This window comes from Acidobacteriota bacterium (assembly GCA_034211275.1).
GTDB lineage: Bacteria > Acidobacteriota > Thermoanaerobaculia > Multivoradales > JAHZIX01 > JAGQSE01.
On sequence record JAXHTF010000011.1, the window covers coordinates 1 to 57399 of the forward strand.

Here is a 57399-nt window from a genome sequence, read left to right on the forward strand (position 1 = left end):
GCCGGAGGGAAAGTCGGCCGGGGTCGCCAGGGCGTTGACGATGGCGGCGGCGACGTGACCGCCGGTATCGGCGAAAGGGTCGCCTGGGTTCGGTTGGCCACCTCGATAGTGGGAGGCGAGGCGAAACTCTGCTACCGACGCGGCGGCGCCCTCCACGCCGCTCAAGGGAGCGAGCTGACCAAGGACGGCGGTGCCGTGGTGGCCAGGGCCGTAACTAGTGCCCGCACGGTTCGTTCCGTAGACCGGTGTTGGATAGAAGTTGCCCAGGTTCTTCAGATCCTGATGGTCTTTCTCCCAGCCTTGTTCCACGTCCAGCAGGATCACCGGGGGCTGGCCGGAACTCGAGGGCTGGTCGAGCTCGTCGAGTTGAGCGAGCTGCTTGGCAGCCCACCGGGCACCGACTCCTACGGGAGCGCGGTCGAGATAGGCCTGGTCCTCGGCGTAATCGTCGCCCTGGGGAGCTTCCTGAGGATCCGCAGCCACCAGCTCCCGATAGGCCAGGTCGACCACCGGCAGTCGCTGGAGCGCCGTCACGACCTCGCCGACGCGGTCCGGGTAGGGGCGAAGATCGGCCCGCCAGTAGGAAGCCAAGCTGTGGCGAGGGCGCAGGCCGTGGGTCGCGGCCCGCTGCTCGAGAGCCCGGATCAGAGCCAAGGTGTCCTTTCGCTGGCGCAGGAAGCGGGCGGGGACATCGCCGTCCAAGATCCTGCCGTAGAGATCGATCAGGGGGCGGGAGACCAGGACGCCTGGCGGCTCTGGGTGATGGCGGGGTTCGTCGTTGTAGCGAACGTAGCCTTGCTCCTGCTTCACGCCGGCCCGGTTCTCGTCGGGTAGAGGAGTTATGCCCGGCTCGTCAGGCTCCGGAGCGACGAGCTCGAGGGCCGCCGCAAGGGCTGTCAGGCCTTCCCGCTTCGCCATTTGCCAGAGGTTTTCGAATTCGAGCCCGATCTCGGGCTTCAACCGCACGATGACGAATCCGCTGTAGTCGCGGCCGACGCCGCCTGCCGAGATCCCTTGCCCTTCTCCATCGTCTCCGGCCCCCTCGTCACAGCAGCAGCAGCGGCAACATGAGCCGTGATATTCGCCGAGCATCCCCGCGGGAGCATTCGACTCGTAGATTCGGACCCCGCCGTAGGGCCGGATACCGTTGGGATCGATGGGGTCGGGTTGCACGTAGCCGGATTCAGGATCCGTCGGGTCCGGCTGGACATAGCTCGACTCGGGATCCGTCGGGTCCGGCTGGACATAGCTGGAGCCTGGATCAATAGGGTCCGGCTGGACATAGCCTTCGCCGGGATCGCCGTAGCCGCGCCCGCGCCTGCCGGCGGCGCGGGTTCTGATGTCGCGGGGTTCTCCGGGTTGGTGAACGGTGATGTGAACGATCCGGGTCATGGGTTTCTCCTCTGGGATCCTCGGATGGAAGGGATACACGGCGGACCAGGGTGCTTCGAGGAGTACTAATCCCCGGGCTCCCGAGATGGGTGCATTCGCTGGCGGCGAGAAGTTACCGAGGATCGAAGGGAGACAGCGGCCGCCAGTCGCCTTGGAGCACGAAGGCGCCCCAGCGGTAGGGCGGGTGCCCGGCGCGCCAAAGCTCCCGCTGGGCCTGCTGGAGGGCGCGGGGGGGCGCTAGCTCCTCTTGAAGCAGTCCCCGGTAGAAGCGTTGCATGAGCTCGCCGGTGCTCTCGTCGGGTACCGCCCACAGGCTGACCAACACCCGCTCCGCGCCGGCGTAGAGAAACGCTCGGGGCAACCCCGCCACCAATCCTTCCCCCGCCACCCTGCGCCCGCGGGCGGTGTCGCAGGCGGAGAGCACCACCAGCTCCGCCGGCAGGTCGAGGTCGTAGATGCGGTGAGCCGAGAGCACGCCGTCGACTTCCCGCCCCCGGCGATCGAGGCGCGCCAGGGCGAGGAACGAGAGCAACGGCTGTTGGGTATCGAGCACGCCGTGGGTGGCGAAGTGGACGATGCGAAAGTCCTCCAGCGCTCCGCTGGTGACGGTGCGGGTGGAGGCGTCGAAGCCCAGAGCCTGGAAGGTCTTCTCCGGCGGCAGCCCGGCGAGAGCGGCCCGCGCTTCGGCGCCGGCGTGGGGCAGGCGCCGGAAGTGGCGACCCGAGGGCGTCGGAGAGCGCGTGGCCTCGCCCTCATGAGTCGGCGGAGGGGATCGCCAGCGTTCGTCTTCGAAGCCGTATACCGGGTCGGCGACCATCGCCAGCCAGCCCTCCGCCGCCGGTCGCTGGGCGACCCGGCGGCGCTGAAGAGCCAGGGTCGAGGCGGAAGGCAGGTAGGTGATCTCGTGGGCGGCTATCAGCGGCTCGGCGTCGGAGCAGGCGTCGAGGTTTGCGGGGTCGGGGAGGGCGGCGAAGGGGAGTGCTTCCAGCGGGCCATCGGGAACCAACACCAGCTTCCGGCCCGCCAGCCATGGCGTCGCCGGGGCTAGCAGCCGCCGGCTGAGCTCGCAGAAGGCCGGCGGATACTTTCCGGGCCATTCGATGCTCTGACTCCAGCGCCTCGCTTTAGCGGCGAGCTGAGCGATGCGAGAAGGGGCCCCGAGGGGGAATGCCCGAACGTCTTGGCGCGTCACCACCCACAAAAAGCTGCTCTCGGGGCCGAGATGGTATTGCAGCAGCACCGTGTCGTCGTCCAAGAGGTCCCGGCGCAATGCCTCGGGCTTCGTGGACCGAGGACTCGTCAGCTCGGCGTAGCGCGGATCCCGGCGGCGAATTTCCCCCCGCAGGGTTTCCAGCTTTTCGACTAGCTCCGACATTTCACGCTGGAGCGGCAGCAGACGCTCCGGAGCACTCTCCCTGGCGCCGGCCCGCCGGGACTCCAGGACGTTGAGGCGCCTTTGGAGGTTGAGCTCGCGCTCTACCAAGGCCGGATCCGCCGCCTGCCGAAGTCCCGCGTCGGCCTCCTGCAACAGATCGCGGAGCGCGCGGGCTCGGGCTCGGTCGGCGGCGCCCCAGGCTTCTTCCCAACGGTTCAGCTCCATCAGCAGGTCGATGTGGAGGAGGAAGGGGTCCTGGACAGTGGCGAAGAACGAGGTGCGCAAATCCTCCCGCAATACTTGAGGCCGGACGCCTTCCAGCAGCTCGAGAGCCTCTTGATTGATTGCCAAAGCGGTCGCCGGCTCTCCCCGCTGCCGGTGCACCCGGGCCATAGAGGTAAAGCTTTGAGCCAGGCCGAGGCCGTCGTCGAGGGCGTCGTAGAGGTCTCGGCACTTCTCGTACCCGGCCAGGGCCGCGTCCAGATCGCCTCGCTGCTCGGCGATGTTGGCGGCGAGGCGGCGGACGGTGACCTCCGCCACCGGGCAGTCGCCGTTCTCAACCCCTTTCAGGGCTTCCTCCAGCCGGCGGTCGGCAGCAGCGGGATCGCCTTCGGCTTCCTCCACTAACGTCAGGCGTGCCAGTACCAGCGCGCGGCCACAGGATTCGTCGGCGCGATGCTCCTCCAGGGCGGTCACATAGTGCTGGCGCGCGCGGTCCAGGCGCTTTTCCTCATAGGCCAGGTGCCCCAGCTGGTTGAGGGTGCGGGCCCGCTGGCGCTTGCGAGCATCGGGCCAGGCCGCCAGTGCCGACTCCAGCAGCTCCCGGCCGCGCTGGGGATCGTGGAAGTGCCGGGCGTAGAGTACTCCCAGGTTGTGCAGGGTGCTGGGTCTGCGTTGGGCTTCCCACGAGGGCCACATCTCGGCGGCCTTGCGATAGTGGTCGAGGGCCTGTTGCGGCTCCCCCTGGCGGTCGAAGGCCAGGCCGAGGTTGTGATGGCCCATGGCCGCGGTGATGCGGTCCTCTGTCTCGTTGACGGTGGCGAGGGTCGTGTCCAGCACCGCGAGGGCTTTCTCCGTCTCCCCCGATTGCAGGAGCATGGAGCTTTGATCGACGCGGGCATAGGCGGCCCAGGATCGATCCCCGCCGCGCTCCAAGGCCTCTGCCGCCTGCTCATACCGCTGGGCCGCTTCCCACCAGCGCCGGTGATCGAAGTGGTCCCGGGCCATCCGCGCCAGCACCTCCCCTTCGAGCCGGCCGTCGTCCCGCCGCCGCCAGGTGGCCAGGGCCTCCTCCCACAGCTGCCGGGCCGCCTCGGGGTCCCGCGTATCCGCTTCCACGAAGCGGCGGTAGACGCCGGTGGCGAGGCGGTCCTCCTCGGTGGCGGGGCGCAGCTCCTCCAGCACCATCTCGATGCGGCCCGGGCCGCTGGCCGGGAACGCGGCGATGTCGAGGGTGTGGAGGCCGGCTTCCGCTGTCACCACAAGCAGCAGCTCCTGTCCCAGATCGGCGATCAGCCGGTCCACCCGTAGCAAGGGCTTGCCGTCCGGGGCCTCCAGCGCCACCTTGACGTCGATGCCGTGCTGCTCGACCCGCAGGCGCAGCAGCTCGCCAGCGGCGAGGGGCAGGTGGTATCGCCGGCGTTCCTCTACCTCGAGGGGAGCGGTGACAGTGCCGCCGGGATGCAGCTCGTTGGCGGGCCAAGAGTGGGGAGGAGGGGTGGCGGGCTCCGGGTCGGGTGGGACGGAGGAGGTCTCGGCGCAGGCCGAGAGGACGAGAAAGCCTAGCAGCAATAGGGGGAGCGCTCCTGGAACTGCTGCTCTCATGGTGCTGACGAGTTGGTGGCTCCCGGGTTTTGGACTCGAAAGCGATGCTCCTCCAGCCGCTCCTCCGGTTCGCAGCCGAGAAGCTCCAAACGGTATTCGCCGTCTTTCACCGGGAGCAGCAGGGTGAGCAGCGAGAGTTCGTCGAGGCGTAGGTCGGAAACCTCCTGACGATGTCCTTCCTTTGGGCCGCGGATCACCGCCCGGTAACTCTCGCATCGGGTTTCTGGCCGCAGCACCAGCCGCAGCGGCTCTCCCGCGTCGACCTCGGCCACCGGCAGGCTTGCCGAGCGCCCGGGCTCGGCCAGCTGCAGGCTGGTGAGATTGGCGACTAGACGCGGGGTTATGCGGCTGGTGTAGGTCATCCAGCCGCCGAGATTCACCGCCGCGAGAAGAAGGGCGGCCGCCCAGGGGAAGAGTCGTTGAGAGAGCCGGGGAGCTGGCTGGACGTTCTCCCGGCGGCGCTCTTGAAAGTCTCGCCAGCCTGCCTCCGTCGCGAGGTCGTTCGCCGGCCCCGACTCCCCCCGTTCCGCTGCCAGCAGCTCCTGGAGCTCCAACAGCCGTTGGGCGGTTTCGGGATCGGAGACCGCCAGGGTCTGGATGCGGGATTCCTCCGCCGGCTCTAGCTTGCCCTCCAGGTACTCCACCAACTCTTCGTCGGTGGGGGCGCCTCCCTCCTTGGCAGCCGCCCGCTCCCGGGCGTCCTCGGCCAGCAGGCCGGCGAGATGGTTAGGGCGCTTGGTATTCATGCTGTCTACCTTTTTCTCGGTCGCATTTTCCCGATTGGGTATTCGTGAGGTCGCAAGGGCTCAAGGGGCGTCTCCCGGTTCGTCGATGGCGTCCAGCTCCTGGAGCGGATGCTCGGCGAGGGTCTCCCGCAGCTGTTTGCGGGCGCGGAACAGATGGGCCTTGACGGTCTCCACCGCCAGCTTCTTGATCACGGCGATCTCCCGATACGAGAGCTGCTGGTGCAGCCGCAGGGTCAAACAATCCCGCTGCTGCTCCGGCAGCCGTCGAATGGCACGGCGTAGAGCGCGACGACGCTCCGTGTCGAGCATGTCCTCCAGCTGCCGTTCGTCGATGGCCAAGCTCGGATCGGGATGCTCCATAGCGTCCCGAGACACTTCGATGGCGGAGCGTTTGGCCGTGGCCGCTCGCCGCCGGCTCTTCAAGAAGGTGGTGGTGGCCACCCGGTAGAGCCAGGGGGCGAAGCGCTCCCGGTGCTCGTAGCCGTCCAATGCTCTATAAACCCGCAGGAAGGTTTCTTGGGTCAGGTCGAGGCCGTCTTCGGGCTTCAAACCCTTGCGGGCGAAGAAACGCTGAAGAGCCGGGAAGTAGGTTTCGTAGAGCACGCGGAAGGCGGCGTCGGGGTCGTCTCCGCCCTGAAAGGCCCGGATCGCCCGGCCGATGGCGTCCTCGGCTCCCGCCTCGCTGGTAGTTCCGCGGCTGGCCGACGGTACAGCTTCTTGGCCCGAAGCCAACGAAGCATCGGTCACAAACCCCTCCCTCTTTCGATCAATTTTTTTGCAAGCTGGAGGAATTATGACACAAGCGATTGTGGGAAATGTGATGGGAATGTTTTCTCCTCCGGTGGTTTCGTTTTCGTCGGTTGCCGTGTCTAAAGAGGTATGAGCACCCCGACCGCCCTCCGAAGACTCGTCGCTTCTTTGCCGCGCCCACCGCGGGATCCCCGCCTTTACCAGATCTGCGTGCTCTCCAGCATCCTCCTGTGGGGGGCCGTGGCGTTGGATCTGGCGCTGCAGCCCAGCCTGATGCTGGTCCTCGCGGCAGCGGCTCTGGGGACGCAATACGTCGCTGGGCGGTGGGTGGGGCTGGAGCGCTTCGATCCCCGCAGCCCGCTCATTTCCACCCTCTCCCTCTGCCTGCTGCTACGGACCCAGTCACCTCTGCTGGCGGCGTCGGCGGCGGTGATCGCCATCGGCAGCAAATTCCTCATCCGGCGCCGCGGCAAGCACGTCTTCAACCCCACCAATCTGGCACTGGTGGTCCTGCTGCTGACCACCGATGGAGTGTGGTTCTCGCCGGGGCGTTGGGGCTCGGCGGCCTTCTTCGCTTTCTTCCTTGCCGGCTTCGGCATGCTGGTGGTCTACCGCGCAGCCCGCAGCGACGTCACCTGGGCCTTCCTCGCCGCCTGGAGCGCGGTGCTGGTGGGGCGCGCCCTGTGGTTGGGGGATCCCCTGACCATCCCGCTGCATCAGCTGCAAAGCGGCGCGCTGCTGATCTTCGCCTTCTTCATGATCTCGGATCCCAAGACCACGCCGGACTCACGGCTCGGTCGCGTCGTCTTCGCAGCGCTGGTGGCGGCGGTGGGAGGCTGGCTGCAGCTGGGGCTGTTCATCCCGGAAGGCTTGCTCTACGCCCTCGCCGCCTCGGCGCCGCTGGTGCCGGTGCTTGATCGGCTCTTTCCCGGGGAGCGCTATGCCTGGAGCACTCCGAAGTCCGAGTTCCAGTCTTCTCAGCCCCAGTCTCCTCGGCCCCAAGCTTCTCGACCTGCCGTGGTCCCGTCTTCTCATCCTGTTCCCGTTTCCCCCGAGCCGGCCCCCGCCGCGTTCGCTCACCTCTGGCCCGAAAGGAGCTCCTCATGAGCCTCGTTCGTCCCGCGTCCATTCGTCCTATCGGCTTTGCCGGCCTGTTGCTGGCAGCCTTGCTGCTGCTTGCCGCTTCGCCGGCCCAGGCCTTTTGCGGCTTCTATGTCGCCCGCGCCGACACCCAGCTCTACAACCAGGCTTCCCAGGTGGTGCTGGTGCGGGACGGTGACCGCACGGTGATCACCATGGCCAGCGACTTCTCCGGCGAGCTGGACGAATTCGCCATGGTGGTGCCGGTGCCCACCTTCATCGAGCGGGAGCAGATCCACGTTGCCGAGCAATCCCTCATCGACCACCTGGACGCCTACTCGGCGCCGCGGCTGGTGGAGTACCACGACGACGATCCTTGCGCTCGCCGGGAGGATCGAATGAAGCGCAGCCTTGCGGCGCCGATGGCGAGCCAGGCGGTGATGGAGGATGAGGCGGCGGAGCTGGGGGTGACCGTGGAGGCCACCTACACCGTTGGCGAATACGACATCCTGATCCTGTCGGCGGAGGAGAGCGGCGGTCTGGTGACCTGGCTGACCCGCAACGGCTATCGTCTTCCCGACGGCGCCGAGCCGGTGGTGAGGAGTTATCTACGCCAGGGCATGCGCTTCTTCGTGGCGAAGGTCAACCTCGAGGAGCAGGCGGAGCTGGGATACCAGAATCTGCGACCCATCCAGGTGGCTTTCGAAGACCGAAAATTCATGCTTCCTATCCGCCTTGGCACGGTCAACGCCGACGGCCCCCAGGAGCTCTTCGTCTACGCCCTCACCCGCTCCGGCCGCGTCGAGACCACCAACTACCGCACGGTGCAGCTGCCCACGGACCAGGAGATCCCCACCTTCGTGGCGAACGACTTCGCCCGCTTCTACAAAGACCTCTTCCGCCGCCAGGTGGACAAGGAGAACGGCCGCGCGGTCTTCCTCGAATATGCCTGGGACATGGCCTGGTGCGACCCCTGCGCCGCCGACCCCCTGACCCCTCGCGAGCTGCGGGAGCTCGGCGTCTTCTGGGTCGATGCCGACTCCCGCGGCCCGGCCCAAAACGTCTACGTCACCCGCCTCCACCTGCGCTACGACCGCGAGCATTTCCCCGAGGATCTGCGCTTCCAGGAGACCGGTAACCGCGCCAACTTCCAAGGCCGTTACATCCTCCGCCACCCCTGGACCGGCCGCGCCACCTGCGCCGCCGCCGAAACCTACCGCCAAAACCTCCATACCCGCCAAACCGAACGCGCCCGCACCCTCGCCCACCTCACCGGCTGGGACCTGGCGGAAATCCGCGAGCGGATGAACCTGGGGGACGGGCCTCGGAAGGTGGACGACGAGGAGCCTTGGTGGAAGCGGTTGTGGGGCGGGTGAGCGCTGAGCCGGCAGGATCGACCCGCGAGTTGGTCGGAGTGGACGCCGTCGGTAGGTCTTCGGATCAGCTGAATTCTAGTTCCACGGGACTGACCGAGGAAACATCGAGCTCTTCGAGTTGCGGCCACTGCTCCAAAAGTACTGCCCAGAGAGTGACGCGTTGTAGAGACCACAGGCGGTAGGGCATCAGCTGCTCAACCCAGAATTCTGGAGATCGCGGGAAGGCCCGGTTGAGCTGATGGATGCTCCAGCGGAGGATCGATACCGCCTCAGAAATGCCCTTGACCGCCGTGTCGAGAGCTTCCAGCCCTGAACCGAGCAGCTCCATGTCGACCTCGACCCCGGCTTCCAGCTGCTTCTCTGTCGGTGGCATCCAGACTAGGCCCATCCAACCGTCCATCCACCGCGCTTCGTCCTCGGCGGTGGATGCTTGCGAGCCGTTGGGCGATGGTTCCAGCAGGGCGAACCAAAAGCTCCCCAGGCTGGGGTCGGCCTGGTGGACGATCAAAGCCTGACGGAGCTGGTGGGTGACCTGGCCGGAAGGGTCTTCGAGAGGTAGTTGGATCCCTGTGGAACCCGGTTGAAACGTTTCTTTCAACGCACGGAAGAGTCTGGGCTCCGGCGGCAGTAGGGATGCGAAGTGAAGAACGTTGAAAGCGTAGGACTCCCGGCGGTGCTCAGGGATTTCGGTGCCCGGCCCTGCGAGGGTCGAGGGCAGGGTGTCGATGGCCGCTGCTTCGCCGACCTCGTCGGCAACCGGCGGGTTGGGCGCGACGACTTCAGGCAGCTCTTCGATGAGCTCGGCGGTCAGAAGGGCTAGCTGCTGCGGCAGGGCTGGAGCAGCCGGCGGGAAGGTGAGCGCTTGCCAGAGTAGCTCCGCCGGAGGATCGTTGCCGCCGAGTGCCGGCAACCCAAGACCCTGCAGGAGCCGGCCGAGCCGGGCGGAATCTCTCTCTTCGGCCAGCTCGACGAGACGAGCCTGGACCGTGGCGAGGGGGTGCAATTCGGTCGCGCTGCTCATAGGCCGTGGCGCTCAATCCACTGATCGTTGCTGGCGCTCTTCTCCATACGTTCTTGATGTCGGCGCCGTAAAGAAGGCAGATTAGCATAGGGCGGAGCAGGCTCTCGAACCTCGAGCAGGCGCCCGGTACAGGCTTCTGCGGCGAGAGAACCTCGGAGTGGAACATGAAGCACCTCGCGGAAGCGGCGAGCATTGGTTTCGGTGAGGGGCATGGTGAGGCCGTATGGATCGTCCGGAGGGGAAGGGAAATGCCAAGGATGGTCTCCTGCTTCAACGACCGTCGGTCGGGCCAAAGGAGCGTTCCAGGAGGCTTCCGGGATCTGCGCGATCTGCTGGATGCGGTATTTCCAGACGATGAGCCATTCGCTCTCTCGGATGTGCCCCAGGCCCAGGCCATTGCGGAGCTTCGTGCCGTTCTGGGAATCCAGGAGCGACTTTGCGTCTTCGGCGAAGGTCGCCCACCAAGGAGGCTCCCTGGGGCCGAGGCTGTCGCAGAGGGCTCCGGCGAGCCGACGGACGGTTTCGGTGCCGAGGGCGTTGAGGCCTTCTGCGACTTTCCTTCGTTCATCGGAACTGTCGACGATCCCTCCTTGGGCCGAGAAAGGGAATGGCTGACCGGTGATCTCCTCGTATCGTCGCCGCCCCCGATGATTCTCGGCAGGCCTGGTCCCGCCCATTCGACGGAGCAGCTGGAAAAAACTGCCGACGTGCACCAGGTGCTGCCAGAGGACGGGGCCACGCCATCCTAGGTGGTTTTTCCCGTTGGCGGGCCGCCAAGTGGCGCATGCCACAGCGGTTGCCGGGTGAGAGTACGGCTGGCAGAGGCGGTCCCTTCGATAATCCTGAACGCCAGCCAGCCAATCTTCCCCGCTACGTGCCGTCGAGAGACGGGGGTCAGCCACGAGCTCTGTCTCCCAGGATTCCGACACCCGATGATCCATTCGCCAGTTCTGAGCGATGGCTTGGTGGGTGACGTCGGTGCTGGTCTCCAGCTCCTCCAGGTTCCTGTCCCAAGGGTGGTCGGGGTCCGGGCGATCGAAGACGAGGCGATCGGGATTGGACACGGAAGACGAGCCGGGCGCTTTCGATGACGGAGCCAAGGGTCTCCTCACAGCCGGCGCTGTTCGCCGGTGGACGGGCTGCGCCTGTCAGCTAAAAGACTGGTCTCACCTACGAGCCTCACCTACGAGATAGGCACGAGGCTGCGGCGCAACGATGAATTCGTATTGAGTGAAAGTATACCGTGCCGCGAGGCTGGTGCCACCTGCCTCGGTGCCCCGGGAAGACCGGAGGCTGTGGGCTTCCGCGCCTCTCCATGCTGAGACGTCGCTTCTCCCTGTGGGCGGCCTCCGGGGGTGATCCCGCGGTCGTCGCAGCGCCTGGTGGCTCCGGGGGTGCTGTGCTATCTTCGAAGAGGCTAGTTCAAGGCATTTCGGGGCGTCTGGGGGAGCGAAGAGTTGGTCGTTCAGGCGCTCTTGGATCATCGAATATTGCTGTTATTTCCCGAGTCGTCTCCGGGGGTGGTGTGCCGGTCGGTGGGGCTCGGGAAGCTGCATTGCGTTTAGGGAGCGTTCTTCATGGGTAGCAGTCTGCTTTCTGTCTCCGATCTCGGTCCGGCCGGGATTGGACAGCTGGTGCGTCGGTCGGTGGAATTTGCGTCGGGTCGCTTGGATGATCAGAAACCTTTAACCGGACGCATCGTGGGGATTTACTTTGCCGGATCCTCCACGCGGACCCGAACTTCTTTTACCGTGGCCTCGCTGCGTCTCGGAGCCCAGACCATTGCGTATGGCCCCAAAGACCTGCAAATCAGCACCGGGGAGACGTTGGAGGATTCCGGCCGTGTTCTGTCGGGGTACCTCGACGCTTTGGTAGTGCGCACCAACGGTCCGGTGGCGGAGATGCAGGCCCTGTCTGGGGGCGGCCGGCTGCCGGTGATCAATGCCATGAGCGCTGCGGAGCATCCGACCCAGGCCATCGCGGACCTTTCGACGCTTCACGAGCATTTCGGCCGCCTCGAGGGGTTGCACCTGCTCTACGTGGGGGAGGGCAACAACTCCGCGGCGGCGTTGGCTTTGGCTTTCGCGCAGCTGCCGCGGATGAAGTGCACGCTGGTGACCCCCGAAGGGTATGGGCTGCCGGCGGAAGTGCTCGCCCAGGCCGACGCCTACGCTCAGGTCAGCGGCTCGGAGGTCGTCCATCACCATCGGGTCGACCAGCTGCCCGAGGCCGTCGATGCGGTGTACGCGACCCGTTGGCAGACCATGGGCGTGGAAAAAGCAGACAAGAATTGGAAGAGCATTTTCCGGCCCTACCGGGTCGACGACGCGATGATGGCCAGGGTTTCTCGGGACGAGGGGACGATCTTCATGCACGATCTTCCCGCCGTTCGAGGGCAGGACGTGGTCGACAGCGTGCTGGACGGGCCACAGAGCGTCGCTTGGCGCCAGGCGGAGCACAAATTGTTCAGCGCCATGGCCGTGCTCGAGTGGGCCATCGCGGGTTCCTGAGGGCGAGCCGGTGGGCTGCGCTGCGAACTCCCCGCGGCTGCAATAGAATTCAGGCATGAATCCATTCAAGCGTTTTGCCGGTCTCCTCGCGAGCCCATCGTGCGCCGGGCTACCGACCGGCGTCGCCGTGAGCCTCCTCCTAGGTTGTTGCTTCGCCCTTCCGGCGCCTGCCGCCCACGCTGCTGAATCGGCCACCCTCCCTTCGGTCGAGCTGGTGGAAATGCTCCGCTCCGCCCGCATTGCCGGTATGGAAGGGGATGTGGCGGCGGAACGGGCGGGGATCGAGGCGGCGGTGGAGGCGTATCCGGGGTCGCTGGCGCCGGTCTATGCGCTGATGGAGCACTACCGGCGCTTCCCGCCGTCGCCGGAGGAGGAAGCGCAGCTGCTGCGGCTGCTGGCGGAGCGGTTGCGGGATCCGGAGAATCCGGTGCCGCTGGGGATCCTGGCGCGCATGGCGCTGGATCCGGACGCCGAGGAGGAGACCCTGGAGCTGGTCGTAGAGAATCTGCGGCGGCGGACGGAAGCGGAGGGGAACGTCGAGTATTTGCAGCTCTTGGGCGGCCTGGAGGAGCGGCTGGGGAATACGGAGGAGGCGGCGGCGGCCTTGCAGCGGCTGTACGACGTCGAGCCTTCGGAGAATCTGGTGGTCTCGTTGGTAGAGCTGCTGCAGGAGCTGGAGCGCTACGGGGAGGCGGCGGACCTCCTGAAGCCTTATGCGGAGGAGGATGAAGGCTTCGCCTGGCTGATTCGCTACGCCCGGGCTCTGGGGACGGCCGGGCGCTTCGAGGAGTTGATGCCGGCGCTCGCCGCCATCGATGAGCGCCTCGATGCCTTGCCACCGGACCAGCAGGGAGAGTGGGTGGAGAGTCTGCGCTTCGGCGGCTACCGCCGGGCCGCCTGGGCGATGCGGGACGCCGGCCGCCACGAAGAGGCGGAGCGGCTCTTCCGGCGCATGGTGGAGCTGCGGCCGGACAGCGACGAAGCGCGCTCGGCGATCGTCTTCTTCTACAGCGACGAGGCGGAGCGCCAGCAGCAGGAGCAAGCGTTGGCGGATCGCTGGGCCGGCGTGACGGACCCCAACGATCTTCTGGACGAAGGCATCCGCCGCCTCGCCGGCGGCGACTCCGCCGGGGCGCTGGAGCTGCTGCGCAAGGCGGTGCCGCAATTCCCCAAGATGGAGGCGGCCTGGTACAACCTGGGCATCGCGGCCTATCAGCAAGAAGATTGGGAGATGGCGGCGGCGGCCTTGGAGCGGGCGGCGGCGCTCAACGACGAGCGGGTGGATACCCACCTCAACCGCGGCATCGCCCTGTTCCAGGCCCAGCGCTACGAGGAGGCGGTGGAAGCTCTCAATAAGGTTCTAGAGCTCGATCCGGAGCGCGCCACTGCGCACTACTACTTGGGGACCGCGTACAAGGCGTTGGGAGACGACGCCGCCTCCCGGCGCCATCTGGCGGCGTATCGGGAAGGGCAGTCGTAGAGCGAAGGTCTAGAGCTTCTCCACGTAGCGCTCGAAGCGCTTTTCCAGCTCGTCGAGGCCCATGCCGTAGACCTCTTCCACCACTTGCCGCGAGGGATAGCCTTCCGCGGCATAGAGCAGCATCTGCGGGAAGAGATTCTCCGCCCAGGGATCCTCTCCGTGGCGCAGGAAGTGCACCGCCAGCCAGGCGGCTCGATAGTGAGCCTCCACCTGGGGGGCTCGGTAGCAGCTGTAATCCGCTTCCAGGACCTCTTCGAAGGAGAAATCCTCCGACTCCTCCAGCAGCTTCTTGCTGCGCCGTAGGGTCCAGCCGGAGATCTGTTTTTGGCGCGCCGAGAGGCTGTTGCCAATGGCGAAGCGGCTGCCCACCTTCTTGCCCGGAACCAGCTTGCCCCGCTTGATCTGAGACAGGGCCACATATTCCGCCAGGCCTTCGTTGAGCCAAAAGGGGAAGCCCGCTCCCCGGCGGCGCAGGTGGCGGTCGACATAGGCGTGGGTGGCCTCGTGGAGCAGGAGCTGCATCACCCACTCCGGCGTCCTCACCTCCAGGTGCGCGGTGATGAAGCCCGGCGCCCGGTACAGCCCGTTGGCTCGCGGGGCTCGGATCTCGGCGGCGAAGGCGTCGTAGGTAGCGCGATGGCGGAAGAGGGCGACGACGATCTTGTAGGGCTCCGGCTGGAGGTGGAGGTAGGGCTCGAAGAGCTCGTCCAGCGCCTGGTAGGTGGCTTCCAGGTTGTTGGCCAGGGTCTCCGCAGCCTCCAGGGACGGGGCGTCGGAGAGCACCACGAAGCGGGCGGTTTCGGTGCGCCGGAGGCGGTCCGCCGGCATGCGGGCCATGGCCAGCTTGCCCAGCTCGTCGAGAATTCTCTTGCGCTCCTCCAGGGGTCTCTCGAAAATCCGTGCCCGGGCCGAGCCGGCGTCGTCCAGAGCCAAGAGAGCGAGGGTTCGGGAACCGCGGCTGCGGCGGGGCGGGGGCTCTTCCTCGTCGTCGGTGCTGGAGGAGAATTGGATGCTCCACTCAAGAGTCTGGGGCACCGCTACGCCCTCCTCCAGCGCCGGCGCGTAGCGCCACGAGCCGATGGTCTCCACCACCTTGCGCCGGAAGGCTTCATCGAAGTCGGTGGACGGCTCGATCTCCAGCACCTCCACCGAGGCCACCCGCCCCAGCTCATCCACCTCCACCTGCACCTTCACCTCCGGCTCCAACCCATACCCCGACGCTTCCCAGGGCGAGGTGACGATGGGTTTGAAGATGGGAACCGGCGGCCGGGTCTCGCTTTCGCCATGGACCGTGGCGGCTCCCAGAAGAGACCAAGCTAGGAGTACAGGCAGGATGATCTTGGATTGGGCCTTCATAACTGTCTTTATATCCTATTCGCCGCCGAGGGTCTTGCTCGGCTGGATGGATAGAGAGACCTTGGGGAAGTGATCCAGGCCGACGAGCCAGGGGCTTTTCGATCGCGGTGGCGGGACTTGGCCCCCTCCCGCGGCTGGGGTACAGTCGGCGGTCGGAACGGAGGAGTGTGAAGATGCCCAAGATCACCAAGGTCTACACCCGCACCGGCGACGCCGGGGAGACGGGGCTCGGAGGCGGACAGCGGGTGCCCAAGGACTCGCTGCGCATCCAGGCCTACGGCACCGTCGACGAGCTCAATTCGGTGCTCGGGGTGGCCCTGGCCCAGGGGCTCGACGAGGCCGTGGCGGCGCCGCTGCGGAGCGTGCAGAATGAGCTCTTCCACCTCGGCTCGGATCTCTGCATCCTCGAGGAGGACAAGGAGCGCATGCCGGTGCCGCGCATCGAGCAGCGCCACGTCGACGCCCTGGAGCAGCTGATGGACCGGCTCAGCGCCGAGCTGCCGCCGCTGGCCAATTTCATCCTCCCCGGCGGTTCCCCCGGCGCCGCGCACCTCCACGTCGCCCGCACCGTCTGCCGACGGGCGGAGCGGGAGTTGGTGGCCCTGGCGCGGGAGGAGGCGGTGGGGGAGCACACCGTCGTCTACCTCAACCGCCTCTCCGACGCCCTCTTCGTCCTCGCCCGCTACCAGAATCGCCAGGCCGGGGTCGACGACGTGTTGTGGGACAGCCGGGCTTAGTTAGCGAGCTTGGATAGAGTTTCTATGAGCGACCGCACCATCATCGTCATGCCGGCGTACAACGCCGCCAACACCATCGAGCGCATCCTGGCGGACATCCCCGAGGGCAGCTGCGACGAGGTGGTGGTGGTGGACGATTGCAGCACCGACGACACGGTGGAGATCGCCCGCCGGCTGCCGGTGACCCTCATCGAGCACGAGGAGAATCTGGGTTACGGCGGCAACCAGCGCACCTGCTACAAAGAAGCCCTGGCCCGCGGCGCCGACTACGTGGTGATGCTGCACCCGGACTACCAATACGACGCCCGGGTGATCCCCGCCGCCGTGGACATCCTGCGCCACGGCATCTGCGACGTGGTGCTGGGCAACCGCATCCGCACCCGCAAGGAGGCCCGGGCCGGCGGCATGCCGTGGGTGAAGTACTTCTCCAACCGCGGCCTGACGCTGATCGAGAACGTGCTCTCGGGGCAGAACCTGGGGGAGTGGCACAGCGGCTTCCGGGCTTATCGCCGGGAGGTGCTGGAGACCATTCCCTTCGAGGCCAACAGCAACGACTTCGTCTTCGATTCCCAATTCCTGGTGCAGTCGGTGCATTTCGGCTTCAAGGTCGGCGACTTGCCGATCCCGGTGCGCTATTTCGACGAGGCCAGCAGCATTCGATTCATCCCCGCTTCCCGCTACGCCATCCACACCCTGTGGACCTTCGCGGTCTGGCACGCCCACCGCGCCGGGCTGCGCAAGAGCCCGCTCTTTACTCCGAAAGCCGCCGAGTCCTAGGCCCCCACCTTCCGATATCTCCACGCCGCCATGGGCAGCACGGTGGCGGCGAAGCCGGCGAGGTAGAGGACGTGGGTGTGGATGCCGGCGAGGCCGGTGCCCATGAGCAGCACCTTGCGCATCACCGCCACGAAGTGGAAGAGGGGATTGAATAGGGTGAGGATCTGAGCCCATCGGGGCATGCTCTCCACCGGGGTGAAGAGGCCGGAGAGCAGGATGCACACGATGAGCAGGAAGGTGGCCAGGAAGGTGGCCTGTTGTTGGGTGTCGCTGGCGGTGGAGATGGCGAGGCCCAAGCCCACCATTACCAGCAGGTAGAGGGCACCGATGGCGAAGACCAGCAGCAGGCTGCCGCGGAAGGGCACGTGGAAGAGCAGCCGGGCCACCACCAGGCCGACAGTGAGGGCAACCAGCCCCAGCAGCCAGAACGGGATCAGCTTGGCGGCGATGAATTGACTCTTGGTCATGGGGGTGACGTTGAGTTGCTCGAGGGTGCCGATCTCCTTCTCCCGCACGATGTTCAAGGCCGAGAGCAGCAGCCCCACCATGGTCACCAGCTCCACCAGGATGCCCGGCACCATGTAGTCGCGGTAGGAGAGCTCGGGGTTGAAGCGATAGGTCACGGAATTTCTGGGAGCACGACTAGAAACGCTCCCGTGCTGGGCTTCCACGGCCACCCCCAGGTCGTGCTGGAAGCGCTGCAGGATGGCTCCGGCGTAGGCGTTGAGAATGCCGGCGGTGGAGCCGTCGACGGCGTCCAGCACCAGCAGTACCGAGGCGGAGCGGTGGCGTTCCAGATCCGCGGCGAAGCCGTGGGGAATCTCCAGCACCATGCGGTGCTCTCCCGCCCGCAGGGCTTCCGTGGCGCGCTGGGAGCTGGCGTAGCGCTGGGCCAGGAGGAAGCGGCCGGAGGCGGTGAAGCGTTCCACCAACAGCCGGGAGGTGGGGGAGTGGTCGTGGTCCACCAGCGCGAAGCGTGCTTCTTGGACCTCGAAGGTGGCGGCGTTGGCCAGCACCACCAGCTGCAGGATGGGCAGCACCAGGATCATCGCCATGATCTGGCGGTCGCGGAAGATCTGGCGGAATTCCTTCTCCAACAAGAAGAGCAGAGTGCGCACGGCGAAGTCCTCCTCACTCCAGGCGGGTGCGGAAGTTCCGCAGGCTGACGGCCAGCACGGTGACGGTCATGGCGCTGAGGATCAAGGTTTGGGACCACAGCTCCGCCAGCCCCAAGCCTTTGAGCATGATGCCGCGGACGATCTCCACGAACCAGCGGGCGGGCACCAGGTGGCTGAGCCATTGCAGGATCTCGGGCATGCTGGCGAGGGGGAAGATGAAGCCCGAGAGCAGGATGGTGGGGAACATCAGGCTCGACATGGAGGCGGTGGTGGCGGCCTGCTGGGTGCTGGCCTTGGTGGAGACCAGGACCCCCAGGGAGAGGGCGCAGATGGTGAAGAGCAGGCTCTCGCCGATGAGCAACGCCAGGCTGCCGCGGATGGGTACGGCGAAGGCGAAGCGGGCGAGGCCGAGGATGACGAGGACGTTGATCAAGGAGAGCACCAGGTACGGCACCACCTTGCCGACGATGATCTGGATCGGCCGTAGCGGCGAGACCAGCAGCACCTCCATGGTGCCCAGCTCCTTCTCCCGGGTGATGGTCACCGAGGTCATGAGGGCCGAGACCAGGGTCAGCACCAGCGCCATCAGCCCCGGCACGAAGAGGTAGGCGCTGTCGAGCTCCGGATTGAACGCCATGTGCACCACGCCCTGGAGCCGGACGGGCGGGCCGGCGGAGGATTGGGGGCCGAGGGCAAGGCCTTGGGAAGTGCCCAAGCTCTCGGAAAGGAGCGTGCCCTCGACCAGTCGTGTCGCATAGGCCACCATGGTGCGGGCGGTGTTGGGGTCGCTGCCGTCCACCAGGATCTGGTACCTGGGGGAGCCCGAGAGCAGCGACTCTTGGAGGTCTGGCTCCAAGGTCAACACCAGCCGAGCGCGGCCATCCTGGAGCCAGCTCTCGGCCACCTGGGTGTTGGGTAGGGTGGCGACGATGTGGAAATAGGGTGAGCCGCCGAGGGCGGCGAGAACTTGCTGGGAAGCTGGGTCGCCGGCCCGGTCCACCACTACCGTGGCGATGTCCTCTACCTCGTTGCGCAGGGCGTAGCCGAAGAGGAGCATCAGCACCAGGGGCAGGCCGAAGAGCACCAGCAGGGTGCGGCGGTCCCGCAGCACGTGGTGGGTCTCCTTGCGCACGAAGCCGAGGAAGACGCGCACCGTCAGCCCTCCTCCCCGGACGCCGTTTCCGGTGTCTCGGGTGTCTCGGATGTCTTGGGCCGCACGAGCCGGACGAAGACCTCGTCCATGGAGTCGGCGTCGTAGCGCCGGGCCAGCTCCCGCGGCGTTCCCAGGGCTTCGATGCGGCCGTCCACCATGATCGACACCCGGTCGCAATACTCCGCCTCGTCCATGTAGTGGGTGGTGACGAAGGCGGTGACGCCGTCCTCCGCCGCTTCGTAGATCAGATCCCAGAACTGCCGGCGGGTGATGGGATCGACGCCGCCGGTGGGCTCGTCGAGGAAGACGATCTCCGGCTCGTGGAGCAGCGCCACGGAGAACGCCAGCTTCTGGCGCCAGCCCAGGGGCAGGCCGGCGATGCGCTGATCCCGGGCGTGGGTCAGGTCGAGGCGTTCGAGCAATTGGCCCGTCTGTTGCCGGATGCGCCGCCGGCTGAGGCCGTAAATGCCGCCGTAGAGGCGGATATTCTCCGCCACCGTCAGATCGCTGTAGAGGGCGAAGCGCTGGCTCATGTAGCCGATGCGCTTCTTCACCCGCTCCGGCTGCCGGGCGACGTCGATGCCCGCCACCGCCGCCCGCCCGCTGGTGGGGGCCAGCAGACCGGTGAGGACGCGGATGGCGGTGGTCTTGCCGGCACCGTTGGCGCCCAGAAAGCCGAAGATCTCGCCCCGTTGGACCTGGAAGCTGATGTCGTCGACGGCGGTGAAGGTGCCGAAGGTGCGGGTCAGCTGCTCGGCTTCGATGGCCGGGCTGGTGCTCCCACGGTGATCTTCCTGGAGGGTTTGCCGGTCGCTCATCCCGCTGCCTCCCGGGCTTCGGAGATCCCCTGAGTTTCGGAGCCCCTCTGGGTTCCGGAGGCAAGAGCCATGAAGACGTCCTCGATGTCAGCGTCGATGGGCGTGGCCTCGATTCCGGAGAGTCCCTGCTCGTGGAGGTAGCCCTCGATCTCCGCCGGGTCCACCCGATCCCGCCGGTCGGTGTAGTGGATGGTGCTGCCGAAGACGTAGGCGGAGCAGGCGTGGGGGAAGGAGCGTAGGGCTCGCAGCACCGGTAGGCGGTGTTGATTCGGCAGACTCACCGCCAGCAGCGGATGGTCGTAGCCCGCCGCCAGCTCCTGCGGCGGAGCGACGGCGAGGAAGGAGCCGCCGGTCATCAGCGCCACCCGGTCGCAGCGCTCCGCTTCGTCCATGTAGGGGGTCGAGACCACCACCGCGATGCCCGCCGGACGCAGCCGGTCGAGCATCTCCCACAGCTCGCGGCGGGACACCGCGTCGACGCCGGTGGTGGGCTCGTCGAGAAAGAGCACCCGCGGCTTGTGCACCAGCGCACAGCACAGCGCCAGCTTCTGCTTCATGCCGCCGGAAAGGGCGCCGGCGCGGCGGTGGGCGAAGGGCTCCAGGTGGCGGTAGAGGTCGTCGATGAGCTCGCGGTTGGCCTCCACGGTGGTGCCGAAGATGGTGGCGAAGAAGTTGAGGTTCTCCGCCACCGAGAGGTCCGAGTAGAGGGAGAAGCGTCCGGGCATATAGCCCACCCGCCGGCGCAGCTCGCGGTAGTCCACCACCGGATCCAGGCCGTCCACCCGCAGTCGTCCCCGGTCGGGCACGAGGAGGCTCACCAACATGCGGAAGAGGGTGGTCTTGCCGGCGCCGTCGGGGCCGATGACGCCGAAGATCTTGCCCTCCTCCACCAAGAAGCTGACGCCGTCCACCGCCTGCAGGTCGCCGAAGGCCTTGGCGACGTCTTCCACCTCCACCATGGTGCGGGGCGAGGCCATGGCTCACTCGCCTCCGGAGGATTGGAAATAGACCTCCCCCGGCATGCCGATCTTGAGGCGGCCGTTGGGGTTGGTGACCCGCACCTTGAAGGCGTAGACCAGGTCCACCCGCTCCTCCTTGGTCTGCAGCGTCGAGGGAGTGAACTCCGCCTCCTGCGCGATCCAGGAAATCTCCCCCGGCATGCGCCGCTCACCGCCGCCCTCGGCGTCCACCGCCACCGTCACCGGCTGCCCCAGGGCTAGCCCGGGGAGTTGGGAGCCGCTGGCGAAGGCGCGCAGCTCGAGGGTGGAGAGATCGGCGATCTCGTAGAGCGGCTGGCCGGCGCTCACCAGCTCCTGGGGCTCGGCGAAGACCGTCAGCACGGTGCCGGCGATGGGGTTGACGATGCCGGCCCGCCGGATGCGGTCGTCGATCTGGGCCAGGGAGGCTTCCAGGGTGGCCACCTCGTCGGCGATGGTGCGCCGCTGCACCGCCGCTTCCCGAATCTGCGCCTCTACCACCGCCAGCTCGCTGGTCGCCCGGTCCAGCTGCTGCGGCGTAGCGGCGTGATCGGCAGCGAGGCTCTCGATGCGCTGAAGCTCGCTGGCGGCCAGCTTTCGCCGCTCCCGCAGCACCGCCACCTGGGCGTCGACGCCGGCGATGCGCGAGGCGGTGGCCCGGCGGCAGGCCTCGACCTCGGCCCGTTGGAGCTCGAGGTCCGTGGTCTCGACGCTGCCCACCGCCGCCTCCGCCGCCAGCTCCTCACCTTCCCGGGCGGTGAGCTCCTGCAGCCGGCCGCCGACCTCCGCGGAAATCCGCACCTCGGTGGCTTCGAAGTTGCCGTAGGCGTCGGCCAGCTCCTCGCCGTTGCCGCAGCCGGCGGTGAGGAGCACCGGGACCAGTGCGGCGAAGGCGACCCAGGGGAGGATGACGTTGGAATGCTTCATGGCGAGGCTCCGAGGGTGGTGAGGAAGTCGACGCCGGCGCGGGCCAGGCGCAGGCGGTGCTGCTCCTGATTCAGCCGCGCGCGGTGCTCGGCGTTGCGCTCCAGCAGGTATTGGGTCGAGGTGATGACGCCACCCCGCAGCTGGGCGTCGGCCTGGGCGGTGGTGATCTCCCGCTGTTCGACGATGCGCCGGTCTGACTCCAGAAGCTCGCGCAGAGCTTCGATGCGGCGGGCGCTTTGCTGCAGCCGCGCCGAAAGACCCTGGAGGAAGGTGGCGAGGCGGGCGCCGGAGATTTCCTGCTCCAGGCGCCGCATTTGCTGCTCGCGCTCGGAGACTCCCCAATCCACCGGTTGCCAGCGCATGCGCAGGCCGACGACGAAGAAGGGCGTCGGCTCGTCTTCGAAGAAATCCTGATCCGGCGGCCGGCCGACGCCGGCGCGGGCGAAGGCGGAGACGGTGGGCTTTTGGGCCAGGCCGGCGAGGGCCAGCTGCTCCTGGAAGAGCCGCTGCATGGCTCTCGCCTGGTCGATTTCCGGTCGTTCGACGCCCTCCCCCAGCTCTGCTGACCGGGCGACGGCGAGGAGGTCCTCCGGCAGCTCCGGTTGGGGAACCGCCAGCCGTACCGGATCCGGCAGCGGGCGGCCCGTCAGGGTGGCCAGGACATCGAGGGCGCCGCGGCGTTCCGCCAGAGCTTCCAGGATCCGCTGGTGCTGGCTCTCGAATTCCGCCAACAGCACCGCCCGGTCTCCTTCCAGGGCGACGCCGGCGTCGATGCGCGCCTCGGCGATCTCCATCTGGGATTCGAGGTCGACGATCAACGTGCTCAGGAGCTCGAGCTCCGCATCCCGCAGCAGCACCGCGAAGTAGGCCTCTTCGATCTGCTCCCGGCGATCCTGGAAGGCCACGTCCACCGCCTCCAGGTCGACATCCCGGGCCGCCCGCTCCACCGCTTGCTCCTGGTTCGTCCGGCCGCCGTCCCAGAGGCGCTGGTCGGTGTCCAGCTCGAGGGTGTATTGATCCTTCGGCGGGCTCCCCGCTAATCCCGCCGGCAGGCTGGGCACCTCCGAGTGATAGGCCGCCTGACCCTGGACCTCCAGCTGCGGCCGAAAGCGCCGGTCGAGATTCTCCAGCCGCTCCTCGGCGAGCTCCCGCCGTGCCTTCTGCTCCTGGCGCCGCGGAAAGCTCTCCTCCGCCGCCCGCACGGCTTCGGCGAGGGTGAGATGGATGCTGGGAGGCTCGGTGGCTTCCAAGTCCTTGCTTTGGAGTCTTTGAGCAGCGGCAGGCTCGGCAACGATTCCCGTAGCCAGAGCGGTCAGGGCAAGGAACCAGGCTGTTGCCCTGAGAGGGGGGGAAAGGAAGTGTCCCGGGTGGAATCTCGCGAAGACCCCGAGGCGCCCACCGCAGGCAGGGACCGGAGCGGAGCCACGCGCGGAACTGTCTGAGCGCCAGCGAGTTTTCCGCGCGCCGCGCCGGTCCCCTCGCCTGCGGTGGCTAGCAGCGCCGAGGCCTGAGCAGATTCCACCCGGGACACTTCCGGGGTGGGGGGCGAGCTGAAGATTCACAACGGTCTCCTTGGGCTGCTGCACGCCTTAGGCCTGCGGGGCCTCGATGCCGTGGCGCAGGACCTCCAGGATGTGGCGCTTGCGCTCTTCGAGAAAGGCATCGAGGTCGTCGGCGGCGGTGGGGATGAGGGTCGACACCATGGGCAGGGCGACGAAGGGGAAGAGGCAGAGGGAGACGACGGTGACCACCAGGTGCCGGGGATCCACCGGTGCGATCTCGCCGCGGTCGATGCCCCGGGCGATGAGCGCCGCGAAGCGCTGCGGGGGTGCGTCGCCGTGGCTCACCAGCTCGCCCATCTGGGCCCGGATCACCTCGCCGCCGGCGAGGAATTCGTTGACCATCAGATGCAGCACGTCGGTGTGCTCGGCGATGAAGCGGATGTAATGGTCGACGAAGGCCTCCAGCGCAGCTAGAGCGCTCTGCTCTCCAGCTTCCTCCACTGCCTCGAAGAAGGCCTGGTTCAGCTGCCGAAAGACGTGCTGGAAAACTTGGGCGTAGAGGCGCTGTTTGCTGCGGAAGTAGTAGTGCAGCATGGCCTTGTTGATCTGCGCCTCGTCGGCGATCTCCTGCATGCGGGCACCGTCCCGGCCCTTGCGGGCGAAGACCCGCAGGGCCGCTTCGAAGATTCGCTCCTCGGTATCGGGAGTCCGCTCCATCTCGCTCATGGAGACCACTGTAGGGGCTCTCTCTCAGGGTGTCAACCATTTGGTTAATCCGTTTGGTTGGTGCCTCGATGCGATTCGCTTGTTTCTGAGCTCATCGCTGTGCAGCAGGTGATGGGGATATGCTAAGGCTATGAGCGAGACGCCACCCTTCGATCCCCGGCGCATCGAGGTTTTGGATGACGACATGGTGGCGATCCTGCGCGCCAAGACCGGCGCCGAGCGCCTTCAGATTGCTTTCGAGATGTGGGAGTCGACCTGCCGCATGCTGACGAATATGCTCTCGGCGGAGCATCCGGATTGGACCGCTGAAGAAGTGCAGCGTGAGGTGGCGCGGAGGATGGCTCGCGGGGAGATTCCCTAGCCTCCTACTCCCCTATCGCAATCATCCCCCGCTCCGGCAGCTCCTCCCGCGAGAACATCGGCACGACGATCTCCTCGCCCTGGCGGTCGATATAGCCCCAGTCGCCGCCGATGATCTCCGAGTGCTCGCAGGTGGGGCAGGAAGGCTGGGCGCGGCAGCCGTCGCAGACCACGGCCAGGCCGTCGTCGAAGGGGAAGGCGAAGTCCCAGCGGGGGGCGATGACTGGTTCCAGGCGCCGGTTGACGAAACCCACCTTGCCACCCTCGGCAGTGCGCGCCAGGCCCTCGACGAAGTAGTCCGGTCCGTTGTCCACCTTCAGCATCCAGGCGGTCCGGCTCTCCCGGGTGCTCTGGCCGCCTCGGGTGACGTAGGCCACCCGGTTGCCGGCATAGACCGTCGCCAGGCCCTGGTCGTCGAAGGCCAGCTGTTCCAAATGCTCCGGGTACAGTCGCAGCGCGCCCTCGCCGCTCTCCTCGATGCACCCACACTCCCCGCGGGAACTTAGCTCCTCAACCTCTCCAACGCTCGCGTAGACGCAGTCCACCGGCTGGCAATCGATGACCTGGTGGGCGGCGGCCTCCGCCGGTTCTTCCGCAGCCCGGGGCTCTTCCGCGGAGGCCAGCAGCAGGCTGCTTAGCAAGACGCCGACAAAGAGGTGGAGAGCTCGGGTTAGGGTGGGCGCCAGCCCACCAGTCTTCGGGAAGAGCCTGCCCGTGGGGAAGAGCGTGGATCTCATCATGTCTTTCATTCCTTGGTAGAATCCGGCGAAAAGCCAGATCTCGAAATTACGACCCCAACTCCGGAGGGAGAGCTACTCAGGCGCGCCACCGAGAGCTGCGGCATGGGCTGCGGTTTTCTCGCTACGAAAAGGAGAGCACAACTATGCTCTACCGTCGACCCTGGGCCTCGAAAGTTTCCTCGCCATCGTTCACCGTCCTCAATCTAGCCGCCGTGCTGGCCGTGGTCCTGACCGCGAGCTGGGCGGTCCCCGCTTTCGGGGACGTCGTGCAGCATCAAGTGATTCAGGTGACCACCGGCCTCGACAACCCCAACGGCACCACCGTGGACACCGCGGTACCCAAGAAGACAGAGAACGTCACCAGCTCGATCTCTTCCAAGGTCGTTGGGGGAGTGGTCTTCGACAATGAAGAGAGCACGTTGACTGTCTTCGGCAACAAGCTCGGCCACGCCACCGTCACCCTGCGCTGGACCGACTCCCGAGGCCAGCAGCACGAGCAGGACTTCAGCGTGTCGGTGGTCAAGGGGCGCAACGACTAGAACCGGCCCCAAACGTCATGCCGCCGCCGCAGGGAGGTCCCCACGGCGGCGGCATGATTAGAGGATGACTCAGTCAGAGAATCCGCGGCTCGGTCACTCGCCGATGAACGGCGCCCGAGACTCTTCGCTGGTCAGTCCCTCGGTGAAGTTGGGGTTGTCGCAGTAGTTCAGCAGCAGAGCGCGGCAGTTGGCGTCCTCCTGCGGCGTCACCGGTTGACTGTACATGCCGGCTGCCGGGGAGGCGATGGCGCAGGTCAGCGTGCCGGGGCCGCCGACGCAGAGCTCTCCGGAGCAAGCCTGGCCCCCGGCGAGCCAAATCATGCCGGTCAGGTTCGGGAAGCCCGGGAAGTTGCTGCCGCAGGCCGCCACCGGGCCGCTGGCCACGATGTCGGCACCGTCGAAGCAAGGGCAGGGCGGGTCGCAGGAACCCTCGTAGCAGGCCTCGCCGGTCGTCGCTCCGTCGTCGTCGTCGCAGGTGGCGCCGTTGAGCGGTCCGGGGTCGTTGAGGCAGGTCCCGTTGGTCGCATCGCAGGCGTCGGCGGTGCACTGATTACCGTCGTCGCAGTCGACCTCGTCGCGCGGCTCGGCGGCACAAACGCACTGATCGGGGTTCGGCTCGACATCGATGGTGCAGGCATTGCCGTCGTCGCAGATGGCCTCACAATTCGCCAGGCAGGAACCCACCAGGTCTCCGTGATTCGCCACGTGGGCATCGACGGCCTTGTCACCGACGGTGATGGTGTGGAAGTTGGCCGGATTGCCCGGCGGGAAGTGACAGATAGTCTGCTTGGCAGCCCAGGCGGGGGTGACGGCCAGGGCCAGGACTGCGAGGGTGAACAGGACGAGGGGAAAGAGCTTCTTCACGGTTTCCTCCTTCAGTGGGAAGAGATCAAGGGAGATGGGGCAACGGTTGCCACTCCGAATGCACAGCAGGATCCAAAGCTGATGGCGGTCGCGGGGGTTGTGGGTCCCGCTCTCCGGCAACAGCTCCTCAGAAGGACAGAGCAAAATGAGCAATTAATTCCGACACCTAAAGCTTAAGCGGGAGGTCTGTGAATTGCGCCTGAAGGAATTCGTATTTTCTCTACGACATTCTTCATAGACGCTGGAGAGATGGATGGTAGGAGCCTAGACACTCGTCGAGGGTGGTGAGACCGCTTCGAAGGGCATAGAGAGTCGCCTGGACTCGATTGCCGACCGCGAGCTTGCCGAAAATATTCGTCAGGTGGGTTCGGACCGTCCCTTCGCTGATGTGGGCCTGGTCGGCGATCTCCTGGTTGGACAAACCTCGCGCGATGAGGCAGAGGATCTCGATCTCGCGGCGAGTCAACGCTGCAAGCTTCTGAATCTGGTGCCCTCGCTGCCCGAGTAGTTGCCAGCTCACCGCCCCGGAGATCGACGGCTGGCCTTTGGAGATGCAGTGGAGGGCGGCGAAGATCTCCTCTTCCGAGGCCTTTCTCGGGAGATCGCCCAAGGCTCCCGCTTCAAGGGCTGCGAGGATTCTGGCGGGAGGGCATCCGGTGCTCAGGGTCAGGATCCGCAGATCCGGCTGCCGAGCTCTCAGAGAGGTGATGGTCTCGGTACAGTCGATGCCGGGAAGGAGGAGGTCCACCAGCAAGATGTCCGGTTCCAGCGCCTCCACGGCGCGCATCATCTCCTGAGTGTCACCCGTTTCTCCGACCAGCGAGAATCGGTGGTCGGCACGCAATAGGTCCCGAAGACCCCGGCGGGCGATCACTTGCCCGTCGGCGAGATACACACGGGCTGCGTGGCGGGGGCTGTAGACACTCTTCCCCTCACGTAGGTCGGGATTGTTTCCCATTACCGCCTCCAGAGAGCCTCAGTGTCAGATAAAAATAGAATTCCTAATTCATATCTTAACGGATTGCGGCGGGCTTGTGGCGTGACTCCTCCTGCATTGCTGGAGGAAGGCTAAGATGCTGGCAACGAATGAGGAGCAATGCATGAGATTGGAAACACTGCTCGTCCATAGCGGAGGAGAGACGGACGAGGGCACCGGGGCGGTGGCGCCGCCGCTACATCTGTCGACTACTTTCGAGCACGGGCCGGCGGGGGAGATGCCCCGGGGCTATCAATACGCCCGTACAGAGAATCCGACCCAGGATCGTCTGGAGACGGCGCTGGCGGCGGTGGAGGGAGGGGAGCGAGGTTTCTTCTTCGCCTCCGGCATGGCCGCTGGGGCGGCGGTGCTGCAAACGCTACCCCGAGGCAGCCACGTGCTCTTCCCCGACGACGCCTACCACGGCTTCCAAGAGCTGATTCATGACTTCCTGCCGCGCTGGGATTGCTCCGCCACGGCGGTGGACTTTTCCGACCTCGATGCGGTGCAGGGTGCGCTACGGCCGGAGACTCGGCTGCTGTGGGCGGAGACTCCCTCCAACCCGCTGCTCAAGATCACCGATCTCGCCGCGGTGGCGGAGATCGCCCGGGGGGCCGGGGCGCTCATGCTGGTGGACAGCACCTTCGCGCCGCCGGTGATTCAGCGGCCTCTGGAGCTGGGAACGGACATCGTTCTGCACTCTGCGACCAAATACTTCGGCGGCCACAGCGACGTCGTCGGTGGGGCGTTGGTGCTGCGCCGTCGAAAGCCGCTGGAGGAAGTGCTCACCTCGGTGCGGACCACTCTCGGAGCGGTGGCTTCGCCATTCAACGCCTGGCTGGTGCTGCGGGGCCTGCGCTCGCTGGCTTGCCGGGTGGAGCGCCACTGCTCCAACGCTCTGGCCATCGCCGAGGCGCTGGCGGAGCATCCTGCGGTGGAGCGGGTGCACTACCCGGGTCTCGCCGGCCACCCCGGCCACCTGGTGGCGCGGCGGCAGATGCGGGCCTACGGGGGCATGCTCTCGCTGCGGATTCGTGGAGGCCCCTCACAGAGTGGCCGGGAGGCGGCGCTGGCGGTGGCGGGGCGGCTGAAGCTCTTCGTCAACGCCACCAGCCTGGGCGGCGTCGAGAGCCTGGTGGAACACCGCGCCTCCATCGAAGGTGCGGAATCCACCACGCCTCAGAACTTGCTACGCTTGTCCATCGGCCTCGAGCATCCCGACGACCTGATCGCGGATTTCCGCCAGGCTTTGGAAGGGGCCTGATCTCTAGTGATCCCATCGCCCGGGAGCTAAGCCCCGAAAGCCGCAGAGTTCGCCGAACCTAGGAAAGGAGCTCGTCATGACCCTGATCCAAAGCTTTCTCTTCTATGCCCAGGAGTTCGAGAAGACCTATCGCGACGACGAATGGATGCGGATTCTGCCCTTCTTCGCCAGTGACGCCGTCTACGAGGTGCAGAACATCTCCTTCGCCTGCCGAGTCGAGGGAGCGCAGGCGATTCTCGACGCCATCTGCAGGTCCGTCAACGGCTTTGACCGACGGGTGGGCGATCGGCGCATCGAGGTGTTGGCGCCGCCGACCCAGGAGGGAGACGAGGTCCACGTGCAGTGGGCGGTGACCTACTCCCACGGCGATCATCCACCGCTGCGGGTAGCCGCCCGCACCGTGGCTCGCTACGAGAACGGCCGCATCGTCTACCTGGCGGACGTTTACGAGCCCGGCAGCGACGAGGTTTGGAAGAAGTGGGTGGAGCAGGTCGACCCGTCCCTCGACCCGTCCTACGTCTGAGCCCTCAGTAGCTATAGCGATTCGGGTCCTGCGACAGCGGCGAGTCGTCCGGCAGCTTGGCGCCCAGGCGATGAGCCGCCGCGGCGGCGGCGTTGATGCCGGTTTCGAGGGCGCCCTCGGTCCAGCCGCCGTACCAAGAGACGGCGTCGCCGGCGAGGTAGACGCCGCGGTCCTCCTGGGGAGAGAGAGCGGTGAGGAATTGGTAGTAGGCGTCGTGGGCGTCGGGCTCCTGGCCGGGGTAGTTGAGCTTGAAGGCCCCGTGCTGGAAGCCCACCGCTTCCCAGTCGACGTTGTAAACCTGGCCGTCCATGGGCTCCAGGTGACGGGCGAAGGCGGGGTTGATGCGCTGGATGATGGACTTGAACAGGCGGAAGCGCTGTTCCACTGGCAGCGACAGCAGCTTGCTCGAATCATCCCCCCAGGTGTAGCTGATGAGCACCACGCCGTTCTCCGTGCCGGGGTAGTCCAGGCAGTAAATACCCCGGGGCGCCTCGTCGGTCTGAATGTTGGCGGGGATCGTCGGGTCTTCGAGCCAGAATTTGCTGCGGGTGCGGATGAACATCTTGGACGAGTTCATCAGGTGTAGGTTGCGCAGCGCTTCCCGGACCGGCTGCTGGAGGATCTGGGGATGAGCCGCCAAGCTCCGTAGCGGCGAGTCGTCGCCGTTCTCCCCTTTCCCATTCTCCGGGGCTCCGTTCTCCGCATCTCCGTTCTCTGCGTCTCCATTCTCAGACCGCGCCGGTTGGGTCGGCAGGGTCATGCCGGCGAACTCCATGGCGCGGGTGGAGATGGCCACGATCACCGCGCGGAACTCCTCGTCCACCACCTCGCCGGTTTGGGGCTCCCGGTACGTGAGGATCGGGTTGCCGCCGCCGTCTTCCTCCTGGCGGTAACGAATCCCCTGCACCGCCGTGCCCAGGCGAGCGGCGCGCATGTCCAGCAGCGAACGCTCGCCCCGGGGAGTGTCGACCCGCCGGGCGTAGAGGCCGTGGACCAGCTGGCTGATGCCGCCGGGGACCAGCTCCTGCTCCTGCTCATACTGTCCCAGCAGGATGCGCAGCATCTCCAAGAAGCCCACCTGGTAGAGCGGCCCGAAACCGCCGCTGCCCACTCCCAGGGCGCCGAAAGCGTTGAGATCCTCATCCGTCCATTGGGGGATGCCCTCGCGCACCGCGGCGTAGAAGCTGACGTCCCGATAGCGGTCGATGTACTCCTGCCAGACTTTCTCCACCCGCTCCAGGTCGCCGCTGCGGTAGGCCAGAGCCAGGGGTTCGGTGAGACTGGCGAGAAACTCGTTCCAATCCTCGGCGATCTTCTCGAAGGGGCCCGGCGGCGGGTTGCGCTGGTCGCCGTCGGCGGGCTTCCAGACATAGGACCGGTCTTCGTAAAACAGCTCCGTGAGCACCACGCCGGGGTCCGGGAAGTCGGGGGTGGTCTCGATGTCCAGCAGGTCGAAGTAGTGGTAGAGGAGCTTGTTGATGGTGGGGAAGCGCATGGCCCCCATCTCCGCCAGTGCCGTGATCGGGGTGCCGTCGGCCTCCAGGAAGGGCTGGGAATCGTTGCGCCCGCCGAGGCGGTCGGTGGCCTCGAAGATCACCGGATCGAAGCCCATCTTCATCAGCTCGTAAGCCGCCGCCACGCCCCCCGGGCCGCCGCCCACAACCGCCACCTTCTGCCCTAGCTTGCGCCGCGGCACCTTGCCCAGAGGCTTGTCGCTCTTCTCGACATAGCGCCCGGTCTTGGGATTCTTCTCCATCACCGCCTGGCGATAGTCGTAGAGGCTGTCCATGCTCGGCCAGGCGGTGTAGCTGGCGAGCTTTTCGGCGCGGAGACGATTGGGAATGAAGGACATCTAGGGGCTCCTGGGATCGCGGGCTGAGAGTTGAAAGCAGTATAGCGAAGGCTCGACGTAGAATGACGCCATCATGAGCCAAGCAACCGGTAGCAGCATCTTCGACCGCGAGGACCGCCTGGAGCGCCTCAACAACTTCCTGGGCGGCTTCGTCAAATCCATGGGGCTGCGCTACGTGCGGGCCGAGCCGGAGGAAATCGTCGCCGAGCTGGAGATCGCACCGCACCTCCTGCAACCCTACGGCCTGGTCCACGGTGGCGTGTACTGCAGCATCATCGAGAGCGTGTGCAGCGCCGGCGCCGCCCTCCACGTGATGGCTGAGGGCAAGAATGCGGTGGGACTGGAGAACACCACCACCTTCCTCCGCGCTGCCCGCTCCGGCACTCTGCGCTGCACCGCGAAGCCGCTCAAGATCGGCCGCCGCACCCACGTGTGGAACGCCGATATTCACGACGACGAAGATCGCCCCATCGCCAGCGGCCGGGTGCGCATGATGATCCTCGATCCCGGTGACCGCGCCGGCGGCCGCGAGGTGCGCATCGAGGATCCTTGAGCGGCCCCTCTGGAAACAGCCTCGATGAAGCGCCCGCGAGGAACGACGCCATGTCCTACGACCGCATGATCTCCAGTCTGGCCCGCAAGCTCGAGGCGGGCGAGCCGCTGGAGGCGCTGACGACGGGCCTTTCCGGCGCGGAGCTCCAAAGCCTCCTGCTCCACGTCTTCCGCCAGCGCAGCCGCCAACGCACTCCGGCGGAGCTCCTGCGCCAGTACGAGCGGGTGCCCATGGTCCAGCCCGCTCATCCCGACCCCCGGGCGCTGCTGGAGGTGGAGGCCGCCGCCTTCGCCGCCGCCGAGGGCTTTGAAGGAGTGGAGCTCAGTCCGGTGGCGCCGCTGGGGATCAACCAGGTCCTGGGGCAGATCGATCAAAATAACTGCCTGGCGACCATCCGTTCGTCGGAGGTGCTGGCCGACCCCACCACCGCCACGGCCCTAGAATGCGCCCGCCGCCGCCGCGCCGGCGAGGCCGGGACGATCCGCCTCTGCTCCCGCTCCCGGCAACTGCGCCTCCAGCCCCTCCCCCCCGGCGCCGCCTGGGTCCCCCACTTCCTCCTCTTCTCCCTGGTCACCGCCGGCCGCGACCGCGGTTCCTACGCCTTCGAGGTGGAGCATCTGCTGGACCATTTGCGGGTGTACGTGAACCTGCTGGTGGGGCTGCGGGCTCACGGCTACACCATCGGTCCGCTGGACGTGCGCCTCAGCGACACGGAGCGCGACTCCCGGCGCCTGGCACTGGCGGAACGCGCGGTCCTCGGTCCGCTGGCGGAGGAGTTCCCCCAGGAGACCTTCCGCCTCGACCCCGAACGCGAGCAGGCCCAGAATTACTACCAGGGCCTCTGCCTCGGCATCTACGCCGCCGACAACTCCGGCGACTTCCACAACATGGCCGACGGCGGCTTCACCGACTGGACCCAGCGCCTCCTCTCCAACGCCAAAGAGCGCCTCCTGGTCACGGCCTTGGGCCTCGAACGCCTGGCCATGCTCTTTCGGCCGGCTTCTGGCTAGCTGCTTCCCTTTCGCCCAGCCACCCCACTTCGCCTCATCGTTGCGGGAGCTGTCGTAGTGGTCGGGCTTCGCTGATCAATAACCGATTATCGGTTATTGGTTTGCTAAGCACGGTCGATTTTGTTTAATATCTATTGATTCAAAATTTCGTAGGAGGTTTGCTATGCGGAAGGCTCTAGCCTTGTCCTTTTGTGCCGCCCTATTGTTCATCCTCGCTGCCCCTGCCCAGGCTTTCGTAGCCTGTGAGGATTGCGGCGGCGCCCCCAGTGGAGCCGTCTGTGCCGGCTTCTGCGACGGGATGGTGATCAAGACCTGTGGTGACTGGCGAGCTTCGTCTTGCAGCAATCTGCTGCCTGCCGAGCTGCCGCAGCCGCAGCTCACGGCATCCTGTTCGACCTCGGTGCAGAGTGCGCCGGAGCCTGTTGAAACCGAAGGCCCGCAGCTCGTTGAGTCGTTGGATCCGTCGCTCTAGTCCGAACCAACGCTTTTGAATCCAAGGAGACCCATCATGCGCAAGTCACTGACGTACATTCTCGGAATTGCTCTGCTCCTCGCCCTCGCCACCCCAGCTGCGGCCTTTATCGCATGCGAGGACTGCGCCGGCTACCCCGACGCATGCATCTGTGGTGGCACCTGCAATGGCCAGGGGGCGACCACCTGCGGTGAGTATCGTGCTCTCGGCTGCACCGGTTTGTTTTCCGACGACATTCCGGAGCTAGATCTCCAGGCGCTGGAGAGTCCTGTGGTCGTCGAGGAGCAAGAAGTCCAAGCGACCGAGGCATTGGACGTTTTGGATCGGGAGGAGTAGCTCTCGGATTGACCGACCTTTCAATTTGGAGGATTGCTTGTCATGAAGAATTTGGTTCTTTTCGCGGCGGGCCTTGCGTTGGCCCTGTTGGTGACCGTGCCGGCCCAGGCGATCGTTGCCTGCGAGTTCTGTTATGGCCACACGAACGAAAATTGTATCGGTACCTGTAATGGTACTAGTGGCCATTTCAGCTGTGAGTACTACATATCTCAAGGGTGCCCTATGTTTCTGCGTTCAGTTGCGAGCGACTCCCCAGAGTCGATGACTTCGACCTCCTGCCAGGACCCCACACCAGCCATCTCCGAACCAGCGGCTCGCCCGGCCGAAGCACCGGACGGAGCCCTTCCGGCCCAGTGACGAAGGCGCCGGGAGGTGTCCCTTCCGGTGACTTCAGAGAGCTAGTCTGAAATCTGACGGCGCGGTAGAGTGCTTGCCATGTGCTCTACCCGCCGTTTTTTCCTGCCCGCTCTGGGGGCCGGGTTGCTGGGGCTGACGGTCCTGGCAGGCTGTGCCACCGCTACTTCCTCCACCCCACGACCCACCGAGCCGACGGCGAGATCTGCCGATGCAGCGAAGGCCAAGGAGCCGGCTCGGGAGTTTCCGCGGCTGGTGATGGTGTCGTGGGATGGGGGAGCGGATTGGGTGGTGGATCGGTTGCTCGATGAGGGGCGCCTGCCGCATTTGGCGGAGATGGTGCGGCGGGGGGCGCGGGCGGAGCATTCGGTGACGAGCTTTCCGTCCAAGACCTCCGTGGGCCACGCCAGCATCTGGACCGGCTGCTGGGCCGATGGTCACGGTGTGCTCAACAACCGGATGCCCTACCGGGACGCCGCGGAGCACTCGCTGGTGGAGACCCTTCGGGGCTTCGATTCCGCCGCGCTCACCGCCGAGCCTCTCTACGTCACCGCCGCCAAGGCCGGGCGCAAGGTGGTGGTGCTTTCGGCGACCCAGTCCTATCCTCACGAGCCCCATGTCGAGACCCTGCGCAGCGCATTCGGTCTGACGGCGGACGCCGCCGGCGATGCGGAGCTGGCGGAGCACTATCGGTCCATCAGCGGCTTCGAGCATCAGCTGGCGGAAGGGGAGCTGCTGGGGGCGGAAGGGTTGCAGGCCGCCGACGCTGCCTGGGGGTTCTCGCCGGAGGTGCTCGAGAGCGCGCGGGAGCTGACCACCGAGGTGGGAGACACCGCGCTCCACGTGCTCTTCTTCGACGATCCGGAGACGGACTCCGAGGGGTTGGATTCGGCGCTGATTCGTGTCGGGAGTCGAGAACCGGGCGAGGCCGTAGCGGAGGCGCGCATCCGCCCTCACCCTGCGGAGCGGGAGACGCCGGTGGATCCCCGGGAGTGGTGGAGCGCGCCGTTGCCGGTGACCGCCGGCGAGCATCGGGGCAACGTTTTCTTCCGCCTCTTCCACCTGGCCCCGGACGGCAGCGAGGTCGCCCTCTACCGGCGGGAGGTGAGCGCCATGGAGGGCTTTTGGCCGGAGCCTTCGCGGTCCGAGTATCTGGAGGCCTACCCGGGCTTCCACGACAACCCCTTCTGGATCTACCGCGACGGCGGGCTAGGGACCCCGCTCATGGTCGGCGGCGACGGTTCCGCTGAGCGCCGGGCGTTGGAGATCGTAGCCCACGACCTGGCGCTGCAAACCGCCGGCACTCGTTGGGCCCTGGACGCCCTCGATCCGGACGTCCTTTTCCAATACACGCCCCTCAGCGACGGCGCCGGCCACGTTTGGCTCGGCGTGCTGCATCCCGACAGCCCGATCTACGACGCTCAGATGGCGCGCGTCCTGTGGCCCTATTACGCTCGCGTCTTCGAGCTCCAGGACGCCTGGCTGGGGGCCATGATGGAGGCGTCGGGAGAGGCTGTCCTGGCGCTGGTGAGCGATCACGGCATGGCCGGTGTCGACCGATATTTCTATGTCAACCGAGTGCTCGAGCGGGCGGGGCTCCTGGCCCGCACCCGCACTGGGGAAGGAAACGGCAAGGTCGACCTTTCCCGCACCCGTGCCCTGGCTCCGCCGGTGGGCTCGCCCTGGTCCGTCTGGATCAACGGCACCGAGCGCCTCGGGGGAATCGTTCCGCCGGAGGAGCAGGAGGCAGTGCTGGACGAGGTACGGTGGGCTCTCTTGGGCTTTGTCGATCCGGAGACCGGCGTGCGCCCGGTGATTCGCACCCTCGATCCGGCGGATGGTGCGCTGGGGGAGGCTGAGGTGAGCTTCGGGCCTTCGGCTCTCGAGTCGAACGGCCGAGTCCTGTACTTCGATCTCGCCGCCGGCTACTACCCGCAGAGCTCGCTGGGGCAGGATCCGGGGGATCCTCTGGTGAGCCGCACGCCCTACTCCTGGGGCCAGGGGCATCACGGCTACTGGCCCGAGCGCCGGGACATGCACGCCATTTTCTACCTCGCCGGCCCGGGGGTGGCGCCCGGTGTGACCTTGCCGCCCACTCGTCACGTCGACGTGGCGCCGACGGTGGCGCGGCTGGTGGGTTTGCCGGCACCGCCGTGCACCGTCGGCCGGGCGGTAGAAGAAGTGTTCGCCGCGCCCACGCCGTAAGGGAAGCCCCGAGGACTCAGAAGATGCCGCGGCTCCGCAGCACGCGCACCAAGATCACCACCAGGACGATCATCAGCAGCAGGTGGATCAGGCCGCCGAGGGTGTAGCCGAGAATGACTCCGGCGAGCCAGAGGAGCAGCAGAACGAGGAGGAGGGCTTCCGTCATGGGGTCTCCAGGGCGATGAATCTCGGGATGCTGGTGGGAGTATAGGACAGCCCTCGCGAGCCGCGGGGGTCTCGATCGGCGACTGGCAGGAGGAGACAGAATGAGCGCATCGAAGGATAGCGAGATGGGCGGTTCGGGGGACGCAGGAGTCGTGCGGCAGGAACCGGGACTGGCCCCCGTCACCGCTGCCGAGACGCGGCCTCTGCGCCGGGCGGTGCTGCGCCCCAACCAGCCGCCGGAGGCTTGCGTCTACCCCGGCGACGATGACGACCGCACCGGGCATCTGGGAGTCTTCGTCGACACAGGGGCGGAGGCGCCGGCGCTGGTGGGAGTCGCTTCTATCTTCGAGGAGAGCCGCCCCGGAACCACCGGTGGCGGCTGGCGCATTCGCGGCATGGCGGTAGTGCCGGAGCAGCAAGGGAAGGGGCACGGCGCCGCTTTGCTCACCGAGTGCCTGGAGCACGCCCGGCGCCATGGCGGCATCGAGGTGTGGTGCAACGCCCGCAAGACCGCCGCCGAGTTCTATGCCCACCACGGCTTCGAGCAGGAGGGCGAGGAGTTCGAGCTCCCCGCCATCGGGCCGCATTATTTGATGCGGTGCGGTTTGGAGCGCTGATGTTGTTCCCGGCCTGAGGCTCGACCGGAGCGGGCTCTCAGCGACTTTGTAGATCCGGCCCCACGAGGGGTTGAAACCCCTCGCTACTGCATTTCGGCCCTGTCGGGACGACCCCCCCCCACCCAGTCCAAGAGCGACCTGGAGCGCCGGTATGGAGCCGGCTCCGGGTTGGGCGGGGGAGGCGTCCTCCCGAAGGGGAGGCCGCTATAGAGTAGCGAGGGGTTTCAACCCCTCGCGGTCTCTTTGCGCAAGGTCTGCGCCGCCTGGGCGGGGGCGGTGAGGGACGGCTTGGCCAGCTGCTCCTTGGCGTACTCCACCACCGACTCCAGGAAGTCTTCCATGTAGCCGCGGCCCTCGGCGTTCTCGCCGGTGACCCAGCGGTTCATGAACACCAGCCGCAGGCAGGTGATGGAGGGGCTGTTGCGCTCCAGGCCGTCGAGCAGCGGATGCTCGCTGACGAAGGCCTGGTCTGCCGCCAGCCGGGTCTTGGAAACCAGATAGTCGTACTCCTGCACGCTCTCCACATTGCGCACGCCGAAGCGGCGGGCGCACAGCCCGTTGAGGCGGTCTACCTCTGCCAGGCTGCGGGCTTCCTTGGGCACCACCAGCAGACAGACGATATTGGTCTCCGGCTCGGTGAGGGGGACCAGGCGGAAAGGCTCCTCCCGGCGCTGCAGGCGGGTGTCGTGGTGCAGCGCGTGGCGATGGAAATCCTGAGCCTGGCGGCACAGGTCTCGCAAATGAGCGCCGTAGCCGTCCAGATCCAAGGGCATCATGCGGTGGTTGAACCACACCGCCGCCGCCGCCGCTCCCGGTTTGGAGCCTTCGAGGATGAACTTTCCCAGATCTTCGTGGGGCAGGCCCCGGGTGTCCAGCGCATAGTGCGCCCCCTCCGCCACCAGATGGCGCAGGAATCCGTTGCGGATGACGATGGCCCCGGCGCCGTAGGGGGAGTAGCCCATCTTGTGCGGGTCGACGGTGGTGGAGTCGGTGCGTCCCAGCGCCGAGCAGGCCTCGCGCAGTGGTCGCAGCCCCGGATCGTCCGGCGCCCCCTGATCCCGGCCGCGGCGGAAGATGGTGGCGAAGTAGCCGCCGTAGGCGCCGTCCACGTGCACCGGGGAGTCCAACCCCAGCTCCCGGAAGCGATCCCGCTGGGCCAGCAGCGCCGGAATGGGGTCGACGGAGCCGAACTCCGTGGTGCCCAACAGGAAGACAGACTGCAGCACCGGACGCCGCTGGTCGAGGCATTCCTGGAGCCGCTTCCCATAGTGCTCCGGATCCATGCGGAAGCCGGCGTCCACCCGCACCGAGACCAGATTGCGGCGGCCGTAACCCAGCAGCCCGGCGGAGCGGATCCACGAATAATGAGCGGTCTGAGGCACCAACACCACCGGCGTCGAATAGCTCTCCCCGAAGACCTCTTCCACCAGCTGCCGGTAGTCGGCGTCGCCGTAGGCGCTCAGGGAGTGGTCCCGCAGCAGCTGGGAACCGTTGATCCCGCGGCCGGCGGTCTCCCGCAGAAAGTCATGGTGCAGCTCCCGAGCGCGCTCCATGGGCACGTTGAGCAATCCCCAGACATCCTTCGGCAGATCCTTCGGTGGCGGCAGGTCCTCGTGGCGGCAGGCGAGGGCGATGGCCAAGGGCAGGAAGCGCCCGGCCTGGTGGAACCACAGCGATTCGTAGTTGGCCATGGTGCCGCCGGAGCACAGATGCCCGAAGCTCTGCTCCGGGTCGTAGCCGAAGAGCGCCGCAAACTGCCGCCCCACCTCCAGCTCGAAGTCCACCGTCACCGCCGACGCCTCCAGGGAGACGTTGTTGGGGTTGTAGAGCATGGTGGCCAGATACGCCACCAACCCCGGCATCGCCACTTCGGAGACCATGTGGGCCATGTAGCGTGGCGAAAAGAACGGCACGTCGAGCTTGAGGTCGGAGATCAGCTCGAAGAGCTCCTGATGAAAGCGCCCCCGATACTCCTCCGCCTCCTCGCTCTGCAGCAGCCGGTAGGGAATGGCCGGTGGATCCTTGGGATGGAAGTTCCGCCGCCAAAAGATGTAATCGTCCACCACCAGCTCCAGCACCTCCTTGAGGAAGGTGCGCAGCTCGCTCTTGGGACCGAGAAAGAACTGATCGAGGGTGTCGCCCTTGCGCATAACGGATCTCCGAGGGGGGAATTCTGCACCGGCCGGACCGTGGCCGCTACGCCCATTCTACAGGGGTGGTTTCGGCAATGCTCACGGGAAGAGGCGGAAGAGCAAGGATCGGGTGGGTGCGGGACGAGGCGCTGGCTAGGCTTCGGGGTGTCGGGATCACCAACCAGGAGACCAGCGATGACCACTCAGCCCAGCTTTCAGATTTCCGCCCTGCCCATGAACGGCTTCGCCCCCCTCTTCGACCTCGACGACGATGAGCTCCGCGCCCGCGGCGCCCGCCGCTACGTCGCCACCTCCAACCCCGGCTTCCCCTGCCGCGTGAGCCTCCAAGATGCCGAGGTCGGGGAGACCCTGATCCTCGTCCCCTACGACCACCACCCGGTCAACGGCCCCTACCGCGCCTCCGGGCCCATCTTCGTGCGCGAGCAGGCGGAGGAGGCGCAGCTTGCACCGGGGGAAGTGCCGGCCCTGTTGCGTCATCGGCAGCTGTCCGTGCGCGGCTACAGCGCCAAAGGCCTGATGGTGGATGCGGCGGTGACGCCGGGGGAGGAGCTGGAGGCGGTGATCGGGCGGTTGTTTGGGCAAGAGAAGGTCGACTACCTGCACGTGCACTACGCGGCGCCGGGGTGCTTTGGGTGTTGGGTGGGGCGGGGGTGAAGCCGGCTAGAAGCCGGCGCCCCCAGGCCCGCCCCTCCGCCCCGGGATCAATCCCGGGGCTACCCAGGACACCGCCGGAGGAATCCGGCTCCCAGAGCCTGCTCAACCACGCCCTCCCCTCCGGAGCCAGCGGAGCTGGCGGAATCTGAGTAGCTCGGGGATTGGATCCCCGAGCGGAGGGGGTGATGGCACGGTCCTCGCCTATTGCGTGCGCCGTTCCCTCGACCACTCCGTCACTCCCGCGGAGGCGGGAGTCTACGCATTGGTGAGGAGTGAGGGCTGTCTTCCCGAGGTTCCGTCGACTTGCAGGCGCTTCTTGGTCGGATAGGAGGCGTTCACTGCCCACTCACGCGTGGATGCCCGCCTGCGCGGGCATGACGGTGGGGGAGCAGGAGGCGTCTGTACGGGTAGTGGCCCGTGGTGCCCCAGGCGACTCCGCCCCGGGAACAATCCCGGGGCTACCCAGTGCACCGCCGGATGAATCCGGCTCCCAGAGCCTGCTCAACCACGCCCTCCCCTCCGGAGCCAGCGGAGCTGGCGGAACCTGAGTAGCTCGGGGATTGGATCCCCGAGCGGAGGGGATGATGCCACGGTCATCGCCTACCGCGCTCACCGTTTTCTCGACCACCCCGTCTCTCCCGCAAACAGGGGGACCCACTTGTTGGTTCTGGGAACGGCGCCCCCGCTTGGGCGCACGAGAAAGCCGGCTAGAAGCCGGCGCCCCCAGGCCCGCCCGCCCGGGATCCATCGGCTTTTTGGTGGGCTGGCGCCCACCCTACTTTTGGAGAAGCTAGCGTTCTCGGACCTACTCCTCGGCCTCCACCTCCTCCCGGGCCGCCGCGTAGGCGCCGCGGAAGGGGCTGGGGGTGGTGGGGTGGTCGGAGACGGGTTCTAGGCGGGCGGCGCAGACTTTGTATTCGCCGGTGCCGGTGACGGCGTCGCCGGCGTCGTTGGTGAGGTCGTTGGTGCGCACGTCGGGGAAGTGGAAGGGCATCCACAGGACCCGGCGGGAGACCTGGCGGCTGTGCATGGCCCGGCAGCGGACCTTGCCGCGGCGGGTGATGACGTCGACCATCTGGCCGTCTTCCAGGCCCATGCGCCGGGCGGTGCGGGGGTGGACTTCTACGAAGGCCTCCGGCTGTTTGAGCTGGGAGCCCTTGGTGCGGCGGGTTTGGGTGCCGGCGTTGTAGTGGTAGAGGGTGCGGCCGGTGGACAGGATGAGGGGGTACTCGGCGTCGGCGCACTCCGCCGGCGGGCGGTATTCGACCGCCTGGAAGAGGCCCTTGCCGCGCAGCACGCCGCCTTTGTGCAGATATTCGGTGCTCGGCGCGTCGGGGGTGAGGACGGGCCATTGGAGGCCGCCTTCCTTCTCGATGCGCTGGTGGGAGATGCCGGCGAATTTGGGGGAGAGGGAGGCCATCTCGGCGTAGACCTCGCCCGGATGCTGATAGTCCGGCTGCTGGAGGCCGGCGCGCTTCATCACCTCTACCAGAATCTGCCAATCCGCCCGCGCCTCGCCGGGGGGCTCCACCGCCTGGCGGACCCGCTGGACGCGGCGGTCGGAGTTGGTGAAGACGCCGTCCTTCTCCGCGAAACAGGCCGCCGGCAGCACCACGTCGGCGTGGCGGCAACTTTCGTTGAAGAAGATGTCCTGCACCACCAGGAAGTCCATGTGGTTGAGGGCGTCCTCCACCCGGGCGGCGTTGGGCTCGGAGATGACGATGTCCTCGCCCATGAGGTAGAGGCCGCGGACCTCGCCCTTGGCCATGGCCTTCATCATCTCGTTGAGGTTGAGGCCGCGGGTGTCGCTTTGGGGCACTCCCCAGGCGTCGGCGAATTTCTGCCGTACCGCCGGGTCGTCGGCGCTTTGGTACCCGGGGTAGAAGACCGGCGTGGCGCCGGAGTCGTTGGCGCCCTGGACGTTGTTCTGGCCGCGCAGGGGATTCATCCCCGCCGAGCGCTGGCCCAGGTGGCCGGTCATCAGCACCAGGTTGGAGAGGGCGTAGACGTTGTCGGTGCCGGTGGTGTGCTCGGTGATGCCGAGGGTGTAGTAGATGCCGGCCTTCTTGGTGGTGGCGTAGGCCCGGGCGACCTGGCGGATGGTCTCCGCGGGGACGCCGGTGTGTTTTTCCGCCTCCTCCGGCGGGTAGCGGCGTACCGTCTCGGCGACGGTGTCGAAGCTCTCGGTGTTGGCCTCGATGAATTCCCGATCCTCCAACCCCTCGTCGAGGATCACATGGGCCATGGCGTTGAGCAGCCAGACGTCGGAGCCCGGCTCCAGCTGCATGTGCCAGTCAGCGATCTGGGTCAGCCAGATGGCTCGCGGATCGGCCACCGCCAGCCGGGCGCCGCGCAGCACCGCGCGCTTCATCTCCATGGCGATGATGGGATGGGCCTCGGTGGTATTGGACCCGATGACGAAGAGGAAGTCCGCGTCGCGAATCTCGGGGATGGAGTTGGTCATGGCCCCCGCACCGTACGTGGTCACCAGACCGGCGACCGTGGGGGCGTGTCACGTAGCCGCGCATTGATGCACGTTTTGCGTGCCGTAGGCTGCGCGGGCCATTTTCTGCAGTAAGTAGTTTTCCTCGCCGGTGCAGCGGCTGGAGCTGATGAACGCCAGGGCGTCGGCGCCGTGCTCGTCTCGCACGGCCCCGAGGCCTTCCGCCACCCGGTCGAAGGCCTCGTCCCAGGTGGCGGCGTGGAGCTCGCCGTCCTCGCCGCGGATCAGCGGCGTGGTGAGGCGGTCCTCGTGGTGGATGAAGTCGTTGGCGAAGCGTCCTTTGACGCATAGATTGCCGTCGTTGACGGTGGTGCCCGGAGGCGGGCTGGTGGCCTTGACCACCCGGTTGGCTTCGCGGTCGACGTTGAGGTCCAGCTGGCAGCCAACGCCGCAGAAGTTGCAGGTGGTGCGGACCTTCTCCAGCTCCCGCTCCGGCTTGCCGTAGGCGAGGGCCGGTAGCTCGGTCATGGCGCCGGTGGGGCAGACGTCGATGCAACCGCCGCAGAGCTCGCAGGTGGTGTCGGTGAGGGCCAGCCCGTCGACGGTGGCGACGGTGGTGCGGGCGCCGCGGGCGGCGAGGGTGATGGCGGAGACCGCCTCCACCTGATCGCAGTAGCGGGTGCACAGGGAGCAGGCGATGCAGCGGTCCGGGCGGAAGCCGACGTAGGGGTTGTCGTCGCCGAAGCGGTCCGCCCGCGGGGCCTCGGTGGCGGGCCACTGGCCGGCGGTGCCGTGGAGCTCCGCCATCTCATGGAGCCGCGAGGGGTTGTTGTCCTCGCAGGTCTCGCGATCCTGGATGGTGTCCGCCAGGTGCAGCGAGAGGATGAAGCGGCGGTTGCGCTCCACCCGGGAGGTCTGGGTGCGCACCACCATGTTGGGCTTGGCCGGGGTGGCGCAGGCGGGCTGCATCAGCCGCGCGCCGTCCACCTCTACCAGGCACAGCCGGCAGGCTGCCGCCGGGGTCAGCCGCGGGTCGTGGCAGAGGGTGGGAATCTCGATGTCGAGGCGCGCCGCCGCCTGGAGGACGGTCTCTCCCGGGCGGACGTCGACCTCGTTGCCGTCGATGACCATCTGGGGTTGCTTGCTTTCGCTCATGGCTTCTTTCTCTGCGGTGCAGGTCGCTCTAGGGTGTGGGCTCTCGAAGGTGACCGCGATATCTCATTCTACTCGGGGTGTGCGCCGGAGGCTCCCGCCGGGGACAGGCCGAATTCTTCCGGGAAGTACCGGCGGGCGCTGGTGAGGGGGAAGAAGGCGGCCTGGCCGAGGCCGCAGATGCTCGCCTCGCCCATGCCCCAGGAGATCTCCTCCAGATGCTCCAGGGCCTGCGGGTCCCGGCCCCGCTGGAGGTAGTGCTCGAGGGCGCGGCGGATGGCGCGGGTGCCGATGCGGCAGGGGGCGCATTGGCCGCAGGATTCGTCCTCGAAGAAGACCGCCTGGGTGAGCGCCGCCTCCACCATGTCCACGGATTCGTCCAGCAGCACCACGCCGGCGGAGCCGAGCATGCTCTCGGCCTCTTTGAGGCTGCCGAAGTCCATCGGGATGTCGAGGCGCGAGGCGGGGAGGAAGCCGCTGGAGGCGCCGCCGGGGGAGAAGGCTTTGAGGGGCGCCGTGGGGCCGCCGGCGAGCTCCACCAGCGCTTCCAGGGGCGTGCCCATGGGCGCCTCGAAGACGCCGGGGCGGCGCACGTGGCCGGACAGGCAGTAGAGCTTGGAGCCCGCCTCAGTGTGCCCCAGATTCTTGAACCACTCGCCGCCGCGCTGCAGGATAGCGGGGACGCAGGCGATGGTCTCGACGTTTTGAATCAGGGTCGGTTTGCGGCGGAAGCCTTGCTCCACCGGGAACGGCGGCTTGAGGCGGGGCAGCCCGCGCTTGCCCTCCAGGGCCTCCAGCAGCGCCGTTTCCTCACCGCAGATGTAGGCGCCGTGGCCGTCGACGAAATGCCAGCTGAGCTCCGCCGGCAGCGCGCCGCTTTCTTGGGCCGCCGCCAGTGCTTGCTCCATGGACTGGCGGCAGGCGCCGAACTCGCCGCGGATGTAGAGGTAGATGTCCTCAGCACCGAGGGTGACGGCGGCGATGGCCAGCCCTTCGAGCACCCGGTGGGGCCGCCGCAGCATGACCTCCCGGTCCTTGAAGGTGCCGGGCTCGCCCTCGTCGGCGTTGAGCACGATGTAGCGCTCGGTGACCGCCTGACCGCGCACCGCGTTCCATTTGATGAACGCCGGGAAGCCGGCGCCGCCGCGGCCCTGGAGCCCGGAAGCTTCGAGCTCTTGGCAGACCGCGTCCGGGCCCATCTCCAGAGCTTTCACCAGCGAAGCGTAGGAGGCGTCGTCCTCGCCCTGGATGTCGATAGCCACCTCGTCGCCGAGGGTGTCGAGGGCGGGAGGCGGCGCGGCGGGGATGGCGCCCTTGCGCCAGTAGGCGGGAGCCATGTCGCAGCGCCCCAGGCAGGCGGTGAAGCCGGCTTTGAGCCCTAAGCCCTGGAGATCCTGAAGCAGCTGATCGCAGCCCGCCAGACGGCAGGACAGCCCCTGGCACACCCGCGCCTCGACGTCGGGCTGGGAGATCAGCGAATAGAAAGTCGCAACACCGTAGACATCCGCCGCCGGCACCCCGGTTTCCCGGTGCACCTGCTCGGACACCCCCGGACGCAACCCCCCGGCCTCTTCGAGCCGTTCCAGAACTTCCTCACGACGGGCGCCTTTTTCTTCCATAGTGGCTGAAAAGTATAGCAGCCATCCTCTTCTCTCCGAGAGACGCTCCCGCCGCTCTTCCGACCGTTGGAAAGTCGAGGAGCGGAACGGCGGGTTGGGCGATTAGCGCTATCTCCTCAGCGAGAAGTTGACCGTCAGGTTGTAGTAGACCGGCACCGGCTCGCCGTCCCGTAGCGCGGGTTCGAACTCCCACTGACGAATGGTCTCCAGGACCGAATAGGCCAGGCTGGGGGCGGGGGCCTGATCGATGATGAAGGGCGAGTGGGGCTTGCCATCAGCGTCGAGAATGACCTGGACGACCATCTTGCCCGTATTGCGAAAGGCCCGGGCGCCCCGTGGATATTTCACCTTCTTGCGCTTCGAGACCTTCGGGGGGACGATCTCGCCACCCTCCTCCAAGGCTTTCCTGGCCGCATTGATCTCTTTCTTCTCCTTCGGCCTCTGATCCTGCTCGTCGAGGTTGTCCGGCTCCTCGAGGGGGTTCTCCGCCAGCACCCTACCCGGCGGGCCGTAGGAGTTGAGATCGAGGTTCTTCATCTCCGGCAGGATGTTGAGAGCGGTGTGCCACAGCCAGATGCCGTAGTCCTCATCACCCATCCCCACTGTAGCCACGGCCCGCAGGACGACGGCGGAGGCGAGGGTTGCGGCAACGCTGCCACCGGCGCCGGCGGAGTCACTGATCTCGTTAGCCGTCCGTTTCGCTAGGCGCTCTGCCTTCTCGTATTGGCCGGTCTGAACCAGCGCTTCTGTCTCTTCGAGTGGCTCGCGCCATTGGGCCAAGAGGGCGGCCTCGGAAGTCGGAGCCGAGAGCAGGAGGGCGAGGGAGACGGCGATCAGGCAGACGGTCATTCTTCTCATGCAGTGGCTCCAAGGTCGTGAATAGGAACGGATCCCGGGCTACGAGGATGGGGGCGCGCGAATAGAAAGAGCCTGATCCTTGGTCTAGATTATCGAATCGAGCCGCAAGATGTTTCGTATCGTAGACGCTTGATTCCTGAGTTGCTGCCGAGAAACACCAAGGGACCGGCGGGGATGCCGGTCCCTTGGGTTCGATGGGGTCCCGGGACGGGGGGAGTCCCGGGAGGAAGACTCCGGCGATGTCACCGCAGGGTCAGGTAGTCGTCGAAGTAATGGGACCCGGTGGTGGTGACCTCGGCGCCGCCGGTGACTCCGATGCGAACGAAGTCGACGTTGCCAGCGGCGTCATTGTCGATGCCCATCACCGTGTCGGCCAGCACGCCGTCGAGATAGACGGCCAGGATGCCGTCCTGGGCGCCGGGGCCGGAGGACCGGACCCACTCCATCTGAACCTGGACGGCTCCGCTGATGGGGACCGGCAGCCAGCCGGTGCCCACCCAGCTGGAGTCGTTCTGGTGCACCTTGACTCGCAGGGCCATGCCGGTGGCGTCCCGGTACCGCAGCACCGCGGTCACCATCCGGGCCATGGGGGTTTCCTGGAAGGCCTGGAAGATCTTGTGGCGGGTGTTGTCCGCCATGGTCATGCCGTTGGCATCGAACAAGAAGTACCAGTCCATGAAGGTGTCGCCGGACGGCGAGTCGTCCTCGGCGTAGGCGCGCTCGGTGGTGGCGGCGAGGGCCGTCTCCAGGCCGTAGCCGCCTTCCAGGGCTGCCGTCTCGTTGACCACCACCGTGGCTCCGGTGCCGGCGAAGGTGTCGAACCAGCGGCTCGAATCACCGACATCCCAGCCGTCGTAGAAGACCAGCATGTCCGGAGCCTGGCGCTCGTAGGCGCCGATGTCGCAGGTGGCGCCGCCGACGCCGTCACCGTCCACGGGCCGTGTCAGGCCTCGCTGGTCTACCGGTGGGCAAATCGATCCGGCGTTGCTGCCGCCGTCGGTGGCCAGGCTACGCGGGTTGTGACCGCGTACTGCCGGCCAGGCGCCGAGCTGCAGCAGCGGGCTGAGCTGAGGATCGGCGTTGGTCAGATCTCCGCCGCCGGCCAGCTCGCAAGTGGCCGCATCCTCCAGATTGAACCCGAAGGAGACGTATTGGGCTCCCAAGGTGCAGCCCATGCCGCCGGTGCAACCGCAATTGCGTACGGTGGGCGTATCCGGAGGGATCGCCGCCGCATTCACCACGTTGCCGGCGAGGATGGTGTTGCCGATGCGGAAGGAGCCGATCTCCAGGGCGGTTCCGCCGAAGGAGTTGAGCCCCGCGCCGCCGTTGGGAGCGTCGGATTCGGAGAGATTTCCGGTCACGGTGCAATTGGCCAGGTCGACGGTGCCGTTGGTGTTGATGCCGGCGCCGACGTCGGTGGCCACGTTGCCGTGGATGGTGCAGTTCTCCCACAGCTGCAAGACCTGGGTGCGGGAGGTGACACCGCCACCGCCCACCGCCGTGTTGTTGGCCACCAGGCAGCGGCTGAAGGTGGAGATGTGGGCGCCGGTGTCGAAGAGACCGCCGCCCCCCTCCGCCTCATTGTCGACCAGCTCGCTGACGTCGACGTTCAGCGGACCGCCGGAGTAGACGCCGCCGCCGTTGGCCGCGGCCAGGTTCGCCGCCACCGAGCTCTGCGATAGGTAGAGCTCGCCGGTGGAGTAGATGCCACCGCCGGAGCCGCCGATGGGCTTGCCGGTGTCGGGATCCACCTGATCGCTGTCGGCGACGTTGTCCCGCACGAGGCAGGAATTGAGATAGACCTGGATGGAGGTCTCATCCTCCATCGGTGGACCGCCTTCCGGCGCTTCCACCAGCAGGCCGCCGCCGTTCTCGTTGAGCACGCGGCCGCCCTGCAGGGTCAGCTCGGTGAGGTTGACGATCATCCCCGTCCCCATCGGGTCGGTGATCTGGAGAACCCGATCACCGGTGACCATGCCGTTGCCATCGATGATGGTGGTCGCCGCGCTAGGGCCGATGATGTCGACGCTCTCGGTGATGTCCAGATCGCCGCAGGCATCGTCGGCGATGGCTTCCGGGGCCGGGAGCAGGGTCAGCTGATAGGTGCCGGCGGGTAGCAGAATGGTGTCGACGCCAGCGGTGAAGTTGGCTTCCTGAACTGCGGCGCGCAATGTGCAGTCGTTGGCTGCCGAAGCGCAGATGCCATCGCCCAGCAGGGCGTCCACGGCGTCTACGGTGCTATCGACGGTAATGCCGTCACTAAAGTCCGTATCCGCCGCGTTGGCAGACCAGGCGAAGAGCAAGGTGAGGATCAGGACCACCCCTACAGCCAGAAGGACTGTCCAGGAGTCCCGAGATCGGTGAGCAAGTTGTGTCTTTAACATGTCGTTCCTCCCTTCTTTCCCGCTCGAGAGCCTAAGAAAAAGGTTCTCAATCCCACGTTAGAAGCAGGAGAGCCCTTCGGCTACCCGCCATGGGGTGGTCTTTGGGAGCGAGGAACGACCGCTGAAAAGGGTGAGACGAAACCAACGAAAAGGGGTGAGGTGAAGCCGGAAAAAGGGGAGTAAACTGAAAGTTCACACCCCCAATTCCGGCTCCGCCTCAGGGATCTGGCGTTCCCTATCGGGGGGAGGCCGGAGAGCGAGCCGCCAGCAGCTTTAGAGCGGCGGCGGTGAGAGCCAGCACCAACAGGGCCAGCCCGATGCCGCCGAGGGTGGGGATGGGTGGGGCGAGGGTAGCGGTGGCGCAGCGGAAGAAAATGTCATGGTCGCCGGTGACGTCGTCGGACCAGGTGGCGCAGAGGAGGCTCCCCGCCGGATTCGACCGCAGCTGCGCCTCCCCCTGCTCGCTGGGGCCCACCGCCAGAGCGGCGATGGGTCCGAAGCTCTCGCCGCCGTCCTGGGTGCCCAGGACGAAGAGGTCCAGCGGCGTGTTCGCTCCGTCGTTGGTGTGGGTGCCCCAGGAGACGAAGAAGGCGCTGACGTTGCGGACGTCCTGGGGATCGCCGCTGGGTATGGTGGGCGGCGTGCCCACCAGGCGAGGCTCGCCGGTGAGCAGGGAGAAGTCGTTGAGGTTGGAGAGGTTGACCGGCCCGTCCCAGCTCTGGCCGCCGTCCTGGGATCGGCGAATATACGTGTCGTAGGTCGCCAGCTGCATCTGCGAGGCGTCGTCGTCCGGCGTGTAGTTGTAGACGAAAGCGACGAAATCTCCCCGCAGCAGAGCTCGATGAGCGCGGGCGTTGTCTTCGGGGATGGCGCCGGTGGGATCGTCCAGGTTGGGACTGGTGAGGTTGATTGCTGGATCGTAGGCGCCGATGCCGAAGGCGCCGACGGCCCGGCGCATCAGGATGTCCGCCGGTCCCCCTTGGTTCTGGGCACCCTGGCGCCACAGGGCCACCACCGTGGTGTCGGCGTCGCCGGTGGCGGCGGGGCTCTGGGAGATGAGCCGGACCCGGCGGCAATTCTCCGTCGGGCTTTCGTTGAGGACGTCGCCGGCGGCGGAAGAGGGCGGAGCGGTGAAGGGGAAGGAGTGGTAGAGGATGTTCTTGCCCATCTGCATCATCCCCCGAGTCTCTTCGTAGGCGAGGAGGGCGGTGTTCCCCACCAGCCGCAGCTGGGCTCTGGACGCCGCCGGGCTGCCCATGGAGGTGCTCAGATTGTCGGAGACCTCGGTGGGGGCCGGGAAGGGCGTCGAGCTCTCGAAGTCGGCGGTGCCGAGGGCGGTGTAGTAGATGTCCGTGCCCGGCGAGGTGAGAGCGCCGGAGCCGCCGTCACCCGGGCCTTGGCCTTCCCCCGGCTGCAGCCCTAAGGGGTCTTCTTGCCAGGCGGTGGCGAAGCCGGCTGAAGAAGAGAAGGAGCTGATATTGAAGGCGTCTTGGGAGCCGTCGGTGATCTGCTCCGCCGGCTCCCAGGTGCGGCCGGCGTCGAAGGAACGGGCGATGTAGAGGCAGTGGAAGGCGGTGAGGACGCCGCCCGGGGGCGTGTAGGAGCCCTGGGCTCCGCCGGGACAGTAGGTGTCGACCCAGGCTACCTGGACATTACCCCCGTTGACTTTGACGTCCGGCTTGAAGGAGTCGCCGGGGGCGCCCACGGTGTTGATCTGCCCGGCGGTGTTGGACAGATTGATCGGCGCGGAGAAGGTGGCGCCGCCGTCGCTGGAGTAGCGCAGGAAGATGTCGGCGGCGCCAGCGGGGCCGTCGCCATAGGCCACGAGATAGATCTTCTCCAGGGTCATGGGGTCGACGGCCACTTCCAGACGGCCTTTGGTGGAGGGCACGGTGGTGTTGGAGACGTTGATCTCGGGTCCGAATTGAATATAGGCGCTGGCCGCTGCCGGGCCGGCGGCGAGAAGGCTTGCGGCGATGGAGCAGAGAATGAGCAGAATTTGAATGGGTTGCTGGGATGGATGAAACCGAATCATGAGGGTACTCCTGATGGTGATCAAGAATTCCGAGACCGAGAGACTCGTGAGTGGGTACTGATCAGTCAACCTAGCAAAGAAAGATTTATTTGGCCCAGCCCCAAAGGGTGGGCTAGCAGTGAGGGATGTTTCTCTTAATCACCTGTGAGGATGAAAAGTAGGTCCTGGCAGCCGATGGGCGTAGGGGCAGGTCTTGTGCCTGCCCTCGAGGTTCAGGGGGCCTCGCGCTGATAGGCTCTTTCCGCGAGTCATTCCAGCGAACTGGCACGACCTACGGCGTTCCCCTCGGAGCCAAGCCCATGGACAGCCCATCCCCAAACCCCGAGCAGATCCCCATCGAGGCCCTCCTCGAAGCCATCAACGCGGTGTTGATGTCCCTGGGGCGGGCGCTGATCTGCCTCAACGATCACTTCCAGGTGGTCCACGCCTCGCCGGCTTTGGACGATCTGGTGGGAGCGGGAGCCCGCACCAGCGCCGTGGGGCAGCCGGTGGAGGCGGTGTTGGGAAGCGAGCTCTTCGGTCCCCAGGGGGCTTTGCGCCGGGCGTTGCAGCGGCGGGAGCGTCGGGAAGGTTGGGGAGCGACGGTGCAGCTGCCGGGGATCCAGCCGCGACTGGTGTCGGTGAGCGTGGCGCCGCTGCTCCACGAGCTCAGCACGCTGTGCGATCCGGCGGTGCAGTATCTGGTGGTGCTGCGGCCGGCGGAGCAGAACGAGGAGACCGGCGGTTCTGGCACCACCGTGTTCTCCGGGCTGGTGGCGCGGGCGCCGTCCATGCTGCGAATTTTCGAGCTCATCGAGAATCTCCACGAGAGCGAGGCGACGGTGCTCATCACCGGCGAGAGCGGCACCGGCAAGGAGCTGGTGGCCCGGGCCATCCACCAGCATTCCCGGCGCCGCCAGGGACCTTTCGTGGCGGTGAACTGCGGCGCCTTGCCGCCGGATCTGCTGGAGAGTGAGCTCTTCGGTCACGTTCGGGGAGCTTTCACCGGCGCCGTGCGGGATCGCGTCGGTCGCTTCGAGCTGGCTTCCCGGGGAACCCTCTTCCTCGACGAAGTGGGCGATTTACCCTTGCACCTGCAGGTGAAGTTGCTGCGAGTGCTCCAGGAGCGCAGCTTCGAGCGGGTGGGGGAGAGTCGGTCCCGTACCACCGACGCGCGCATCATCGCCGCCACCAACGCCAACCTGCAGCGGGACATGCTCGACGGCCGTTTCCGGGACGATCTTTATTACCGTCTGCGGGTGGTGCCGGTGGAGGTACCGCCGTTGCGCTCCCGGCGGGAGGACGTCGAGCCCCTGGCCCGCTATCTCCTGACCCGGGTGGGGGAGCGCCACGGCCGCTTGCTGCGGCTCTCGCCAGGAGCCCTGCGCGCCTTGCTGGGCTATTCGTGGCCGGGCAACGTGCGGGAGCTGGAGAATGCCTTGGAGTACGCCATGGCGGTGTGCCAGGGGGAGACCCTGATGGCCTCCGATCTGCCGCCGGAGGTGGCGGCGCCGGGCATCGTGCCCGAAAGCGTACCCGAAGGCGCGGTGCCGAGGGCCGCCGAGCCTTCTGCCTCGGGGGGAACCGTCGAAAGTCCCCACCCGGCTCCGGTGTCGCCGGCGAATGTCCTCCAGCCGCCGGAAGAAGCGGAGCGCCAACGCCTGCTCCAGGCGCTGGAGCATCATCGCTGGAAACGCCGGGAGGCCGCCGAGGCCCTCGGCATCAGCCGCACGACCCTCTGGCGCCGCATGCGCGAGCTGGGTCTGGCGCGCTGAATCAATTCGTTTCAATTTGAAACATGACGGTGCAACATCTTGTTGCGCCGATCGCCTCGCGCGCTGGGGGTCAGAGGATAAGTCCCCTAGATAGAGCACTTGGCCACCTGGCCCGGTCCCTGCAGTGATGTTCCGTGCAGATGGAACATCCCTCGAAAGGAACGGGCATCATGAAGAACCTGATCATCCTCGGCGCTGGCACCGCCGGCACCATGGTGGCCAATCACATCCAGGGCAAGCTGCCCTCCGGATGGCGTCTCACGGTCATCGATCCGTCCTCCACTCATCTCTATCAACCGGGCCTGCTCTTCCTGCCCTTCGGTGCGCGGGATGAGGCGAAGATCCAGCGGCCCCGCCGGCGGACCCTGGCCTCCGGAGTGCGTTGGCTGCCGGAGGCGGTGCAGGAGGTCGATCCGAAGGCCCGCCAAGTCGTATTGGAAACCGGTGATCGGCTGAGCTATGACCTGTTGCTCATCGCCAGCGGCAGCCAGATTCGCCCCGAAGAGACCGAGGGCCTGGCCGGCGAGGAGTGGGGGTTGAGCATCCACGACTTCTACACCCTGGAGGGGGCCCTGAAGCTGCGCGAGGCTCTGGCGAGCTTCGAAGGCGGCCGCCTGGTCCTCAACGTGGTGGAAATGCCGATCAAATGCCCCGTGGCTCCCCTGGAGTTCCTCTTCCTGGCGGACGCCTTCTTCACCGAGCGCGGCATCCGCGATCAGGTGGAGCTGGTCTACGCGACGCCCCTGGACGGCGCCTTCACCAAGCCGGTAGCGGCCCACGCCTTGGGCTCGATGCTGCAGGAGAAGGGCATCGCCGTGGAGGCCGAGTTCAACACCGGGGAGGTGGATGCCGCAGCCCGCAAGCTGCGCTCCTGGGACGAGCGGGAAGTTCCCTACGATCTGCTGGTCTCCATCCCCACCCACATGGGCGCGTCGTTCATCGGCGCCTCGGGTCTGGGCAACGAACTGGACTTCGTGCCCACCGATCCCCACAGCCTGGTGTCCAAGAACCACGACGAGATCTTCGTCATGGGAGACGCCACCGACCTGCCGAGCTCCAAGGCCGGCTCCGTCGCCCACTTCCAGAGCGAGGTGGTGAGCGAGAACCTGCTGCGGACCATGGCCGGCCGGAGCCTGGTGGATACCTTCGATGGTCACTCCAATTGCTTCATCGAGAGCGGCCACGGCAAGGCCCTGCTGATCGATTTCAACTACGACGTACAGCCTTTGCCGGGCCGCTTCCCGGTGCCGGTGGTGGGCCCCTTCTCGCTGCTCGCGGAGAGCCGCATCAACCATTGGGGCAAGCTGGGCTTCCGCTGGATTTATTGGAACGCCCTGCTGCCGGCGCGGCCGCTGCCGTTCCCCCACCGCATGACCATGGCCGGGAAGGACACCAGCCTGCTCCAGGCCAGTGCCTGAGCTCCGGCCGAGAGCTTCCAGTCCAGAGTGTGAAGAGATTGCATCCACGACCCTGATCCAAACAAGGAGAAAGCCATGACCACTCGTGAATATGCCGGCGTTTCCGTGGACGTCAACGACGAAGGGTTCCTCACCGACGCCTCTCAGTGGACCCCGGAGGTCGGGCGAGAGCTGGCGAAAGAGGAAGGCATCGATGCCCTCACCGACAAGCATTGGCAGGTACTGACCTTCTGCCGCGAGGATGCCGCCCAACAGGGCCAGCCCCCGGGCTTGCGGCGCATCTCCAAGCTCTCCGGCGTGACCATGAAGGAGCTCTACAAGCTCTTCCCCAAGGGCCCCGGCAAGCTGGCGGCGCGCATCGCCGGACTGCCCAAGCCTCAGGGCTGCGTCTGATCCTCGGTGCCTGATCGCACGCGTCGCATTCGGCCTTCGCGCAACCTTTTACGAGCTATGAACCGTCTTTGAGGAGTACTCACCATGACCACCGAAGCCGTCCATCCCACCGTCCCCGCCGCTGACGTCAAGCCGCCGGACGTGGCTCCCGACCCGGAGCCGGAACCGATCAAACACGTGAGCATCATCTGCTCCAAGGGCAGCCTGGACATGGCCTACCCCGGCCTGGTGCTGGCCAACGCCGCCCGCATGAGCGGCATCGAGGCGACCCTCTTCTTCACCTTCTGGGGTCTGGACATCGTCACCGAGGAGAAGGTGGACAAGCTCCACGTTCCCACGGTGGGCAATCCCTCCATGCCCATTCCCACCTGGCTGGGGGGCTTCCCCGGCGTCGAGGGCCTGGCCAGCCTGATGATGAAGAAGGACATGGAAAAGCTCGACCTGCCGACGGTGCGGGAAATGATCGAGATGCTCAGCGACGCCGGCGCCCACCTCTACGCCTGCCGCATGGCCATGGATATGTTCAAGCGCACGGAAGAGGATCTGCTACCCCAGGTGGAGAGCGTCATCTCCGCCATGGACTTCTACGACAAGAGCCGCGGCGCCCAAGTGATCTTCATCTGAGCCCGGCTCCCGTCGCCGTCCTTCCCGGGCGGAGCGTCCAACCACCCTCCGCCCGGTTCCCTTTCGGACTCGACTCTTTCAGGAGGGCATCATGAACGCCCGACATATCCGCTTCTTTTCTCTGCGCCCAGCTATTGCGGCACTGATCGTGGCCGGCCTGATGCTGGCCTGGACACCGCCGGCGTCGGCCACCAACGGCATGTACCTCATCGGCTACGGGCCCGAGGCCATCGGTCGCGGCGGCGCCAACCTGGCGATCTCCGACCGCACCCTGGCAATCAACTTCAACCCCGCGGGCATCGCCCAGCTGCAGGGCAACCACCTCTCCGCCAGCGTTTCCCTGCTGGCGCCGAGCCTGTCCTTCAGCAACGGCCTCAACCCCGGTGCCGTCGACGCGGAAGACCGGTATTTCCCGCTGCCGGCGGTGACCTACGTGCGCGCCGGCAAGGAAACGCCGTGGTCCTGGGGCGTGGGCTTCGTGGCCCAAGGAGGCCTGGGCGCCACCTTCAACGATCTGAACACGCCCTTCGGCACCCGGGATCAGACCTACACCCAGGTGCGCTACGGCACCATTACTCCCACCGTGGCCTACGCCTTCGACGAGGACATGGCGGTGGGGCTGTCCCTCAACCTGGGCTATGCCGACGCCGCCTTCCGCTTCTTCCCGGACACTTCGTTCTTCAACGCCGCGGCGCCTCAGTTCAGCTTCCCCGGCGTCAAGATGGAAGACGCCGCTGGCTTGCAGACCAGCGCTCGGCTGGGATGGTGGTGGCGGGCTCACCCCAAGCTGTCCTTCGGCGCGGTGTATCAGACCGAGACGGATAGCGATTTCGACGGTGGAGATCTCTCCGTCAACTACACCGGCTTCCCCTTCATCGGGCAGCGAGTGCACTACGACGCCGAGATGGACGGCTTCACCTTCGCGGCCCAGGCCGGCGTCGGTGTGGCCTACCGGCCGACCTCCCAGTGGGTGCTGGCGCTGGACGTCAAGCGCTACTTCTGGGACAGCGCCATCGACACCATCCTGGTCACCGGCACCAACCCCGACGTGCCGCTGCCGGCACCCTTCGACCAGGTGCAGCTGCCCTTCGTCTTCGACTGGGAGGATCAATGGGTCTTCGCCGTCGGAGCGGACTATCGCCTCAACGAGCTGGTGACCCTGCGGGGTGGCTACAACTACGGCGAGAACCCGGTGCCGGACGTCACCCTCACGCCGCTCTTCCCGGCGACGGTGGAGCATCACCTGACCTTCGGCCTCAGCTGGCTGCGGGGCAGCCGGGTGTACGAGGTCGCTCTGGAGCACGCTTTCAACAGCAGCCAGACCAACAACAACTTCGACCCCAACGTCAATCCCTTCGGCCCCGGGGCCACCGTCGACCACGAGCAGTGGACCCTGAGCTTCGGAGTCTCCCTGGCCTGGGCGCGCAACGGTCATAGCTAGGAGTCAGCTCTTTGAGCCCGAAGCGCTACGGCCAGGAAGTGAAGAAGCCTCGACGGTAATGGAAGTCCCGGACAAGGAGAAGATCATGAACGCTCAATACAACCCGTTTTCAACCCAACGGATCTCATCCTCCCGAAGGCGTGCGGCGTGGATCCTGCTGCTGGCGGTGGCGGGGTGGCTGTTGCTGGCCCCCGGTGTTGCCGAAGCCTCCAAAGAGATCGCCGAAAAGACCGAGCTCGCCTGCACCGCTTGCCACGACAAACCCGGCAGCAAGCTGCTGACGGACCAGGGCAAGTACTACGAGGTGGTGGGCAGCCTGGAAGGCTATGAGACGGTGATGCAGGTCTTCGGTAGCTGCACCCACTGCCACGTGCGCAAGCCCGGCTCGCAGAAGCTGACCCCGGCGGGCCGCAAGTTCTCCGAGATGATGGAAGGCATGGCCGCCTTCCAGGATTGGGTCCGCGCCGTCCACCCGGTGCTGGCCTCGGAAGCTTCGCCGGCGGAACCTGATGCTGATGCAGATGCTGATGGGGAAGAGGCGAAGGAGGCGGCGGAGGCGGAAGACGAGGGCTCGGAGGAAGAGTCGGACCACGACGGTTGATCCGGCCCAAGAATCCGACCTAGCCAGACAATCAACCAAGAAGCCAAAAAGAAGAAGGGACCGGCGGGTGGATCCGGTCCCTTCGGCGCAGGGCAGTTTCGCTTCTGCAAGCGGGCGGCCTCTCGAGCAGTTCCAGACCTTGAGGTCGCCACGCGGTGCAGAGATTCGACTCTGAATTGCGCTTCATGGTCCCTAGCGATGGAATCGCGGGGGCTGTGTCATTTTTTTTGTGTGGGCGGTTTTCTTCTCATCGGGAGTCAGCACGGAGGTCCTGGAGCGCCGCCTGGAGCTGCTCGATCTGCGGGTGGCCGGGGGGCAGGAATTGGCTGCGCAGGTCCAGGGACCGCCGATAGAGGACGGTGGCTTCGGCGGCATCGCCCCGGCGTTGGCGGACGGCGGCTAGCTCGCTGAGTATTTCGGAGAGGGGAAAAAGGTTCTGATGCCCGGCTTGCTCGAGGCCCGCGAGGCTGCGGCGAAGCATGGGTTCCGCTTGCTCCAGGCGTCCCTCCCGGGCGTGGATAGTTCCGGTGAAACCGAGGGTCAGGAGGGTGCTGAGGTGATCTTCCCCGAGATTGGCCCGGTGGGATCGAAGGACCTCCTCCAGCATGGTCAGGGCCTCTTCCAATCGCCCCGTGTCCCGCAGCACCAGCGCCAGGTTCATGCGCGTCCGCTCGAGCCCCTCCACATCGTCGGGCCGGTGCTGCCGGCGCAGCGCGAGCGCCCGGCGGTAGGACGCTTCCGCTTCTTCGTTGCGGCCCTGGCGCCAGTACAGAAGGCCCAGGCTGCTGAACACCTTCATGGTCTCGTGGTGACTTTCCCCGACGGTGGCGAGATCGATCTCCAGCGCTTGCTGGAAGAGCTCTTCCGCTTCCGGGTAGCGGCCGGTGTAGGAAAACAAGATTGCGAGGTTGGTCAAGGTCAGGGCGGTCTCCGGGTGGTCCGGTCCCAGCACTCGCTGCTGAATCTCCAGGACCCGGCGCATGCTGATCTCGCTTTCGGCGAATCGGCCGGTGCGCTGCAGGACGACCCCCAGGTTGCTCAGGGAAGCGGCCAGCTGAGGGTGGTAGGGGCCGAGATTCTTTTCGATGATCTCGCTGGCGCGGCGCAGATGAGGTTCTGACTCGCGGTAGTGGCCATCGAGCCAGAGGACGGCTCCCAGGTTGTTGTGGCTGGCGGCGACGTCGGGGTGGTCGGCCTCCAGATGCGCTTGGCGCAGTTCCAGCGCGCGCCGGTGGGCGACGGCGGCCTCATCGTAGCGCCGCTGGCGCAGCCGTAGATTCCCCAGACTGTTGTGCACCTCGGCTTGGATCAACGGCCGGGTGTCGGCCCAGTCGCGGACCAGCGCCTCCGCCCGCAGGAGCACCACCGCCGCGGCGTCCAGGTCCCCCGCCCTCC

48 protein-coding genes (1 of these 48 only partly in view) are annotated in these 57399 nt (G+C 66.6%); 22 read left to right on the plus strand and 26 right to left on the minus strand.

What is annotated here, in order from left to right:
- The 4 genes from SX243_03705 to SX243_03720 form a co-directional block, all read right to left on the minus strand.
- The coding region (locus SX243_03705; GenBank protein ID MDY7092056.1) for a hypothetical protein at nucleotides 1–1392 on the minus strand (1392 nt) is incomplete at its 3' end.
- Nucleotides 1393–1504: 112 nt separating this feature from the next.
- Nucleotides 1505–4558, minus strand: coding sequence for a CHAT domain-containing protein (locus tag SX243_03710; GenBank protein ID MDY7092057.1), 3054 nt, complete (start codon nucleotides 4556–4558; stop codon nucleotides 1505–1507).
- A gap of 29 nt (nucleotides 4559–4587) precedes the next feature.
- Nucleotides 4588–5337, minus strand: coding sequence for a hypothetical protein (locus SX243_03715; protein MDY7092058.1), 750 nt, complete (start codon nucleotides 5335–5337; stop codon nucleotides 4588–4590).
- Between the two features lie 60 nt (nucleotides 5338–5397).
- Entirely contained in the window at nucleotides 5398–6084 is a 687-nt protein-coding gene (locus tag SX243_03720) for an RNA polymerase sigma factor (GenBank protein MDY7092059.1), read from the minus strand.
- Between the two features lie 132 nt (nucleotides 6085–6216).
- On the opposite strand from SX243_03720, the gene SX243_03725 reads away from it, so the two are divergent.
- Entirely contained in the window at nucleotides 6217–7194 is a 978-nt protein-coding gene (locus tag SX243_03725; GenBank protein MDY7092060.1) for an RnfABCDGE type electron transport complex subunit D, read from the plus strand.
- Nucleotides 7191–8543 (plus strand): DUF2330 domain-containing protein, encoded by a 1353-nt coding sequence (locus SX243_03730; GenBank protein MDY7092061.1) that lies wholly within the window; start codon nucleotides 7191–7193, stop codon nucleotides 8541–8543. Before SX243_03725 ends, SX243_03730 begins: the two co-directional genes overlap by 4 nt.
- Before the next feature lie 64 nt (nucleotides 8544–8607).
- On the opposite strand, the gene SX243_03735 is transcribed toward SX243_03730, so the two are convergent.
- Both SX243_03735 and SX243_03740 read right to left on the minus strand, forming a co-directional pair.
- On the minus strand, nucleotides 8608–9564 hold the full coding sequence (locus SX243_03735) for a hypothetical protein (GenBank protein MDY7092062.1): 957 nt from the start codon (nucleotides 9562–9564) through the stop codon (nucleotides 8608–8610).
- Entirely contained in the window at nucleotides 9561–10628 is a 1068-nt protein-coding gene (locus SX243_03740; protein MDY7092063.1) for a hypothetical protein, read from the minus strand. The genes SX243_03735 and SX243_03740 overlap by 4 nt, the downstream gene beginning before the upstream one ends.
- A 513-nt stretch (nucleotides 10629–11141) precedes the next feature.
- Here SX243_03740 and SX243_03745 point away from each other — a divergent pair.
- Nucleotides 11142–12074, plus strand: a complete 933-nt coding sequence (locus SX243_03745) for an ornithine carbamoyltransferase (protein MDY7092064.1) — start codon at nucleotides 11142–11144, stop codon at nucleotides 12072–12074.
- 220 nt (nucleotides 12075–12294) lie between these two features.
- Nucleotides 12295–13554 (plus strand): tetratricopeptide repeat protein, encoded by a 1260-nt coding sequence (locus SX243_03750; protein ID MDY7092065.1) that lies wholly within the window; start codon nucleotides 12295–12297, stop codon nucleotides 13552–13554.
- Between the two features lie 9 nt (nucleotides 13555–13563).
- Here the strand turns inward: SX243_03750 and SX243_03755 are convergent, their stop codons facing one another.
- Nucleotides 13564–14910: an energy transducer TonB gene (locus SX243_03755; protein ID MDY7092066.1), complete on the minus strand. Its 1347-nt coding sequence runs from the start codon at nucleotides 14908–14910 to the stop codon at nucleotides 13564–13566.
- Between the two features lie 173 nt (nucleotides 14911–15083).
- Between SX243_03755 and SX243_03760 the strand changes: the two genes are divergently transcribed.
- Both SX243_03760 and SX243_03765 read left to right on the plus strand, forming a co-directional pair.
- Nucleotides 15084–15647 carry a cob(I)yrinic acid a,c-diamide adenosyltransferase gene (locus SX243_03760; protein ID MDY7092067.1) on the plus strand — a complete coding sequence of 188 codons (564 nt, stop codon included), beginning with the start codon at nucleotides 15084–15086 and terminating at the stop codon, nucleotides 15645–15647.
- Between the two features lie 24 nt (nucleotides 15648–15671).
- A complete protein-coding gene (locus tag SX243_03765; GenBank protein MDY7092068.1) occupies nucleotides 15672–16424 on the plus strand; it encodes a glycosyltransferase family 2 protein in 753 nt (250 codons plus the stop codon).
- Here SX243_03765 and SX243_03770 read toward each other — a convergent pair.
- From SX243_03770 to SX243_03800, 7 genes are all read right to left on the minus strand, one after another.
- A complete protein-coding gene (locus SX243_03770; protein MDY7092069.1) occupies nucleotides 16421–17542 on the minus strand; it encodes an ABC transporter permease in 1122 nt (373 codons plus the stop codon). The two genes, SX243_03765 and SX243_03770, sit on opposite strands and share 4 nt — an antisense overlap.
- Nucleotides 17543–17555: 13 nt before the next feature.
- A complete protein-coding gene (locus tag SX243_03775; protein ID MDY7092070.1) occupies nucleotides 17556–18695 on the minus strand; it encodes an ABC transporter permease in 1140 nt (379 codons plus the stop codon).
- Between the two features lie 2 nt (nucleotides 18696–18697).
- Complete coding sequence (locus SX243_03780) at nucleotides 18698–19513, minus strand: ABC transporter ATP-binding protein (GenBank protein MDY7092071.1); 816 nt, start codon at nucleotides 19511–19513, stop codon at nucleotides 18698–18700.
- Nucleotides 19510–20490, minus strand: a complete 981-nt coding sequence (locus SX243_03785) for an ABC transporter ATP-binding protein (protein ID MDY7092072.1) — start codon at nucleotides 20488–20490, stop codon at nucleotides 19510–19512. The genes SX243_03780 and SX243_03785 overlap by 4 nt, the downstream gene beginning before the upstream one ends.
- A 3-nt stretch (nucleotides 20491–20493) precedes the next feature.
- A complete protein-coding gene (locus tag SX243_03790; protein ID MDY7092073.1) occupies nucleotides 20494–21417 on the minus strand; it encodes an HlyD family efflux transporter periplasmic adaptor subunit in 924 nt (307 codons plus the stop codon).
- Nucleotides 21414–22667, minus strand: a complete 1254-nt coding sequence (locus SX243_03795) for a TolC family protein (GenBank protein ID MDY7092074.1) — start codon at nucleotides 22665–22667, stop codon at nucleotides 21414–21416. The genes SX243_03790 and SX243_03795 overlap by 4 nt, the downstream gene beginning before the upstream one ends.
- Nucleotides 22668–23006: 339 nt before the next feature.
- Nucleotides 23007–23645 carry a TetR family transcriptional regulator gene (locus SX243_03800; GenBank protein MDY7092075.1) on the minus strand — a complete coding sequence of 213 codons (639 nt, stop codon included), beginning with the start codon at nucleotides 23643–23645 and terminating at the stop codon, nucleotides 23007–23009.
- 130 nt (nucleotides 23646–23775) lie between these two features.
- On the opposite strand from SX243_03800, the gene SX243_03805 reads away from it, so the two are divergent.
- Complete coding sequence (locus SX243_03805; GenBank protein MDY7092076.1) at nucleotides 23776–24006, plus strand: hypothetical protein; 231 nt, start codon at nucleotides 23776–23778, stop codon at nucleotides 24004–24006.
- 4 nt (nucleotides 24007–24010) lie between these two features.
- Here SX243_03805 and SX243_03810 read toward each other — a convergent pair whose 3' ends face one another.
- Nucleotides 24011–24745: a WG repeat-containing protein gene (locus tag SX243_03810; protein ID MDY7092077.1), complete on the minus strand. Its 735-nt coding sequence runs from the start codon at nucleotides 24743–24745 to the stop codon at nucleotides 24011–24013.
- 143 nt (nucleotides 24746–24888) lie between these two features.
- On the opposite strand from SX243_03810, the gene SX243_03815 reads away from it, so the two are divergent.
- A complete protein-coding gene (locus SX243_03815; protein ID MDY7092078.1) occupies nucleotides 24889–25284 on the plus strand; it encodes a hypothetical protein in 396 nt (131 codons plus the stop codon).
- A gap of 93 nt (nucleotides 25285–25377) precedes the next feature.
- On the opposite strand, the gene SX243_03820 is transcribed toward SX243_03815, so the two are convergent.
- Both SX243_03820 and SX243_03825 read right to left on the minus strand, forming a co-directional pair.
- Nucleotides 25378–26148, minus strand: coding sequence for a hypothetical protein (locus SX243_03820; protein MDY7092079.1), 771 nt, complete (start codon nucleotides 26146–26148; stop codon nucleotides 25378–25380).
- A gap of 232 nt (nucleotides 26149–26380) precedes the next feature.
- Nucleotides 26381–27106: a response regulator transcription factor gene (locus tag SX243_03825; protein ID MDY7092080.1), complete on the minus strand. Its 726-nt coding sequence runs from the start codon at nucleotides 27104–27106 to the stop codon at nucleotides 26381–26383.
- Nucleotides 27107–27248: 142 nt separating this feature from the next.
- Between SX243_03825 and SX243_03830 the strand changes: the two genes are divergently transcribed.
- A complete protein-coding gene (locus tag SX243_03830; protein ID MDY7092081.1) occupies nucleotides 27249–28388 on the plus strand; it encodes an aminotransferase class I/II-fold pyridoxal phosphate-dependent enzyme in 1140 nt (379 codons plus the stop codon).
- A 76-nt stretch (nucleotides 28389–28464) separates the two neighbouring features.
- On the plus strand, nucleotides 28465–28911 hold the full coding sequence (locus SX243_03835; protein MDY7092082.1) for a nuclear transport factor 2 family protein: 447 nt from the start codon (nucleotides 28465–28467) through the stop codon (nucleotides 28909–28911).
- Between the two features lie 4 nt (nucleotides 28912–28915).
- On the opposite strand, the gene SX243_03840 is transcribed toward SX243_03835, so the two are convergent.
- The gene (locus SX243_03840) at nucleotides 28916–30763 is read right to left on the minus strand and encodes an NAD(P)/FAD-dependent oxidoreductase (protein MDY7092083.1); all 1848 of its coding nucleotides are present in this window, start codon (nucleotides 30761–30763) and stop codon (nucleotides 28916–28918) included.
- Between the two features lie 73 nt (nucleotides 30764–30836).
- Here SX243_03840 and SX243_03845 point away from each other — a divergent pair, with 73 nt between their 5' ends.
- The 4 genes from SX243_03845 (at nucleotide 30837) to SX243_03860 (ending at nucleotide 35693) form a co-directional block, all read left to right on the plus strand.
- Nucleotides 30837–31316 (plus strand): PaaI family thioesterase, encoded by a 480-nt coding sequence (locus SX243_03845; protein ID MDY7092084.1) that lies wholly within the window; start codon nucleotides 30837–30839, stop codon nucleotides 31314–31316.
- A 50-nt stretch (nucleotides 31317–31366) separates the two neighbouring features.
- Nucleotides 31367–32326, plus strand: a complete 960-nt coding sequence (locus SX243_03850) for a hypothetical protein (GenBank protein MDY7092085.1) — start codon at nucleotides 31367–31369, stop codon at nucleotides 32324–32326.
- Nucleotides 32327–32834: 508 nt separating this feature from the next.
- On the plus strand, nucleotides 32835–33134 hold the full coding sequence (locus SX243_03855; GenBank protein ID MDY7092086.1) for a hypothetical protein: 300 nt from the start codon (nucleotides 32835–32837) through the stop codon (nucleotides 33132–33134).
- A gap of 435 nt (nucleotides 33135–33569) precedes the next feature.
- Nucleotides 33570–35693, plus strand: coding sequence for an alkaline phosphatase family protein (locus SX243_03860; GenBank protein ID MDY7092087.1), 2124 nt, complete (start codon nucleotides 33570–33572; stop codon nucleotides 35691–35693).
- A 16-nt stretch (nucleotides 35694–35709) separates the two neighbouring features.
- Here SX243_03860 and SX243_03865 read toward each other — a convergent pair whose 3' ends face one another.
- Complete coding sequence (locus tag SX243_03865) at nucleotides 35710–35859, minus strand: lmo0937 family membrane protein (protein MDY7092088.1); 150 nt, start codon at nucleotides 35857–35859, stop codon at nucleotides 35710–35712.
- Nucleotides 35860–35959: 100 nt separating this feature from the next.
- On the opposite strand from SX243_03865, the gene SX243_03870 reads away from it, so the two are divergent.
- Entirely contained in the window at nucleotides 35960–36475 is a 516-nt protein-coding gene (locus SX243_03870) for a GNAT family N-acetyltransferase (protein ID MDY7092089.1), read from the plus strand.
- A gap of 224 nt (nucleotides 36476–36699) precedes the next feature.
- Here SX243_03870 and SX243_03875 read toward each other — a convergent pair whose 3' ends face one another.
- Nucleotides 36700–38625: a pyridoxal-dependent decarboxylase gene (locus SX243_03875; protein ID MDY7092090.1), complete on the minus strand. Its 1926-nt coding sequence runs from the start codon at nucleotides 38623–38625 to the stop codon at nucleotides 36700–36702.
- Nucleotides 38626–38802: 177 nt separating this feature from the next.
- Here SX243_03875 and SX243_03880 point away from each other — a divergent pair, with 177 nt between their 5' ends.
- A complete protein-coding gene (locus SX243_03880; GenBank protein ID MDY7092091.1) occupies nucleotides 38803–39282 on the plus strand; it encodes a DUF1203 domain-containing protein in 480 nt (159 codons plus the stop codon).
- 805 nt (nucleotides 39283–40087) lie between these two features.
- Here SX243_03880 and fdhF read toward each other — a convergent pair.
- The 5 genes from fdhF to SX243_03905 form a co-directional block, all read right to left on the minus strand.
- On the minus strand, nucleotides 40088–42880 hold the full coding sequence (gene fdhF / locus SX243_03885; GenBank protein ID MDY7092092.1) for a formate dehydrogenase subunit alpha: 2793 nt from the start codon (nucleotides 42878–42880) through the stop codon (nucleotides 40088–40090).
- A gap of 68 nt (nucleotides 42881–42948) precedes the next feature.
- Nucleotides 42949–44496 carry an NADH-ubiquinone oxidoreductase-F iron-sulfur binding region domain-containing protein gene (locus SX243_03890; GenBank protein ID MDY7092093.1) on the minus strand — a complete coding sequence of 516 codons (1548 nt, stop codon included), beginning with the start codon at nucleotides 44494–44496 and terminating at the stop codon, nucleotides 42949–42951.
- 108 nt (nucleotides 44497–44604) lie between these two features.
- The gene (locus SX243_03895; protein ID MDY7092094.1) at nucleotides 44605–45354 is read right to left on the minus strand and encodes an energy transducer TonB; all 750 of its coding nucleotides are present in this window, start codon (nucleotides 45352–45354) and stop codon (nucleotides 44605–44607) included.
- A 242-nt stretch (nucleotides 45355–45596) separates the two neighbouring features.
- The gene (locus SX243_03900) at nucleotides 45597–47738 is read right to left on the minus strand and encodes a choice-of-anchor Q domain-containing protein (GenBank protein ID MDY7092095.1); all 2142 of its coding nucleotides are present in this window, start codon (nucleotides 47736–47738) and stop codon (nucleotides 45597–45599) included.
- Nucleotides 47739–47973: 235 nt separating this feature from the next.
- The gene (locus SX243_03905; protein ID MDY7092096.1) at nucleotides 47974–49773 is read right to left on the minus strand and encodes a sialidase family protein; all 1800 of its coding nucleotides are present in this window, start codon (nucleotides 49771–49773) and stop codon (nucleotides 47974–47976) included.
- A 299-nt stretch (nucleotides 49774–50072) separates the two neighbouring features.
- Here SX243_03905 and SX243_03910 point away from each other — a divergent pair, with 299 nt between their 5' ends.
- The 6 genes from SX243_03910 (at nucleotide 50073) to SX243_03935 (ending at nucleotide 56004) form a co-directional block, all read left to right on the plus strand.
- The gene (locus SX243_03910; protein ID MDY7092097.1) at nucleotides 50073–51527 is read left to right on the plus strand and encodes a sigma-54 dependent transcriptional regulator; all 1455 of its coding nucleotides are present in this window, start codon (nucleotides 50073–50075) and stop codon (nucleotides 51525–51527) included.
- A 170-nt stretch (nucleotides 51528–51697) separates the two neighbouring features.
- The gene (locus SX243_03915; GenBank protein MDY7092098.1) at nucleotides 51698–52945 is read left to right on the plus strand and encodes an FAD/NAD(P)-binding oxidoreductase; all 1248 of its coding nucleotides are present in this window, start codon (nucleotides 51698–51700) and stop codon (nucleotides 52943–52945) included.
- Nucleotides 52946–53020: 75 nt separating this feature from the next.
- On the plus strand, nucleotides 53021–53338 hold the full coding sequence (locus SX243_03920) for a TusE/DsrC/DsvC family sulfur relay protein (protein MDY7092099.1): 318 nt from the start codon (nucleotides 53021–53023) through the stop codon (nucleotides 53336–53338).
- Nucleotides 53339–53422: 84 nt separating this feature from the next.
- On the plus strand, nucleotides 53423–53962 hold the full coding sequence (locus SX243_03925) for a DsrE/DsrF/DrsH-like family protein (GenBank protein MDY7092100.1): 540 nt from the start codon (nucleotides 53423–53425) through the stop codon (nucleotides 53960–53962).
- Between the two features lie 91 nt (nucleotides 53963–54053).
- Complete coding sequence (locus tag SX243_03930; GenBank protein MDY7092101.1) at nucleotides 54054–55403, plus strand: outer membrane protein transport protein; 1350 nt, start codon at nucleotides 54054–54056, stop codon at nucleotides 55401–55403.
- Between the two features lie 85 nt (nucleotides 55404–55488).
- Nucleotides 55489–56004 (plus strand): hypothetical protein, encoded by a 516-nt coding sequence (locus tag SX243_03935; protein ID MDY7092102.1) that lies wholly within the window; start codon nucleotides 55489–55491, stop codon nucleotides 56002–56004.
- Nucleotides 56005–56251: 247 nt separating this feature from the next.
- On the opposite strand, the gene SX243_03940 is transcribed toward SX243_03935, so the two are convergent.
- A protein-coding gene (locus SX243_03940; protein MDY7092103.1) for a serine/threonine-protein kinase crosses the window boundary here: on the minus strand, nucleotides 56252–57399 show its 3' end. The gene runs 1657 nt beyond the window's last position; only the last 1148 of its 2805 coding nucleotides appear in the window; its start codon lies beyond the right edge, outside the window; the stop codon is at nucleotides 56252–56254.

Excerpts from the sequence above, each read along its gene's own strand:
- SX243_03760 (MDY7092067.1), top strand. The coding sequence starts at position 15,084 with ATGCCCAAGATCACCAAGGTCTACACCCGCACCGGCGACGCCGGGGAG.
- SX243_03750 (MDY7092065.1), top strand. The coding sequence starts at position 12,295 with ATGCTCCGCTCCGCCCGCATTGCCGGTATGGAAGGGGATGTGGCGGCG.
- SX243_03815 (MDY7092078.1), top strand. The coding sequence starts at position 24,889 with ATGCTCTACCGTCGACCCTGGGCCTCGAAAGTTTCCTCGCCATCGTTC.
- SX243_03730 (MDY7092061.1), top strand. The coding sequence starts at position 7,191 with ATGAGCCTCGTTCGTCCCGCGTCCATTCGTCCTATCGGCTTTGCCGGC.
- SX243_03880 (MDY7092091.1), top strand. The coding sequence starts at position 38,803 with ATGACCACTCAGCCCAGCTTTCAGATTTCCGCCCTGCCCATGAACGGC.
- SX243_03800 (MDY7092075.1), bottom strand. The coding sequence starts at position 23,645 with ATGAGCGAGATGGAGCGGACTCCCGATACCGAGGAGCGAATCTTCGAA.
- SX243_03790 (MDY7092073.1), bottom strand. The coding sequence starts at position 21,417 with ATGAAGCATTCCAACGTCATCCTCCCCTGGGTCGCCTTCGCCGCACTG.
- SX243_03895 (MDY7092094.1), bottom strand. The coding sequence starts at position 45,354 with ATGAGAAGAATGACCGTCTGCCTGATCGCCGTCTCCCTCGCCCTCCTG.
- SX243_03925 (MDY7092100.1), top strand. The coding sequence starts at position 53,423 with ATGACCACCGAAGCCGTCCATCCCACCGTCCCCGCCGCTGACGTCAAG.
- SX243_03745 (MDY7092064.1), top strand. The coding sequence starts at position 11,142 with ATGGGTAGCAGTCTGCTTTCTGTCTCCGATCTCGGTCCGGCCGGGATT.
- SX243_03825 (MDY7092080.1), bottom strand. The coding sequence starts at position 27,106 with ATGGGAAACAATCCCGACCTACGTGAGGGGAAGAGTGTCTACAGCCCC.
- SX243_03755 (MDY7092066.1), bottom strand. The coding sequence starts at position 14,910 with ATGAAGGCCCAATCCAAGATCATCCTGCCTGTACTCCTAGCTTGGTCT.
- SX243_03805 (MDY7092076.1), top strand. The coding sequence starts at position 23,776 with ATGAGCGAGACGCCACCCTTCGATCCCCGGCGCATCGAGGTTTTGGAT.
- SX243_03715 (MDY7092058.1), bottom strand. The coding sequence starts at position 5,337 with ATGAATACCAAGCGCCCTAACCATCTCGCCGGCCTGCTGGCCGAGGAC.
- SX243_03735 (MDY7092062.1), bottom strand. The coding sequence starts at position 9,564 with ATGAGCAGCGCGACCGAATTGCACCCCCTCGCCACGGTCCAGGCTCGT.
- SX243_03920 (MDY7092099.1), top strand. The coding sequence starts at position 53,021 with ATGACCACTCGTGAATATGCCGGCGTTTCCGTGGACGTCAACGACGAA.
- SX243_03725 (MDY7092060.1), top strand. The coding sequence starts at position 6,217 with ATGAGCACCCCGACCGCCCTCCGAAGACTCGTCGCTTCTTTGCCGCGC.
- SX243_03835 (MDY7092082.1), top strand. The coding sequence starts at position 28,465 with ATGACCCTGATCCAAAGCTTTCTCTTCTATGCCCAGGAGTTCGAGAAG.
- SX243_03845 (MDY7092084.1), top strand. The coding sequence starts at position 30,837 with ATGAGCCAAGCAACCGGTAGCAGCATCTTCGACCGCGAGGACCGCCTG.
- SX243_03840 (MDY7092083.1), bottom strand. The coding sequence starts at position 30,763 with ATGTCCTTCATTCCCAATCGTCTCCGCGCCGAAAAGCTCGCCAGCTAC.
- SX243_03830 (MDY7092081.1), top strand. The coding sequence starts at position 27,249 with ATGAGATTGGAAACACTGCTCGTCCATAGCGGAGGAGAGACGGACGAG.
- SX243_03810 (MDY7092077.1), bottom strand. The coding sequence starts at position 24,745 with ATGATGAGATCCACGCTCTTCCCCACGGGCAGGCTCTTCCCGAAGACT.
- SX243_03890 (MDY7092093.1), bottom strand. The coding sequence starts at position 44,496 with ATGGAAGAAAAAGGCGCCCGTCGTGAGGAAGTTCTGGAACGGCTCGAA.
- SX243_03870 (MDY7092089.1), top strand. The coding sequence starts at position 35,960 with ATGAGCGCATCGAAGGATAGCGAGATGGGCGGTTCGGGGGACGCAGGA.
- SX243_03875 (MDY7092090.1), bottom strand. The coding sequence starts at position 38,625 with ATGCGCAAGGGCGACACCCTCGATCAGTTCTTTCTCGGTCCCAAGAGC.
- SX243_03855 (MDY7092086.1), top strand. The coding sequence starts at position 32,835 with ATGCGCAAGTCACTGACGTACATTCTCGGAATTGCTCTGCTCCTCGCC.
- SX243_03930 (MDY7092101.1), top strand. The coding sequence starts at position 54,054 with ATGAACGCCCGACATATCCGCTTCTTTTCTCTGCGCCCAGCTATTGCG.
- SX243_03910 (MDY7092097.1), top strand. The coding sequence starts at position 50,073 with ATGGACAGCCCATCCCCAAACCCCGAGCAGATCCCCATCGAGGCCCTC.
- SX243_03865 (MDY7092088.1), bottom strand. The coding sequence starts at position 35,859 with ATGACGGAAGCCCTCCTCCTCGTTCTGCTGCTCCTCTGGCTCGCCGGA.
- SX243_03915 (MDY7092098.1), top strand. The coding sequence starts at position 51,698 with ATGAAGAACCTGATCATCCTCGGCGCTGGCACCGCCGGCACCATGGTG.
- SX243_03905 (MDY7092096.1), bottom strand. The coding sequence starts at position 49,773 with ATGATTCGGTTTCATCCATCCCAGCAACCCATTCAAATTCTGCTCATT.
- SX243_03850 (MDY7092085.1), top strand. The coding sequence starts at position 31,367 with ATGTCCTACGACCGCATGATCTCCAGTCTGGCCCGCAAGCTCGAGGCG.
- SX243_03765 (MDY7092068.1), top strand. The coding sequence starts at position 15,672 with ATGAGCGACCGCACCATCATCGTCATGCCGGCGTACAACGCCGCCAAC.
- SX243_03900 (MDY7092095.1), bottom strand. The coding sequence starts at position 47,738 with ATGTTAAAGACACAACTTGCTCACCGATCTCGGGACTCCTGGACAGTC.
- SX243_03860 (MDY7092087.1), top strand. The coding sequence starts at position 33,570 with ATGTGCTCTACCCGCCGTTTTTTCCTGCCCGCTCTGGGGGCCGGGTTG.
- SX243_03935 (MDY7092102.1), top strand. The coding sequence starts at position 55,489 with ATGAACGCTCAATACAACCCGTTTTCAACCCAACGGATCTCATCCTCC.
- SX243_03780 (MDY7092071.1), bottom strand. The coding sequence starts at position 19,513 with ATGAGCGACCGGCAAACCCTCCAGGAAGATCACCGTGGGAGCACCAGC.
- SX243_03785 (MDY7092072.1), bottom strand. The coding sequence starts at position 20,490 with ATGGCCTCGCCCCGCACCATGGTGGAGGTGGAAGACGTCGCCAAGGCC.